Origin of the sequence: Roseomonas chloroacetimidivorans, from assembly GCF_049629625.1 — a bacterium.
Classification (GTDB): domain Bacteria; phylum Pseudomonadota; class Alphaproteobacteria; order Acetobacterales; family Acetobacteraceae; genus Roseomonas; species Roseomonas chloroacetimidivorans.
In genome coordinates this window covers 1-56,149 of the sequence record NZ_JBNBZS010000014.1, presented here as the reverse complement: position 1 = coordinate 56,149, position 56,149 = coordinate 1, and the positions used below count along the sequence as shown (strand labels likewise).

General features: G+C 68.1%; 48 protein-coding genes (1 of these 48 cut by a window edge). 21 read left to right on the top strand and 27 right to left on the bottom strand.

Features of this window, described 5'->3' with window-relative positions; translation table 11 throughout:
* Positions 1–1,053, top strand: partial view of a TCR/Tet family MFS transporter gene (locus ACO1BU_RS12750; RefSeq protein ID WP_424136329.1) — the 3' portion only. The gene continues 183 nt to the left of window position 1, outside the view; 1,053 of the gene's 1,236 nt are visible here — the last part of the coding sequence; its start codon lies beyond the left edge, outside the window; it ends in the stop codon at positions 1,051–1,053.
* Between the two features lie 59 nt (positions 1,054–1,112).
* Here ACO1BU_RS12750 and ACO1BU_RS12745 read toward each other — a convergent pair whose 3' ends face one another.
* From ACO1BU_RS12745 to ACO1BU_RS12730, 4 genes are all read right to left on the bottom strand, one after another.
* On the bottom strand, positions 1,113–1,601 hold the full coding sequence (locus ACO1BU_RS12745) for a GcrA family cell cycle regulator (protein ID WP_424136328.1): 489 nt from the start codon (positions 1,599–1,601) through the stop codon (positions 1,113–1,115).
* Positions 1,602–1,767: 166 nt separating this feature from the next.
* Positions 1,768–2,733, bottom strand: a complete 966-nt coding sequence (locus ACO1BU_RS12740; protein WP_424136327.1) for an acetamidase/formamidase family protein — start codon at positions 2,731–2,733, stop codon at positions 1,768–1,770.
* 87 nt (positions 2,734–2,820) lie between these two features.
* Complete coding sequence (locus ACO1BU_RS12735; RefSeq protein WP_424136326.1) at positions 2,821–4,113, bottom strand: MFS transporter; 1,293 nt, start codon at positions 4,111–4,113, stop codon at positions 2,821–2,823.
* A 210-nt stretch (positions 4,114–4,323) separates the two neighbouring features.
* Positions 4,324–4,824 (bottom strand): YbaK/EbsC family protein, encoded by a 501-nt coding sequence (locus ACO1BU_RS12730; protein WP_424136325.1) that lies wholly within the window; start codon positions 4,822–4,824, stop codon positions 4,324–4,326.
* Positions 4,825–4,839: 15 nt separating this feature from the next.
* On the opposite strand from ACO1BU_RS12730, the gene hemW reads away from it, so the two are divergent.
* On the top strand, positions 4,840–6,033 hold the full coding sequence (gene hemW / locus ACO1BU_RS12725) for a radical SAM family heme chaperone HemW (protein ID WP_424136324.1): 1,194 nt from the start codon (positions 4,840–4,842) through the stop codon (positions 6,031–6,033).
* A 219-nt stretch (positions 6,034–6,252) separates the two neighbouring features.
* Here the strand turns inward: hemW and ACO1BU_RS12720 are convergent, their stop codons facing one another.
* The 3 genes from ACO1BU_RS12720 to ACO1BU_RS12710 all read right to left on the bottom strand — a co-directional run bounded on the left by ACO1BU_RS12720 (position 6,253) and on the right by ACO1BU_RS12710 (position 10,476).
* The gene (locus ACO1BU_RS12720; RefSeq protein ID WP_424136323.1) at positions 6,253–8,334 is read right to left on the bottom strand and encodes a hypothetical protein; all 2,082 of its coding nucleotides are present in this window, start codon (positions 8,332–8,334) and stop codon (positions 6,253–6,255) included.
* 2 nt (positions 8,335–8,336) lie between these two features.
* The gene (locus tag ACO1BU_RS12715) at positions 8,337–9,572 is read right to left on the bottom strand and encodes an argininosuccinate synthase (protein ID WP_424136322.1); all 1,236 of its coding nucleotides are present in this window, start codon (positions 9,570–9,572) and stop codon (positions 8,337–8,339) included.
* Between the two features lie 301 nt (positions 9,573–9,873).
* Positions 9,874–10,476, bottom strand: coding sequence for a transposase (locus ACO1BU_RS12710; RefSeq protein WP_424136321.1), 603 nt, complete (start codon positions 10,474–10,476; stop codon positions 9,874–9,876).
* Between the two features lie 187 nt (positions 10,477–10,663).
* On the opposite strand from ACO1BU_RS12710, the gene ACO1BU_RS12705 reads away from it, so the two are divergent.
* Both ACO1BU_RS12705 and ACO1BU_RS12700 read left to right on the top strand, forming a co-directional pair.
* Positions 10,664–11,770 (top strand): GmrSD restriction endonuclease domain-containing protein, encoded by a 1,107-nt coding sequence (locus tag ACO1BU_RS12705; protein ID WP_424136320.1) that lies wholly within the window; start codon positions 10,664–10,666, stop codon positions 11,768–11,770.
* Positions 11,767–12,438: an MAE_28990/MAE_18760 family HEPN-like nuclease gene (locus tag ACO1BU_RS12700; RefSeq protein ID WP_424136319.1), complete on the top strand. Its 672-nt coding sequence runs from the start codon at positions 11,767–11,769 to the stop codon at positions 12,436–12,438. Before ACO1BU_RS12705 ends, ACO1BU_RS12700 begins: the two co-directional genes overlap by 4 nt.
* Positions 12,439–12,572: 134 nt before the next feature.
* Here the strand turns inward: ACO1BU_RS12700 and ACO1BU_RS12695 are convergent, their stop codons facing one another.
* The 3 genes from ACO1BU_RS12695 to ACO1BU_RS12685 all read right to left on the bottom strand — a co-directional run bounded on the left by ACO1BU_RS12695 (position 12,573) and on the right by ACO1BU_RS12685 (position 15,995).
* On the bottom strand, positions 12,573–13,847 hold the full coding sequence (locus tag ACO1BU_RS12695; protein ID WP_424136318.1) for a cation:proton antiporter domain-containing protein: 1,275 nt from the start codon (positions 13,845–13,847) through the stop codon (positions 12,573–12,575).
* Between the two features lie 418 nt (positions 13,848–14,265).
* Positions 14,266–15,486 carry a dual-specificity RNA methyltransferase RlmN gene (rlmN, locus tag ACO1BU_RS12690; protein WP_424136317.1) on the bottom strand — a complete coding sequence of 407 codons (1,221 nt, stop codon included), beginning with the start codon at positions 15,484–15,486 and terminating at the stop codon, positions 14,266–14,268.
* Positions 15,483–15,995 (bottom strand): invasion associated locus B family protein, encoded by a 513-nt coding sequence (locus tag ACO1BU_RS12685; RefSeq protein ID WP_424136316.1) that lies wholly within the window; start codon positions 15,993–15,995, stop codon positions 15,483–15,485. Before ACO1BU_RS12685 ends, rlmN begins: the two co-directional genes overlap by 4 nt.
* A gap of 469 nt (positions 15,996–16,464) precedes the next feature.
* Here ACO1BU_RS12685 and ACO1BU_RS12680 point away from each other — a divergent pair, with 469 nt between their 5' ends.
* Positions 16,465–18,651 (top strand): PAS domain-containing sensor histidine kinase, encoded by a 2,187-nt coding sequence (locus ACO1BU_RS12680; protein WP_424136315.1) that lies wholly within the window; start codon positions 16,465–16,467, stop codon positions 18,649–18,651.
* Between the two features lie 249 nt (positions 18,652–18,900).
* On the opposite strand, the gene ACO1BU_RS12675 is transcribed toward ACO1BU_RS12680, so the two are convergent.
* From ACO1BU_RS12675 to ACO1BU_RS12650, 6 genes are all read right to left on the bottom strand, one after another.
* Positions 18,901–19,980 (bottom strand): ABC transporter ATP-binding protein, encoded by a 1,080-nt coding sequence (locus ACO1BU_RS12675; protein ID WP_424136314.1) that lies wholly within the window; start codon positions 19,978–19,980, stop codon positions 18,901–18,903.
* On the bottom strand, positions 19,977–20,762 hold the full coding sequence (locus tag ACO1BU_RS12670; RefSeq protein WP_424136313.1) for an ABC transporter permease: 786 nt from the start codon (positions 20,760–20,762) through the stop codon (positions 19,977–19,979). The genes ACO1BU_RS12675 and ACO1BU_RS12670 overlap by 4 nt, the downstream gene beginning before the upstream one ends.
* 11 nt (positions 20,763–20,773) lie before the next feature.
* The gene (locus ACO1BU_RS12665) at positions 20,774–21,610 is read right to left on the bottom strand and encodes an ABC transporter permease (RefSeq protein ID WP_424136312.1); all 837 of its coding nucleotides are present in this window, start codon (positions 21,608–21,610) and stop codon (positions 20,774–20,776) included.
* Positions 21,610–22,668, bottom strand: a complete 1,059-nt coding sequence (locus ACO1BU_RS12660) for an ABC transporter substrate-binding protein (RefSeq protein WP_424136311.1) — start codon at positions 22,666–22,668, stop codon at positions 21,610–21,612. Before ACO1BU_RS12660 ends, ACO1BU_RS12665 begins: the two co-directional genes overlap by 1 nt.
* 33 nt (positions 22,669–22,701) lie before the next feature.
* Positions 22,702–24,015 (bottom strand): LLM class flavin-dependent oxidoreductase, encoded by a 1,314-nt coding sequence (locus tag ACO1BU_RS12655; RefSeq protein ID WP_424136310.1) that lies wholly within the window; start codon positions 24,013–24,015, stop codon positions 22,702–22,704.
* A 148-nt stretch (positions 24,016–24,163) separates the two neighbouring features.
* Complete coding sequence (locus ACO1BU_RS12650) at positions 24,164–25,999, bottom strand: helix-turn-helix domain-containing protein (protein ID WP_424136309.1); 1,836 nt, start codon at positions 25,997–25,999, stop codon at positions 24,164–24,166.
* 626 nt (positions 26,000–26,625) lie between these two features.
* On the opposite strand from ACO1BU_RS12650, the gene ACO1BU_RS12645 reads away from it, so the two are divergent.
* Complete coding sequence (locus ACO1BU_RS12645) at positions 26,626–27,186, top strand: hypothetical protein (RefSeq protein ID WP_424136308.1); 561 nt, start codon at positions 26,626–26,628, stop codon at positions 27,184–27,186.
* 138 nt (positions 27,187–27,324) lie between these two features.
* Positions 27,325–27,696 carry an HPF/RaiA family ribosome-associated protein gene (locus ACO1BU_RS12640; protein ID WP_424136307.1) on the top strand — a complete coding sequence of 124 codons (372 nt, stop codon included), beginning with the start codon at positions 27,325–27,327 and terminating at the stop codon, positions 27,694–27,696.
* Positions 27,697–27,835: 139 nt separating this feature from the next.
* Here ACO1BU_RS12640 and ACO1BU_RS12635 read toward each other — a convergent pair whose 3' ends face one another.
* A complete protein-coding gene (locus ACO1BU_RS12635) occupies positions 27,836–28,090 on the bottom strand; it encodes a hypothetical protein (RefSeq protein ID WP_424136306.1) in 255 nt (84 codons plus the stop codon).
* Positions 28,091–28,332: 242 nt separating this feature from the next.
* On the opposite strand from ACO1BU_RS12635, the gene ACO1BU_RS12630 reads away from it, so the two are divergent.
* Both ACO1BU_RS12630 and ACO1BU_RS12625 read left to right on the top strand, forming a co-directional pair.
* Entirely contained in the window at positions 28,333–29,586 is a 1,254-nt protein-coding gene (locus tag ACO1BU_RS12630; RefSeq protein WP_424136305.1) for a class I SAM-dependent methyltransferase, read from the top strand.
* A gap of 61 nt (positions 29,587–29,647) precedes the next feature.
* Entirely contained in the window at positions 29,648–30,163 is a 516-nt protein-coding gene (locus ACO1BU_RS12625; RefSeq protein ID WP_424136304.1) for a YdcF family protein, read from the top strand.
* 39 nt (positions 30,164–30,202) lie between these two features.
* On the opposite strand, the gene ACO1BU_RS12620 is transcribed toward ACO1BU_RS12625, so the two are convergent.
* Positions 30,203–30,526, bottom strand: a complete 324-nt coding sequence (locus ACO1BU_RS12620; protein WP_424136303.1) for a TIGR02300 family protein — start codon at positions 30,524–30,526, stop codon at positions 30,203–30,205.
* A 173-nt stretch (positions 30,527–30,699) separates the two neighbouring features.
* Here ACO1BU_RS12620 and aroA point away from each other — a divergent pair, with 173 nt between their 5' ends.
* A complete protein-coding gene (gene aroA / locus ACO1BU_RS12615) occupies positions 30,700–32,040 on the top strand; it encodes a 3-phosphoshikimate 1-carboxyvinyltransferase (protein WP_424136413.1) in 1,341 nt (446 codons plus the stop codon).
* Positions 32,041–32,063: 23 nt separating this feature from the next.
* Positions 32,064–32,711 (top strand): (d)CMP kinase, encoded by a 648-nt coding sequence (locus ACO1BU_RS12610; RefSeq protein WP_424136412.1) that lies wholly within the window; start codon positions 32,064–32,066, stop codon positions 32,709–32,711.
* A 301-nt stretch (positions 32,712–33,012) separates the two neighbouring features.
* Here the strand turns inward: ACO1BU_RS12610 and ACO1BU_RS12605 are convergent, their stop codons facing one another.
* Complete coding sequence (locus ACO1BU_RS12605) at positions 33,013–34,941, bottom strand: AsmA family protein (RefSeq protein ID WP_424136302.1); 1,929 nt, start codon at positions 34,939–34,941, stop codon at positions 33,013–33,015.
* A 299-nt stretch (positions 34,942–35,240) separates the two neighbouring features.
* Between ACO1BU_RS12605 and ACO1BU_RS12600 the strand changes: the two genes are divergently transcribed.
* From ACO1BU_RS12600 to ACO1BU_RS12590, 3 genes are all read left to right on the top strand, one after another.
* The gene (locus ACO1BU_RS12600; RefSeq protein WP_424136301.1) at positions 35,241–36,221 is read left to right on the top strand and encodes a Bug family tripartite tricarboxylate transporter substrate binding protein; all 981 of its coding nucleotides are present in this window, start codon (positions 35,241–35,243) and stop codon (positions 36,219–36,221) included.
* A gap of 364 nt (positions 36,222–36,585) precedes the next feature.
* On the top strand, positions 36,586–38,304 hold the full coding sequence (gene rpsA / locus ACO1BU_RS12595) for a 30S ribosomal protein S1 (RefSeq protein WP_424136300.1): 1,719 nt from the start codon (positions 36,586–36,588) through the stop codon (positions 38,302–38,304).
* 139 nt (positions 38,305–38,443) lie between these two features.
* Complete coding sequence (locus ACO1BU_RS12590) at positions 38,444–39,976, top strand: M81 family metallopeptidase (RefSeq protein ID WP_424136299.1); 1,533 nt, start codon at positions 38,444–38,446, stop codon at positions 39,974–39,976.
* A gap of 10 nt (positions 39,977–39,986) precedes the next feature.
* Here ACO1BU_RS12590 and ACO1BU_RS12585 read toward each other — a convergent pair whose 3' ends face one another.
* Positions 39,987–40,856 (bottom strand): LysR family transcriptional regulator, encoded by an 870-nt coding sequence (locus tag ACO1BU_RS12585; RefSeq protein ID WP_424136298.1) that lies wholly within the window; start codon positions 40,854–40,856, stop codon positions 39,987–39,989.
* Positions 40,857–40,948: 92 nt separating this feature from the next.
* Between ACO1BU_RS12585 and ACO1BU_RS12580 the strand changes: the two genes are divergently transcribed.
* Positions 40,949–41,353, top strand: coding sequence for a tautomerase family protein (locus ACO1BU_RS12580; RefSeq protein WP_424136297.1), 405 nt, complete (start codon positions 40,949–40,951; stop codon positions 41,351–41,353).
* Positions 41,354–41,397: 44 nt separating this feature from the next.
* On the opposite strand, the gene ACO1BU_RS12575 is transcribed toward ACO1BU_RS12580, so the two are convergent.
* Positions 41,398–43,674 carry a calcium-binding protein gene (locus ACO1BU_RS12575; protein WP_424136296.1) on the bottom strand — a complete coding sequence of 759 codons (2,277 nt, stop codon included), beginning with the start codon at positions 43,672–43,674 and terminating at the stop codon, positions 41,398–41,400.
* A gap of 380 nt (positions 43,675–44,054) precedes the next feature.
* Here ACO1BU_RS12575 and ACO1BU_RS12570 point away from each other — a divergent pair, with 380 nt between their 5' ends.
* The gene (locus ACO1BU_RS12570) at positions 44,055–45,299 is read left to right on the top strand and encodes a serine hydrolase (RefSeq protein WP_424136295.1); all 1,245 of its coding nucleotides are present in this window, start codon (positions 44,055–44,057) and stop codon (positions 45,297–45,299) included.
* 180 nt (positions 45,300–45,479) lie between these two features.
* Here ACO1BU_RS12570 and ACO1BU_RS12565 read toward each other — a convergent pair whose 3' ends face one another.
* Positions 45,480–46,136: a PAS domain-containing protein gene (locus ACO1BU_RS12565; RefSeq protein WP_424136294.1), complete on the bottom strand. Its 657-nt coding sequence runs from the start codon at positions 46,134–46,136 to the stop codon at positions 45,480–45,482.
* A 77-nt stretch (positions 46,137–46,213) separates the two neighbouring features.
* On the bottom strand, positions 46,214–46,945 hold the full coding sequence (gene queC, locus ACO1BU_RS12560; RefSeq protein WP_424136293.1) for a 7-cyano-7-deazaguanine synthase QueC: 732 nt from the start codon (positions 46,943–46,945) through the stop codon (positions 46,214–46,216).
* Positions 46,946–47,071: 126 nt separating this feature from the next.
* On the opposite strand from queC, the gene ACO1BU_RS12555 reads away from it, so the two are divergent.
* Positions 47,072–48,040 (top strand): hypothetical protein, encoded by a 969-nt coding sequence (locus tag ACO1BU_RS12555; protein WP_424136292.1) that lies wholly within the window; start codon positions 47,072–47,074, stop codon positions 48,038–48,040.
* A 60-nt stretch (positions 48,041–48,100) separates the two neighbouring features.
* Here the strand turns inward: ACO1BU_RS12555 and ACO1BU_RS12550 are convergent, their stop codons facing one another.
* The 4 genes from ACO1BU_RS12550 to ACO1BU_RS12535 all read right to left on the bottom strand — a co-directional run bounded on the left by ACO1BU_RS12550 (position 48,101) and on the right by ACO1BU_RS12535 (position 52,321).
* Positions 48,101–48,502 (bottom strand): response regulator, encoded by a 402-nt coding sequence (locus ACO1BU_RS12550; RefSeq protein WP_424136291.1) that lies wholly within the window; start codon positions 48,500–48,502, stop codon positions 48,101–48,103.
* A 161-nt stretch (positions 48,503–48,663) separates the two neighbouring features.
* Positions 48,664–50,541 (bottom strand): PAS domain S-box protein, encoded by a 1,878-nt coding sequence (locus ACO1BU_RS12545; RefSeq protein WP_424136290.1) that lies wholly within the window; start codon positions 50,539–50,541, stop codon positions 48,664–48,666.
* 127 nt (positions 50,542–50,668) lie between these two features.
* A complete protein-coding gene (gene ssuE / locus ACO1BU_RS12540; RefSeq protein ID WP_424136411.1) occupies positions 50,669–51,268 on the bottom strand; it encodes an NADPH-dependent FMN reductase in 600 nt (199 codons plus the stop codon).
* 138 nt (positions 51,269–51,406) lie between these two features.
* A complete protein-coding gene (locus tag ACO1BU_RS12535; protein WP_424136289.1) occupies positions 51,407–52,321 on the bottom strand; it encodes a cupin domain-containing protein in 915 nt (304 codons plus the stop codon).
* 195 nt (positions 52,322–52,516) lie between these two features.
* Here ACO1BU_RS12535 and ACO1BU_RS12530 point away from each other — a divergent pair, with 195 nt between their 5' ends.
* The 4 genes from ACO1BU_RS12530 to ACO1BU_RS12515 all read left to right on the top strand — a co-directional run bounded on the left by ACO1BU_RS12530 (position 52,517) and on the right by ACO1BU_RS12515 (position 56,074).
* Entirely contained in the window at positions 52,517–53,704 is a 1,188-nt protein-coding gene (locus ACO1BU_RS12530) for an FAD-dependent oxidoreductase (RefSeq protein ID WP_424136288.1), read from the top strand.
* 40 nt (positions 53,705–53,744) lie between these two features.
* Positions 53,745–54,131 carry a cupin domain-containing protein gene (locus ACO1BU_RS12525; protein WP_424136287.1) on the top strand — a complete coding sequence of 129 codons (387 nt, stop codon included), beginning with the start codon at positions 53,745–53,747 and terminating at the stop codon, positions 54,129–54,131.
* Between the two features lie 108 nt (positions 54,132–54,239).
* Entirely contained in the window at positions 54,240–55,238 is a 999-nt protein-coding gene (locus ACO1BU_RS12520) for a Bug family tripartite tricarboxylate transporter substrate binding protein (RefSeq protein WP_424136286.1), read from the top strand.
* A gap of 95 nt (positions 55,239–55,333) precedes the next feature.
* Positions 55,334–56,074: a GntR family transcriptional regulator gene (locus tag ACO1BU_RS12515; RefSeq protein ID WP_424136285.1), complete on the top strand. Its 741-nt coding sequence runs from the start codon at positions 55,334–55,336 to the stop codon at positions 56,072–56,074.
* Positions 56,075–56,149 lie beyond the last annotated feature (75 nt).

Sequence of the window (56,149 nt, the reverse complement as noted above, 5' to 3'; positions counted from 1 at the left end):
ATGCAGTTCCTGGCCTCGCCCGTCATCGGCTCCCTGTCGGATCGATACGGACGCCGCCCCGTGCTGCTGCTTTCCGCCGCCGGCCTCGCGATCGACTATGTGCTGATGGCGCTGGCACCGAACCTGTGGTGGCTCGCGCTCGGGCGCATCCTCGCGGGCATCACCTCGGCCAGCTTCACCACAGTTTATGCCTATATGGCCGACATCACCGCGCCCGAGGAGCGCGCGAAGGCCTATGGCTTGATCGGTGCCGCCTTCTCGGCCGGCTTCGTCGCCGGCCCGCTGCTCGGCGGCGTGCTGGGCGAAATCTCGCCCCGCGCGCCCTTCTGGGCGGCGGGTGTGCTCAGCGCCCTGGCCTTTCTCTATGGCTGGCTCGTGCTGCCGGAATCTCTGCCGCGCGACCGGCGCATGGCCTTCGCCTGGTCGCGCGCCAATCCCTTCGGCGCCTTCCGCCTGCTCGGCCGCGACCGGGAGCTGACGGGACTGGCCGGCGTCACCTTCCTGCTGCACTTCGCCCACCACGTCTTCTCGGCCGTCTGGGTCCTTTATGCCGGCGAGCGCTATGGCTGGTCGCCATGGGCCGTTGGCGTCCTGCTCTCCGCCGTCGGCGCGCTGGACGCAGTGATCCAGGGCCTTGTTGTCGGCCGCGTCACCGCGCGCTTCGGCGATCGGCGCACCATGGTGATCGGGCTGGTGGGTGGCGCGATCGGTATTGGCTGGATGGGCCTCGCGCCCACTGGCTGGCTCTTCGTGCTGGCGATGCTGCCCAATTCGCTCTGGGGTCTCGCCATGCCGACACTGCAGGCGCTCATGACGCGTCGCGTGTCGGAGCGCGAGCAGGGCCAGCTGCAGGGTGCGACGATGAGCGTGTCGAGCATCGCCGGCATCGCCTCGCCGCTCTTCTTCGGCGGAATTTACGCGCTGTCGGTCGGGGAGGATGCCACCATCCCCTTCATCGGCACCGCATTCCTGATCGCGGCTGCGGTGCTCCTGGCGGGCGCCGTGCTCGGCGCTGCGGTGTCGCGCCGGGCGGAAGCGATCCCGCCCGGCTGACACGTCGGCCTACATGCCTCCGCCCGATCGCTCCCCCTGAACGATCGGGCGGAAGCCGATCAGGCCGCGTCTTCGCGCCGATCGCGCGCCTTCACATAGGCGATCGAGGCGTGCTCCAGGCAATACGGCTTACCGCCGAACGCCTCGGAGGTGCAGAAGCGGAACTCCGGCGTGCCCGGCTCCCCGATAGGCCAGCAGCAGCTGCGCGCATTGGTGCGCTGGAAGGGGCGCACCACCGCGGGCGGCGGCGCAGCGCGCATCGCAGGCGCCGGCGCGCGCGGCGCAACCGGCGCTGCGGGGCGCGGTGCGGGCGCACTTACCGGCGCGGCCGCAACAGCAGGGCGCGGCGCGGCGAGAACGCCGGCATCAGCGGCAGCGGCCGCCTGCTCGCGTTGGATCGGGCTTGGGCGCGCCGGCAGATGCAGGCGATGCGCCTTGCCCACCACCGCATTCTTCGAGATTCCCATGCGGCGTCCGATCTCCGCGGTGGAGTGTCCCTCCGCCCAGAGCGCCTTGAGTTGTTCGATCGCTTCCGCTGACCAGTCCATCGCGCCCACCCCCGTCAACGACGATACAAGATACGGTAGGTCACGCGGTTGCTGCCCCACAAGATGCGGCGCACGGATTCTTGTGGACGGAAGTGTGGGCGATTCTGTGGACAGGAATCACAGCGTGAATCGGATCAGCCGCTTCGTCGCTGCACTTCACACGCCGTCAGAAGAGCAAGCCCTTTCTCAACATTCCGTGCACACCTTTCTCGCCGTTCACGGTTTGAGTCACGCGGAAATCCACCGCGAGCGAGCAGAACTGATACGCATCGGCCGTTGATAGGTTGGTACGCGACGCAATAAAGCCGATCATTTCCCGCAGCGCCTGCTTCATCGCCAGGTCCAGATCCTCATTCATCCCCATGGTGATGAAGTGAGTCGGCGTCTCCGCGCGCGGGAAGCGCAGGATCGGGTCACGCGCGCCGCCGCCTTTCTCGACATCCAGGCGGAATGTGCCGGTCAGGCAGGTCTCCAATGCGTTGATACAAACCTCTCCATCGCCCTGCACGCCATGCCCGTCACCCGCGGAGAAGCGCGCACCCGGTACATGCACCGGCAGCCATAGCGTCGTCCCCTCGACCAGTTCCTTGTTATCGAGGTTGCCGCCATGCGCGCGCGGCTCCTTGGTGGAGATGCGCCCCCATTCCTCGGGCGGCGCCACGCCCATCACGCCGAAGAACGGTGCCAGAGGAAGCTTGATCCCGCCGCCCATCGGCAGGGTGCCGATCTTCGCCTTCTGGTCGACGGGAATGTGCAGCATGCGGCGATAGGGGAAGTCCTCGGGCAGTGTTCCCACCAGCGGGCGGAAGCCGCAGAACCCCCAATCCGCGCCCAGCTCGATCTTCTCGATCTCCACCCGCAGCGCATCGCCCGGCTCCGCGCCGCGCACCTCCACCGGTCCGGTGATGATGTGCCCCGAGGCACCTGCCGTGTTCGCCGCCGCAATCGCGCGCAGCGCCTCCGGCACCGTCAGCCCACTCTCCGGCCCCGGCACCGCATCGCCCAGTCCGGAGACGCATTCGAGAGTCACGCGCTCCCCCGCCGCGATGCTCGCGACCGGCGGGAAGGTGGCATCAAAGACGCCGATGCGCGTGGTCTGCGGGCTGGCAGGAACGAAATGCGGATCGGCCATGGGAGACTCCCTTGCTGCGCGCAGTGTTGCCCGGCGCGGCGCTCTTGGCGAGGTGGCGCGCGGCGGGAATGCGCGGCGCGCCGCCGGTCAGCTTTGCACGCGCAGCCGCAGCATGCTCACCACAGCGCCCATCGCTGCCATGCCGCAGCCGATGGTCAATGCCAGCGTGGGTCCGCCCACCGGCATGCCGGGCATCCAGCCCAGCACCAGCCCGACCAGGGCGGCGCCGGTGGTCTGGCCGACCAGCCGTGCCGTGGCCAGCATTCCGCTTGCTCCGCCAGCGCGCTCCCGCGGTGCCGCGCCGACCATGGTGCGGTTGTTGGGCGTCTGGAACAGTCCGAAGCCGGCGCCGCAGAGCACCATGCGCCACGCGATGTCCAGCGCATGCGGAGAGGGCGGCAGTGCGGCCAGCAAGCCGAGCCCCAGGGCCATCACCATCAGCCCCACCCCGCCCAGGAGGCCGGCCGGGATGCGGTCCATCAACCGCCCGGAGAGTGGCGCGCAAACCGCCGTCGCGAGGAACCAGGGCGTCGTCAGCAACCCGGACTCGAAAACGGAGAAGCCGAAGCCGTTCTGCAGCAGGAAGGGCAATGAGGCGAAGGCGAGCGCCTGCGCCATGAAGCTGCAGAGCGAGGTGCCGATCGAGAGCGAGAAAACCGGGATCCGCAGCAGGTCCACCGGCAGCAAGGGCTTCGCCACCCCCACCTGCCGCCGCACCAGCCAGACCCCCGCCAGCAGCCCGCCCGCCACCTGCGGCAGCGCCGACCAGGCTTCCCCACCATGGGCGAGGGCGTCGAGCCCCAAGATCAGCAGCCCGAAGGTGGCGGCGGAGAGGATGGCGCTGAGGACGTCGAAACGCTGCGTGCCGCGTGGGCTCTCGGGCAGGTTCTTCCATCCCAGCGCGAAGGCGAGGATGCCGAACGGCACGTTCACCGCGAAGATCCAGGGCCAGTCCGCCACGCCCAGGATCAGCCCCGCCACCGTCGGCCCCGCCGCCGCGGCGGTGGAAACAACCATCGCGTTGAGGCCAAGCCCCCGCGCCAGCCCGGCGCGCGGCTGAATGAAGCGGATCACGGCGGAGTTCACGCTCATCAGCCCCGCCGCACCGAATCCCTGGATGGCGCGCCCCAGCACCAGCCCATCGAAGGTCGTGGCCATGGCGCAGCCGAGCGAGGCGAGGGTGAAAAGCACGAGCCCGCTGAGATAGACGCGCCGATACCCCAGGATCTCTCCCAGCGCCGCAAGGGGCAGCAGGGAAACGGTGACGGCCAGCTGATAGGCATTGGTGGCCCAGATGGCCGTCGCGGGCGTGGTGTTCAGAGCCCGCGCAATGGTGGGCAGCGCCGCATTGGCGATGGTGCCGTCGATCACCGCCATCATGATGCCGAGCGCGACCGCGACGGTCGCCCAATGGCGACGGGGCAGGGGAAGGCCGTCCGGCGCGGAACCGGCAGGGGGAAGAGGGGAGGGGGAGGCGGACAGGGACGTTACACTCCGGGTGGGCCGTCGGCCGGTTCCTCTTCCTGCGCCGGTTGTGGTGCCTTGGCTACACCGCGGGGCGGGAGGGAGTTATCGCTCTCGCGCATTGCCTCAGGCAGCCGCGACATCGGCCCGTGCGCCGCCGCTGAGCCGCAACAGCGCCTCGGGCGTGGAAGCGAAGACATGGCGCGGGCTGCCCGCTGCGGCCCAGACCGTGTCGTGAGTAAAGAGGGCCTCGTCCACCAGGACCAGGGGTGGGGTCGTGTGACCCAGGGGGGCAACGCCGCCGATGGCGAAGCCGGTGACCTGCCGGACCCAGGCGCCGTCGGCGCGGGAGATGGAGAGGCCGGTTCGGGCACCGACCTTGGCGGGATCGACATTATGGGCGCCGCTGGCGACCACCAGCACGGGACGTTCGGCTCCGTCGGGGGCGGTGCCCTTGAAGATCACGGATTTGGCGATCTGGCCGACGGTGCAGCCCACGGCACGGGCGGCATCGGCGGCGCTGCGCGTGCCTTCCGGGAATTCGCGGATGTCGTCGGGATGGCCGGCGTCGCGCAGCGCCATCCGCACGCGGCCGACGGAGCCGCCTTCCACCTCACCCCCTGGCATGACCATATCCCCCGCGTGACCGATACACCGACCCTGGCCCCGGCCGCCGTGCAGACGGCGGAGCCGCTGGCCCTTTACATCCACTGGCCGTTCTGCGCCGCCAAGTGCCCGTATTGCGATTTCAACTCCCATGTCCGCCCCGGAGTGGACGCGGCCCGCCATGGGCGCGCGCTGCTGGCGGAGCTGGAGCATGAGGCGGCGCGGGCAGGTCGGCGGAGGCTGGCCTCGATCTTCTTCGGCGGGGGCACGCCATCCCTCATGCCGCCGGAGGTGGTGGGGGCGCTGATCGAGCGCGCCGGCGCCCTGTTCGAGGCGGAGCCGGATCTGGAGGTGACGCTGGAGGCCAATCCGACCAGCGTGGAGGCCGGGAAGCTGCGGGCCTTCCGGGAGGCGGGGGTGAACCGGCTTTCGCTGGGCGTGCAGGCGCTGGATGCGGGGTCCCTGGGCTTCCTGGGGCGGAACCATTCTGCGGGGGAGGCGGTGGCGGCGCTGGAGCATGCGCGCGCGACGTTTCCGCGGCTGTCCTTCGACCTGATCTATGCCCGGCCGGGGCAGGGTGAGGCAGCTTGGCGCGAGGAGCTGCGGCGGGCGCTGTCGCTGGCTGCGGATCACCTGTCGCTCTACCAGCTGACTGTTGAGCCGGGGACGCGCTTCGCGACGGAGTATGCGCGCGGAGCGTTCCGGTTGCCGGAGGGGGATGAGGCGGCGGCGCTTTATGCCGCAACGGTGGAGGAGGCAGGGCGGTTCGGGCTGCTGCCCTATGAGGTGAGCAACTATGCCAAGCCGGGTGCGGAGAGCCGGCACAACCTGGCTTACTGGCGGTATGGCGATTACCTCGGCATCGGGGCCGGGGCGCATCAACGGCTGATGGTGGATGGCGAGGTGCTGGCAGCGCGCCGGCACCGGGCGCCGGAAATCTGGCTGGAGCGCGTGGAACGCGACGGGCATGCGCGCGTGGAGGAAGAGGCGCTGACGCCGGTGGAGCGCGGGCGCGAGGCGATGCTGATGGGGCTGCGGCTTGCGGAGGGTGTCGATCCCGCGCGGATCACGGCGCGCAGCGGGCTGGGATTCGACGCGGTTGTGGATCGCGCGATGCTCGATGCGCTGATGGAGGAAGGGTATCTGCGCTGGCTGCCGGATGGGCGGTTGCAGGCGACGATGGAAGGGCGGCTGCGGCTGGATGCGCTGTTGCCGGTGCTCTTGAGATAAATTGGGCCGAGGACCCGGCGCAGGCAGACGCCGTCTGCTCCACCGAATTTCCGCTGCTCCAAATAGGCAGCGCTGCGCGCCGCTTCCTTGATCTCGTGGTCCTCGGCCAGTCCATTGTGCAGGCTGGCTGGGGCAGCCGGTTTCCACGCGTCCTGAAAACTTCGGCTTTGAGAACGCGTCGGAAGGTTGGCCGTGCCATGAAAGCTGTCAGGCGGTGGCTCAGAGAACCTGGATGCTACGCAAAAAGAAGCCCAGCACGCGGTGGTCACCCGACTGGCCTGGATCTGCTGGCGCCGCAGGGGCCTTGATAACAAGCACCACGTCCAGCAACCCGTCCTGCAGATCGTCCGATGTGAAAGGGATTTCGATCGTGCCGTTACCTTGGAGCGGTATCCGCTGCTCCGGCTTCGCGCCAGAGCGAAGAACGGGTTGGACATCTTGGTATGGCGTCCCACGCGCGAAGCCGACGCCCTGAAGGCGGAGCGTACCGTCTTTCATGTCTTCCGGAATCGGGATGAGCATGTGGGCTCGTGCCCCGAGGGTCCAGATGCCTGTGCCTTCGAGAACGGACCACCCTGTGCCCAGAACGTCCCGGACGGCGGGCGTGGAGGCATTGACGGCGATGAGGGTATTCCGTTCGAGTGGGAGCGTTCGCGGAAGCGGCGGGACCCCCTCGAAGGGGCGGCCCGTGGGACTCCAGCGCAGCGATTCGAAATTGAGGCCGCAGGGGGTCAGGTTGTGTCGCGCCGCCTCAGCCATGGCGCGCTCGGGATAAATGCGGCTGCTCGGGTCCGCTAGGTCCCAGCCGGACGGGTTGAAGGTGGAAAAGCCGTTGATGGTAGGCAGGCGCAGGACGCTTGCCGCCATCATCGCATCCACGTTGTGGCTGTAGATCCCAAGCACGTAGTCCCTAACCACGCCCTCTCTCGGGCGAGTGGCGATAAAAACGCGGCAATCAGCGGGGGGCGGAGGAATGGCGGTGAGGCGTGCTTCCTCGGCCCGGCGGTCTGCGCCGCGATAAGCGGGGACGAGTTGCTCGGCCAACAGCAGAGCGCCGAGCAGCGCTGGCAGGATGCGGCCGAGACGCGGGCCAAGGGTGGCGAGCCACCATGTCACGATCAGCATCACCACCGGCGAGACCAGCAGCGACCAGCGGGAGACGACGCGAAACGCACCCATGCCCGGGACCGTCTTCCAGACCTGCAGCCAAGCCCAGTGGCCCCACCAGTTGGTGATGAGCAGCAACAGGCCAAGCACCACGATGCCGAAGGCCGCGATATGCCGCGCCGCGGCCTGGTGGGGGCCGGGACGGAACGCACGCCAGATTGCCGTTGCCGTGCCGAGAAGAGTGGCAATCAGGACCAGCGGGCCATAGCCGTGCGGCCCGTCCGGCGTGGTGGTGGGGCCGGGATTGGTCCAGGCCCATAGCGGGCTGCGGATGCCGGGATCCAGCAGGCCATCGGGCGTCATGGCATAGGCCATGGCGTTGTTGACGTCGTGCAGACCGCCGGCACGAATCTGGGGAATGTAGAGTATCAGGGCCGGCACGAAAGAGACGGCACCCACGAGGGCGATGACCAGGGTGGGCGCAATCCAGCTGTGGCCGGACGGCAGCACGGGCTGCCTCGCCAGGGCGCGGAGGACCAAGTCCAGGAACAAGGCGAGGGCGATGACGGCCAGCATCACGTAGGTAACGTAGAAGGATGTCATCAACAAAAGGCCGGCCAGGATCGCAGCCGGTACACCCGTGGCGAGGGCGCGGCGGGGCTGGCCCGCGCGCAGGGCGGCGCTGGCCTCAAGGGTGAGCAGGCCGCAAATGGTGGCGGGGCCGACGGCGAAGAACTGGGCATGGGCCGTGGCGAGAAGAAGATTTCCGGCGGAGATGGCCAGCAGCGCCGCGAGAAGCGCCGCGGCCACGGGCATGGCGAGGTGCCGGCGCGCGATGAGATAGATGGCGGGCGCGATCATCGCCTTGAGGATGATGCCCGCGATATCGGCGGAGAGAAGTGGGGGCAAGCCGGCGGCGCGCAGGGCGGCATGCAGGATGCCGTGCAGCAGATAGCCATCGTTCATGGCCAGGGTGTTCGGCCAGGGATGGAAGTAGAAGACCTTGTTCCAGGCCTCTGCCGTGCCGGTGAAGAAGGCGTACCAGTGCTCGTGGATGGCGGCGGCGATCAGGCCGTCCAGCCGATCCGAGGTGAAATGGAAGAAGCCGGTTGAGAATTGCGGCCAGAAGGCAATGCCGAGCCCAACCGCCGTCACGAATGTGACGGCGGCGGCCCGCGACACGGCGGGTGGCATGCTCAGAGGGCTCCGCCCTTGCGGCCGGCCATGGCGCCGAGGCGGAGGCGGAGGGCGTTCAGCTTGATGAAGCCCTGGGCGTCGAACTGGTCGTAGGCGCCCTGGTCTTCCTCGAAGGTGACGTGCTTCATCGAGTAGAGGCTGTTGGGGCTGCGGCGGCCGGTGACGATCACGTTGCCCTTGTAGAGCTTCAGGCGGACTTCACCGGTGACGCTGGCCTGGGAGGCATCGACCATCGCCTGGATCATGCGGCGTTCCGGGGCGAACCAGAAGCCGTTGTAGATCAGCTCCGCGTAGCGGGGCATCAGGCTGTCCTTGAGGTGGGCGGCCTCTCGGTCGAGCGTGATGGATTCGATGGCGCGGTGGGCGGTGTGGAGGATGGTGCCGCCGGGGGTTTCGTAGGCGCCGCGGGACTTCATGCCGACGAAGCGGTTTTCCACGAGATCCAGCCGGCCGATGCCGTTTTCCTTGCCCAGCGCGTTGAGGCGGGTGAGCAGGGTGGCGGGGGACATGGCTTCGTCGTTGATGGCAACGGCGTCGCCACGCTCGAACCGGATGACGATTTCCGTAACCTTGTCGGGGGCATCGACGGGGGAGACGGTGCGCTGCCAGACGATCTCGGGGGGCTCGTCCCAGGGCTCCTCGAGGACCTTACCTTCGGAGCTGCTGTGGAGGAGGTTGGCGTCCACGGAGAAGGGGCTTTCGCCGCGCTTGTCCTTGGCGATGGGGATCTGGTGTTCTTCCGCGAACTGGATGAGGCGGGTGCGGGAGGTGAGGTCCCATTCGCGCCAGGGGGCGATGACCTTCACGTCGGGCTTGAGGGCGTAGTAGGCGATTTCGAACCGGACCTGGTCGTTGCCCTTGCCGGTGGCGCCGTGGGAGACGGCATCGGCCCCGACCTTTTCCGCGATCTCGATCTGGCGCTTCGCGATGAGGGGGCGGGCGATGGAGGTGCCGAGGAGGTAGCAGCCTTCATACTGGGCGTTCATGCGGAACATCGGGAAGACGAAGTCCCGCGTGAATTCCTCACGCAGGTCGTCCATGAAGATGTTCTCGTCCTTGATGCCGAGGAGGCGGGCCTTGTCCCGGGCCGGGCCGAGTTCCTCACCCTGGCCGAGATCGGCGGTGAAGGTCACGACCTCCGCATTATAGGTGGTCTGGAGCCATTTGAGGATGACGGAGGTGTCGAGGCCGCCGGAGTAGGCGAGGACAACCTTCTTCACGTCTTTCACGCGCATTGCGGGGAACCTTCCGGAAGGGTTTGCGAGGACGCTTGCGCGTTCCGCAAGGGCTGGAAGGCCGATGCATGCCGCCCTGGCGGGGGCGTGGGCGCGCGCCGCCGGGGCAGGAGCGCCGCGCGTTCCGCCGTGGGGCGGGGTTTGCCGCAGCGGCGCTGGGCGAGCAAGCCGAAGCGATGCAAAGCATCGTCTTCAGCGCGGCGCGAAGCGCTGTCGCCCATTGGGGATGGCTGGCGCGCCACCAGGGCGATGCGCAGCATCGTCCCGCCCCACCCGCGCTGCCTGGGTTGCGCCTCCAGTCTCACGGCCAGCCGAACCGGACCACGCGGGGCATGGATTTGCGGCCGAGGGCGGCTTTCTGGAGCCAGGTGAGGCTTTTCAGGTGCTGCCGGGCTGCCTCGATCGCCGATTTTGTGGGCGCGAGGGGCGGCGGGGGGCAGCGGGCGAGCATTTCGGACAAAAGGGGGTTGGGGAGGAGCCAGGGCGGGCCGTTGAGGGCGGAGCGGAGGTCCAGGCGGCGGATGAGGAGGAGGAGGGCCATGCCGCCGAGGCGTGCGGCGCGGCGTGTGGCGCGGCAGATGGCGTATTCGAGGGTGCGGAGGGGGTGCTTGGGGCCGCATTCGCGGAGGGCCTGGAGGAGGCGGTGCCAGAGGCCGGCATGGGTGAGGCGGCGGAAGAAGCGGGCGACGGTGTCGGGCTTGCCGTACTGGGCAGGGAGTTCGCGCCAGGGGTGGCCGGGGGTGGAGGCGAGGTGAAAGATCGCGTCCATGCGGGTGCGGAGGTCGGCGATGCGGCGGCCTTGGGGGGAGCGGGGGAGGACGTAGGGAAGCAGGGCGACCCACTGGTCGTTGGTGAGAGGGGCCCAGGGCTGCGGAGAGGTGAGTTGGAAGGCGGCGTAGGGCATGTTGACCTCCAACAATACCTCCATCCCGTACGGGAAAAAATTCCTCATGTCAATATATGGCTAACCCAAGTGTTGTATCTGCGGTTCTCCAGCCCGGGCTAGCGGGCTTTCTGTCGGATGGTCATTGACCCTTTGCTGCCGCGGACTGACTGTAGAGTAATCATACCTACGCGTCGGAGCCTCGAGCATGCTCAAGCAAGAAGTCGAAAGCGCACAGCGCGCAGTAAGAACCGATGCCTATCAGATGTCGATTGGCGAGGTGGTGAGTATGTATAGAGAGGGCGACCTTGTAATAAATCCAAACTTTCAACGTCTTTTTAGTTGGAATGATAGCCAGAAATCTAAGCTGATCGAATCTCTCCTTCTTGGAATACCCATTCCTTCGATCTTTGTCTTCGAAACTGAGGACGCTAGATGGGAACTAATCGACGGCTTGCAGCGAATCTCAACTGTTCTGGAATTTATGGGAATACTCAAGGACACCAAAGCAGGTACGGAATACCCCCCATCTGTCTTGGAAGCGACGAAGTACCTTCCTTCCTTGCACAACGTCGTATGGGAAAAGTCCGACAGGGTAACGGACGTTCCTCTCGAGGAACAGGTGGAGCTCGACAAAAGCTATCAGCTTACTATTCGGCGCGCTCGGATCGGTGTGGAGATTCTGAAGCGCCCCAGCGACAATAATACAAAATACGACTTATTTCAGCGCCTCAACGCTGGCGGTACACAGGCGAATGCACAAGAACTCCGAAACTGCATCGTTATTATGGTAAATGAGGCTTACTTTAACTTTATGCAAAATCTCGCTGAAATAGACGACTTTCGTACAGTGGTCGCGGCTACGGAAGACCAGATCGAGCGCCAGAGACATATGGAGTATGCCGCGAGGTTCTTGGTGCATAACTACGTCGAGTATGATGGAAGGCTAGATGTTGAGGAGTATATTGATAACGGAATATTGAAGCTGGCGGTTGCTAATGAACAAGTAGAAGCACGTTATCGTTTTTCCGAAACTTTTAAGCTCCTTCGAGGAGTTTTTGGAGGGAATGCACTTCGCCGTATCACGGCGGGCACTCACTCCGGGCGAGTAACTCTCGTTGCATTTGAAAGCATTGCTGTCGGAATTGGTAAAAATATCAACGAAATTTTGGCGCTGCCCGATCCTCAAGAATTTGTGCGGGGAAAAGTCTCCGACTTCTGGCGAGAGCCTGTCGCGAACCTTTCGCAAGGTATGCGGGGTACTACACGAATTCAGAAAACCATCACCTTTGGAAACGAATGGTTCAACCCGTGACCAAGGTCTATCGAGAAGCAGACCTATCGGCCGAATTTGAACAAGACTTTACTTGGCGCATTTTTGAGATATCCTCTTTAAAAGATGCAATTTTGGATGCCGCGCCAAAACAACAGGCGGTGCTGTTAAGGGCGCTTGTAGCAATTCTGTATGCGCATTGGGAAGGGCACATTAAATTTATCGTAGAAAAATACTTTCAGTTCATAACGATTCGGAAAATTAGCCTGCATCTTCTCGAAAGGCAGCTCCACATTAATCACTTCATCCCGCGACTGGCTGCAATTGCCAGTTCGGGGGCAGGAGTGAAGCAGAGGTCGGCGCTGCTTGAAGACATATTGTTCGGTGGCGACTACCGCTTTGCGCGAATCGACAAAAAACTCATAGATACACGATCTAACCTCAATTCACAGGTTCTCGAAGAACTTTGTCTTGTGTGTGGTCTGGATTACAGCCTTCTCTTCAAAGATCATGATGACTTTATAGATAGGATAGTCTTGAAGCGCAGAAACGAAATTGCCCACGGGCAAGATACTCCGGTCGGTTCTGAAGAAATAGACACCTTGGTCGACAATGTGTTGGCGTTGATGCGCTCGTTTAGGAACGGGCTAGAAAATAAAATCTACAACAAAGAGTATCTTAAAGCTGAAGGGTCTGTCGCTGGCGGCTAGTTGGGGAAGATCGCTGGGCAATAGCCAAGTTCAGTGCGGATAATTACCAGCGAAACATCTGCTAACGACAGGACAAGTGCCCAAAATTCCCCGGTGGAGGGTGCGGGAGGCGGCGCCTCCCGCGGGCCACATTCCTACCCCGCCCGCTCCTCCACCCCCGGCCGCACCCACCTCACCAACCCCGGCACCCCGACCCATTGCAGCGCGGCCGCGGCCACCACCATCAGCGCCACCACGGCCACCACCGCGTCCCGCGCCAGATAGGGCTCTCCGTCCGGGGTGGTGATGGGGACGGCAAGGGCGACGGCGAGGGCGACGACGCTGCGGCCGGCGCTGCCGGCCATGAGGGCGGCGCCTCGCCAAGGGGGGATGCAGCCGCCATCCGCGCAGGGGATGCGGGGCGAGGCGGGGTGGGCGAGGGCGGCCCAGGAGAGGGCGAACTGGACGGCCCAGCAGAGGATCATGAGGGCCAGGGCGGTGGTGGCGAGGGTGGTCCAGGGCAGGGACTTCGCGCCGGCGAGGGCTTCGGGCAGGGCGCGGCCCATGAGGAAGAAGAGGGCGCCGGTGAGGATCGCGTCCAGGGCTTTCCAGAGATCGCTGGTGAGTTGGCGGGAGGCGGGGGAGGCGATGCAGAGGCCGGTTCGCTCATCCTGCGCGTGGCACCAGGCGATGACGAGGCCGGCGCCGATGAGGGGGCCGATGGGGGAGGCGCCGATCCATTCGCCGAGTGCGCTGGCGGCGAAGGGGGTGGCGAGGGAGAGGGCGGTTTCGGCCTGGGGGGCGTTCAGCCGGCGGCGAAGGGTGGCGAAGGCGTAGCCGAGGGCGATGCCGGCGGCGGTGCCGATGACGGTGTCGTAGGCGAGGGTGGCGGCGATGGCGGGGAGGCCCGGGAAGGGGCCGCCGACGGATCTGGCCGTGAAGATGGAGAGGGAGACGCCGAGGAGGGGGGCGGAGGCGAGCTGGGCGGAGAAAGCGTCGCTGATGGCCTGGGGCATGCGTTTGTCGAGGCCGGATTCGGCGAGGACGCGGGGTTCGGCGACGGCGGCGGCGACGCCGATGGCCATGCAGGCGACGGGGTCCAGGCCGGGGAGGAGGAGGTGGGCGGCGTAGCCGCAGGCGGCGGTGAGGGCGAGGGTCCAGGCTGCGCCCATGGCGACGCCGCGCCAGGCGGCGCGCTGGAGGAGGGAAGGGGGGAGGGAGGAGACGCCCGCGTAGAGGAGGGGCGGGAGGATGAGGCCGAGGACGATGAGGGGGTCCACCCGGAGTGTTGGGATGGGGCCGGGGAGGAGGACGGAGGCGAGGCCGCCCGCGAACCAGATGATGGAGGGGGGCGTGCGGGTCAGGCGCGCGAGGGCGAGGAGAAGGGCGACCGCGACGATGACCAGGGCGACGAAGCGGGTTTCGGCCAAGTTTGTTCCCCGTGGTGCCGTCTGGCGGAACGGGGTTGGGGGGTGTGTGGTTTGGGTGGGGTGTGCGGGAATTGAGATGTGTGATGGTTTCAGCACACGGAATTGTCATGCTCGTTCACTTGAACGAGATCTTTCCTCCCAGCGGAATTGTATAAATATGATTTTTGGGACGTTCTGAAGGCGTTCCGGGAGGAAGGCTGTCCGAGATGCAGGGGCTAACGCTTTTGCTGCGTGATCTTGCTTACTGGTTGCGAGCGCCCAAGCACTCGAAACCGGTTTGGCGAGAGCGTTTGTAGGGCCTCTGCCGGTTCCACCTCGCACACCGGCGCCGGATTGGCGCGCGGGTGTTCCCCGTTTGGTTATAGAGAACGATAAAAATGCATTGGGGTCCGGGGGAATACGTTCCCCCGGCTTTTTTTTATGCCGCGGGGGTGGCGGTTTTCCGGGCGCGCTCGCTTTCGGTCTTGAGCTGGCCGCAGGCGGCCATGATGTCCTTGCCACGGGGGCGGCGGACGGGGCTCGAGTAGCCGGCGTCGTTCAGGATGTTGGCGAAGCGTTCGATCTGGGCGCGCTTCGAGGTGGCGTAGGGCGAGCCCGGCCAGGGGTTGAAGGGGATGAGGTTCACCTTCGCCGGGAGGCCGTGGAGGAGGCGGACGAGTTCGCGGGCCTCGGCTTCCGAGTCATTGATGCCGTCGAGCATGACGTATTCGAAGGTGATGCGGCGGGCGTTGGAGGCGCCGGGGTAGCGGTGGCAGGCCGCGAGCAGTTCCTTGATGGGGTATTTGCGGTTCAGGGGGACAATCTCGTCGCGGAGTTCGTCGGTGACCGCGTGGAGGGAGACGGCGAGGTTGACGCCGAGTTCGGCGCCCGCGCGGTCCATCATGGGGACGACGCCCGAGGTGGAGAGGGTGATGCGGCGGCGGGAGAGGGCGATGCCCTCATTGTCCATGGCGATCTTCAGGGCCGTCGCGATGTTCTCGTAGTTATAGAGGGGCTCGCCCATGCCCATGACGACGATGTTGGAGAGCATCCTCGTTTCGGATTGGGGGGTGGGCCATTCGCCGTAGGAATCACGGGCGGCCATGAACTGGCCGATGATTTCACCAGCCGAGAGATTGCGGACGAGCTTCTGGGTGCCGGTGTGGCAGAAGCGGCAGGAGAGGGTGCAGCCGACCTGGGTGGAGATGCAGACGGCGCCGCGGTCTTCCTCGGGGATGTAGACGGTTTCGACCTGCTGCTTGTCCCGCATCTGGAAGAGCCACTTGCGGGTGCCGTCGGTGCTGGTCTGTTCGGTGGTGACGCCGGGGCGGCCGATGGTGAAGCGTTCGGCCAGCTTCGCCTGCATCGGCTTGGCGATGCTGGACATCTGGGCGAAGTCGCGGGCGCCCTGGAAGTAGATCCAGTGCCAGATCTGCTTGGCGCGGAAGGGTTTTTCGCCGAATTCGACGACGGCCTGGGTCAGTTCCTCACGGGAGAGGCCGACGAGGTCGCGGCGGCCTTGCTCATCCGTCTGCGCCGGGGGGGCGAAGAGGGCGGATTTGGCGAGGATGCGGGTGCGCTCGGCTTCCGTCAGCGTGTCGACGGGGGAGGAGGCGAGAACCTTCGGTTCCGCTGGGGCAATGGGGGTGTGGGCGTTCATCGGCCGGGTGGGCACTCTCGTGAGATCGCCTCATAGGCGGCGGTGAAGCCGGAGAGGGAGAAGGTTTCGGTGGTGGTGCGCTTGTTGGCGGCCGGGCTCTTGGCGACGGCTTCGCGGCCGCCGCGGAAGGCGGCGACGGCGGCGCGGCCGTCTCGGGCGAAGGCATTGTCGCCGGCGGTGTAGAAATCGAGATCGTTGCTGCCGACGTCAACCTTCACCTCGGCATTTCTTGGGAAGGCGCGGCCGATGCGGAGGGCGACCTGGTCACGGCCCTGGGGGCGGTGGGTGACGGTGAGGAGGGCGTTGTTGCGGCCTTCCATGCGGGTGAAGGCGTAGCAGACCTTGCCGGCGCCTTCCTGATGGGTGGCGGCGGTCCATTCCCCGAAGGTGCCGAGGCGCTGTGGGCCGCTCGCCTGGGCCGGCTGGGCGCCGCGCTGCTGGGCGGAGGCCGGGGTGGCGGCTGGGAGCAGGGCGGAGAGGGCCAGGGCAGCGAGGGTCGGACGGATCATGGCCCCGCAGATAGTCCCCAGGGCGGCCCCGCTTCAACCGCCAGAGTCGCATGTCCGGTGTCTTCTTCACGGATTCCGGAGCCTGGGGGTGGGGGCGGGCATGGCCGGAAGGAGATTCCAAGAAGGTGCGACGTGGTCCGGCGGCGCTGGGCTTATGCTGCGAATTGTCTGGGGCGTGCCGCCCTGGCTGCCTTATAACAGGCCGGCTGGGCGCTGGTGGCGGCTCGCGCAGCGGGTGGTGCGGGGCGATGGCTCTACCAGCGATTGTTCCCACATTGAGCTGGCAGCGGCTATAATAGGCGGAGACTGGAGCTTCGGGCCGTTGTGCCGAGCCACTGGCGGGCATGGCTTCCTTTGAAGCCGATCGCTTGGTCAGGGCGAACGGAGAGGATAGGATATCGGCTGATGCCTTGCCGGTTGGTGCCTCTGACGCAGCCTGGGTCTGGCGGTGTGCAGCCGGAGGCAAACCATGTCCGATGTTGAGCAGTTGCCCGCCCTCGGGTACCGCCCGACGGAGTACGAGGCGCTGCTGGCCGCCGAACCCGCCGCGCTCGAAGCAATCCCTGGTGCCGTTTACCTGTGTGACCGGGATGGTTGTGTGGTCCGCTATAATTCCGAGGCGGCGCAGCTTTGGGGGCAAGCGCCGCGGCTGGAGGGAGGGACGATCCTCTTCTGCGGCTCGAAGCGCCTGTACCTGCTTGATGGGACGCTACTTCCCCATGCCGAGTGCCCGATGGCCGAGGCCGTGCTGGCCGGGACAGTGACGCGCAACGCGGAAGTGATGATAGAGAGGCCGGACGGCTCCCGGATCACTGCTCTGGTCAACATACGTCCGCTGCGGGATCACCAGGGAGAGATCCAGGGCGCGATCAACTGCTTTCAGGATGTTTCCGCCCGACGGACCATGGAAGAGGAACTCCTGCGCCGAAACAGGGATCTGGAGGACTTCTTCGAGAACAGCGCGGTCGGACTCCATATCGTGGACGGAGAGGGAGTCATCTGTCGGGCCAACAAGGCTGAACTGGATCTTCTGGGCTACCCGGCCGAGGAATATGTCGGGCGGCATATCACGGAGTTTCACGTCGACCAGCCCGTGATCCAGGACATTCTCAGCCGGCTGTCCAGTGGCGTCCAGCTCAACCGGTATCCGGCCCGGCTCCGGGCCAGGGACGGCTCGATCAGGCACGTGCTGATCACGTCGAATGGCCGTTTTGAAGATGGCAAGTTCATCAGCACGCGCTGCTTCACGACCGATGTGACCGACCTCCGGGAGGCGGAGATTGCGCGGCGTGAGAGCGAGATGCGGCTGGCAGCCACTTACGAGGCGGCGACCGTTGGCATCGCGGAGGTTGATCAGGTCGGGCGCTACCTGCGCGTGAACGACGCCCTTTGCAAAATCCTCGGGCGGCCACGCGAGAAGCTGCTGGGCGCGAATCTCCTGGAGATCACCCACGAAGGCGACCGGGATGGAGAGGCGGCTTTTCATGCCCGGCTGGTCCGGGGTGAGCTCGCGAACTATGCCGTCCAGAAGCGCGCGCTGAGGGGCAACGGCTCCCTGGTTCATCTCGACGTGTTCTGCTCATCCGTCCGCGATGCGGAGGGTAGCTTCCAGTACGGCGTGCGGGTGATTCAGGACGTAACGGACCGCAAGCGGATGCAGGACGAGCTCCGCGAGAGCGAGCGGCGTCTGCGTGTACTCCTGGAGGCGATGCCGGCCGCGGTCTACACCACCGACGCCGAGGGGCGGATCACCTTCTATAATCAGGCGGCTGTCGAGCTGGCGGGGCGAAAGCCCGAGATCGGAAGTGACCAGTGGTGCGTCACCTGGCGCCTGCGCTGGCCCGATGGCAGGCCCATGGCACATGATGAGTGCCCTATGGCGATCGCTGTGAAGGAGGGGCAGGCCATTCGCGGCGGCGAGGCCATCGCGGAGCGGCCCGATGGCAGCCTTGTGCCGTTCATGGCCTACCCCACGCCGCTTTATGATCCGGAGGGCCGGGTCGTGGGCGCCATCAACATGCTCGTGGACATCACGAACCGTAAGGAGGCGGAAGCCCGGCAGAGAGTTCTGATCAACGAGCTGAACCACCGGGTGAAGAATACCCTGGCGACGGTGCAGTCGCTGGCCGCGCAGACGGCCCGGCACGCCCATGGGCTCGAGGATTTTTCGGCATCGTTCCAAGCCAGGGTGATCGCGCTGGCCAAGGCCCATGACCTTCTGACGCACCGGAACTGGGCGGGGGCATCCCTTCAGGGTCTGCTCCGGGATATCGTGGCGCCCTTCGCCGATGCCGGAGACCGCGCGCGGACGGAAGGACCGGCTGTCGACCTCAACCCGCGCGAGGCGCTTAGTCTGACGATGGCGCTCCATGAACTCGTCACCAATGCGGCGAAATACGGGGCGCTTTCAAATCCGGCCGGAGCCGTGCTGGTTCGCTGGGAGATCCGGGACGGGGCGGAACAGGAACTCGTGATCCAATGGGCCGAACAGGGTGGCCCGCGCGTGCTTCCGCCAAGCCACCGTGGCTTCGGGTCGCGCCTGATGGAGCGCTGCATCAGGCATGATCTTCGCGGGAAGATCGATGTGCAGTACGAGCCCGGCGGTGTCCTCTGCCAGATTGCCTTTCCGCTTACCTCCACGCCCCAGCATCATTGAATGCCAAGGGCTCTGAGGGCCCCCGCCGACAGGATGCCATTCTATGCCAGCCCGAGCGGCCATCGGGGCTCGCCGGGATCCTAAGCGCCTGACCCTGATGCCGGCCGCTGGGTTACCCGTTCACCAGGACCGTGTTCCAGATTCCGCCATACCGTTTTCCTTGATGCCAGCTCCATCTGCAGCGGCAGTCCCGGCCACCATGGCGGCGCCAATGGCTCCGACCTGGAATTCGGCCGAGGTCGGACCGTATCAGGCCGGGAAGGCGGTGGCGTGGGCCAGGTTCCAGGAGAGCCGCACGGTATCGCCAGGGCGCAGCGCCGTCGCCTCCGCTGCCTCGGCCTGCATCAGGGCCGACCATTCCTCCCCACCCGGCATCCGCAGCACGAAGCGGCGCGCATTGCCGAGATAGATCAGGTCCACCAGCTCGGCCGGCACGCCATGACCATCGGTGGAGAGGCGCAGGCGTTCGGGGCGGATCGCCAGGGTGACGCCTGCACCCGGTGCGGCGGAGAAGCGGGTGGAAACCGGCATGGGCACGCCCGCGACGGAGACGCGGCAGGCTTCTCCGTCCCGCTCCAGCATCTCGGCGGGGAGGAAGTTCGTCTCCCCCACGAAGCCGGCGACGAAGCGGCTGGCGGGCCGCTCATAGAGGTCCGATGGCGTGCCGATCTGCTCGATACGGCCCTGGTTGAAGACGGCGATGCGGTCGCTCATCGTCAGCGCCTCGGACTGGTCATGCGTGACGTAGAGCACGGACATGCGCTGTTCCCGGTGCAGCCGCTTGATCTCGAGCTGGAGCTGCTCGCGCAGCGCCTTGTCCAGCGCGCCCAGCGGCTCGTCCATCAGCAGCAGGGCGGGGCGGTAGACCATGGCGCGGGCCAGGGCCACGCGCTGCTGCTGGCCGCCGGAGAGCTGGCGCGGCAGGCGGTCCCCATGGTTCGGCAGGCCGACCATGGCCAGGGCCGCGCTGACAAGGCGTTCCGCCTCGGCCTTTGGCGTGCCGCGCATTTCCAGCGGGAAGGCGACGTTCCGCCGCACCGTCATATGCGGGAAAAGAGCGTAGTGCTGGAAGACCATGCCGATGTCGCGGCGATAGGGCGGCAGCCGGTCCACGGGCTTCCCGGCCAGGATGATCTGGCCGCTATCCGGCTGCTGCAGACCCGCCACCATCATCAGTGTGGTGGTCTTCCCGGAGCCGGAGGGGCCGAGGAAGGTGAGAAACTCGCCCTGCCGCAGTTCCAGGCTGACATTATCCACCGCGGCCTGGCGACCGTAATGCTTGCGGATACCGCGCAGTTCCAGAAGCGTGCCCGGCTGGGGCGGGGTCATTCGCGGTCTCCGTTACGACGGCGCAGCAGCGCCTCCAGGGCGAGGGCGATCAGGGCGACGAGGAAGCAAAGGGAGGCAATGGCGGCAACCGTCGGGTCGAAATCGCCGCGGATGTTGGACCACATCTGCACGGGGACCGTGCGCAGCCGGGCGGAGCCGACGAAGAGCGAGATGATCAGCTCATCGAAGGACAGCACCATGGCGAAGAGAAGCGAGGAGAGTACGGCCGGCGCCAGGAGCGGCAGGGTGATGCGGCGGAAGGCGGCGGCCGGGTTGGCGCCCAGCGTTGCGGCCGCTGCCTCCAGTTGCGGGTCGAGCGAGCGCAGGGCCGAGGCGACGGTGGCGAAGACATAAGGAAGCGTGACGATGACGTGGCCGATCACCATTCCCGTCAGCGTGCCGTTCAGGCCCAGGCCGCGATAGACGATGTAAAGCCCGGCGGCGGTGATGATGCTCGGCACCACCATGGGCGTCATGAGGAAGGCGCCGATCACGCCCGCGCCAAGGACGCGGCCACGCACCAGAGCCATGGCCGCGGCGGTGCCGAGCGCGGTGGAGAGGATGGCAGCCGGCACGAGCACGTGCAGGCTGACGTTGATTGCGTCCATCCAGGCCGGGTCGTTCAGCAGGTTGGCGTACCAGCGCCAGGAGTAGCCGGGCGGCGGGAAGCGCAGGAAGGAGGCGGAGCTGAAGGAGATGATGATCACCACGACCAGCGGCGCCAGCAGGTAGATGGCCACGATGGCGCAGACCAGGGCGCGGAGGACGCGCCAGAAGCCCATTCCGTCGCCCCTCACCGTGCCACGGCCCTCAGCCCGACCAGCCAGTGCAGCAGGCCCAGCACGCCGGCCGTGATGGCCAGCAGCACGAAGGAGAGCGCCCCTGCCACGCCCCAGCTGCCGAGCTGGGAGATCTGATCCTGGATGAGCTGCCCCACCATGGTCTGGCGTGGCCCGCCCAGCAGCGCGGGGATTACGAAGTAGCCGAGCATGCTGATGAAGACGAAGGTCGCGCCCGTCATCAGCCCCGGCAGGCTCAGCGGAAGGTAGACCCGCAGGAAGGCGCGCATCGGCCCGGCACCCATGGTCAGCGCTGCCGACATCAGGCTGGGATCGATGCGCTTCATCGAGCTGTACAGCGGGAAGATCACAAAGGGCAGCAGCGTCTGCACGGCACCGAGCAGCACGCCTGTCAGGTTGTAGATCAGCGGCAGGGGCGCATCGATCAGTCCGATATTCATCAGCAGCGTGTTCAGCGGCCCGCGCCGCTGCAGCAGGATGACGGTGGCGAAGCTGCGCACCAGCAGGCTTGTCCAGAAGGGCACCAGCACGAGAAAGGTGAGCAGCCGCCGCGTGCGTGCCGAGCCATGCGCCATGGCATGGGCCACCGGATAGCCGAGGAGCAGCGCCACGGGCGTGGCCGCCGCGCTGATCATCACCGTGTTGCCCAGCACCTGAAGGTAGACGGGCCGCTCCCAGAGCAGGGCGAAGTTCTGCCATCCCGGTTCCGGCTGGGTGAAGGCGCGCGCCAGCAGCATGCCCACCGGCACGGCGAAGGCGACGAGCATCACCAGCAGGGCAGGCAGCAGCAGCGCCCAGGGTGCCCAATCGAAGGAGCGGCGCGCCGCCATCAGGCGAGTTTCCAGGCGGCCCAGCGCTCCATCATCCGCCGCTCGTTCTGGCGCCACCATTCCGCGTTGATGACGAAGCCGCGCTGTGCATTTTCCGGGGAGGTGGAGAGCCAGGGAGCGAGGGCGGGTTCGATACTGGCGAAGGCGGCCGGGTTGGTCGGCGAATAGGCGATCATGTTCGCCAGCTTCGACTGGTTCTCGGCCTTGGTCATGGTGTCGATCAGCTTCATCGCCGCGGCCTTGTGGCGGCTGCCGCGGGGAACGACGAGGTAATCCACCGACTGGATGTTGCCCTCCCAGGCGATCCCGATATCGGCGCCTTTTTTCGAGGCGTCATAGGCGCGGCCATTCAGGATGATGCCGACGCTCACCTCTTCGTCCACGAAGAGCTGCTGGGATTGGGAGTTGGTGGTCCAGAAAACTGTCTGGGCCTTGATGCTGTCGATCTTGCGCAGCGCGCGCTCCACGTCCAGCGGATAGAGATCGGCCGGTGCCACGCCGTCGGCCATCAGCGCCGCTTCCAGATTGGCGACGGGCTGGTCCAGCATGGTGCGCTTGCCCGGGAATTTGCGCGTGTCGAAGAGATCCGCCCAGCCGGTGGGGCGACGGCCGGCAGGGAAGGTGCGGGTGTTGTAGGCCAGGTTGTAGGACCAGGCGATGCAGCCGATGCCGTATTCATGCACGAATTGCGGGGCGATCCGGCTGGTATTGACGATCGAGGTGTCGATCTTCTCGAACATGTTCTCCTGCGCGCCGGAGAACAGCGTGTTGATGGTGATGTCCGCCACGTCCCAGTCGGGCGTGCCGCTCTCGACCATCGTGCGAAAGCGGGCGGTGTTCATCGGGCCGTCCTGCACTACCCGGGCTCCCGTCTCGGCGGCGAAGGGATCGCAGTAACAGATCTTCTGGGCTTCCTGATAAGCCCCGCCCCAGCTGGCGAAGACCAGGGTGGTGCCGCGCAGGCTCTGTGCCAGGGCGGGCCGTGCGAGCGCCCCTGCCGCCAGGGCGGTCGCGCCCAGAAGCCCACGGCGCGTCGGGCGGATCAGGGAACCCGTCATGGTGTCGCTCCTCTCTTCAATCGCGTCTGGCGATCAGCCGGCACGCAGGTTATCCCGCAGGGTGCGGCCATCATACTGCGTGCGGAACAGGCCTCGGCGTTGCAGCTCCGGCACCACGGCGCGGGCGAACTGCTCGAACATGCCGGGGAACATGGTCGGGGCCAGGACGAAGCCGTCGCAGGCGCCGGCGGTGAAGATGGCTTCCAGCCGGTCGGCGACCATCTCGGGCGTGCCGACGATTTCGCGGCCCTGTCCGCGCCTGGTCGCGGCCTCCTTCAGGCTGAGCCCTTCGGCCTTCATGGCCTGGGCCAGCAGGTCCGCCGTGCCCTGCATGCCCTGGTTGCCCTGGGGCAGCTCCGCCAGGGACTTGCCGTCGGGCAGCTTGGAGAGATCCGCACCCAGGCCCGAGGATGAGGAGGCCAGGCTCAGCTCGGGATCGATCAGGCTGTTCAGGTAATCCGCGCGCTCGCGGGCGATGCTCTCGGTCTCGCCGATCACCACGGAGATGCCGGGGAGGATGGCGCAATCCTCCGGCGGGCGGCCACGGGCGGCCATGCGGGCATGGATATCCTCGCGGAAGGCGCGCATGTCCGCCACGTCGCGCTGGGTGGTGAAGATCACCTCGGCCCAGCGCGCGGCGAAGTCACGGCCCCGGTCGGAGGAGCCGGCCTGCATGATGACGGGGCGGCCCTGCGGGGAGCGGGGAATGGAGAGCGGGCCGCGCGTCCTGATCCAGCGCCCCTCGTAATTCGCGTATCGGACCTTGGCGGGATCGGCGAGCAGGCCGGCCTTCTTGTCCAGCACCAGCGCATCCGGGTCCCAGCCTTCCCAGAGCGCGAAGCAGGCCTCCAGCACCTCGTCCGCCCGGTCGTAGCGCAGCTCCTTGGGCGGAAGTTCGTCCATCCCGGCGTTGCGGGCCTCCAGGTCGGTGGCCGAGGTGACGACGTTCCAGGCGACGCGCCCGCCGCTCATCACATCCAGCGATCCGAGCCAGCGGGCCAGGTGATAGGCGGTGTGGAAGCTGGTGGAGAGGGTGGCGCCGAGGCCGAGATGGCGTGTGGCCGCGGCCATGACCGGCAGCACCACGGTGGGATCGAGGAAGCTGATCTGGCCGCCACGGCGGAGATAGGCGTCGTAGCTGCCGCCATGCACATCGTAGAGGCCGAAGAGGTCGGCGAAGAAGCAGGCATCGAAGCAAGCCGCTTCCAGAACCCGCGCGATGTGCTCGTAGCGGCTGGGCTTCAGAATGTCGTCCAGGGTGGATTCCGGGTGCCGCCAGCCGCCCACATGCATCGCGGTCGGGCCGGTCTTCAGATAGGCAACAAGATGCATCCGGCGTTGCGGCATGGGCTTGGTCCTCCCTCAGGCGCCGCGCGGCGGGCGGCGCGTCAGAGGGCGCGGGGAGCCGGGCGGGACCTGTTGCATGGGCAGAGCGTGGCACGTGGCCGAAGCCTGATGCATCCACCGTTTCCTAGGACGACGCAGGCAGGTCATCCTAGGATTCGTAGGAGGCGGAGCCGAGCGCTGTCAGTCGCACAGCGAGGGAGAGGCGGAACCGCGCCTCCGCATCCTCCAGATTCAGCCCGAAAAGTTCCTCCAGCCGCCGCAGCCGGTAGCGCAGGGTGGAGACATGGATGCCCAGTCGCTCGGCCGTGGCCTGGTAGCGGCAGGCTTCGTCGATGAAGATGGTGGCGGTTTCCAGCAACCCGCCGCCATATTGGGCCTCGTGCCGGCGCAAAGGCCCTAGCGTGCCTTCCACGAAGGCGTGGACCAGCGCGCCATCCAAGGCTGAGAGCAGCAGGGCGGAGGGACCGAAATCCTCCTGCCGCACCAGCCCATCGCGCCCGAACATCCGCGCGAGGTCCAGCACCCGCCCGCATTCCGCCCAGGCTGGGCCGTAATGTCCCGGCGCGGTGCAGACCGGCCCGCAGGCCACCACGGGCCGCACGCCCCAGCGGGCCCGGATCGGCGCCACGAGCAGCCGGGCCAGCACCGCGTCGGACACGGGGCCGGAGGATTCGGGTACAAGCACCGCAACGGCCTCGCCCTGCTCGATGGCGACAGCGCCTGGCAAAGCGCGGGCGAGGCTGCCAGCGACCAGGCGCCGCACCTCCGCGGATACTCCGCCACGCCGGGGCAGGGCGATGGACAGCAGCCGTGTCGGACAGCCGAGATCCAATCCGAGGCGGGTCGCCCGCGCCTTGATCCGTGCTGGATCTGCGGCACCGGTTCGGAAGAGTGCCTCCAGGAACTCCGACAGGTCCCGTGCCGCCCATTTCGCCTCGGCATGGTGACGCATGACCTGGGCGCCGAGCGCGAAGCGCACCTCCTGGGCGGCCACCCGGTCCAGGCTGTCCATCACGCCCTCTCGCGGGAAGATCAGCAGCAGGCCGGCCGTTTCGCCCTCTACCCGCAAAGGCTCAACGACGACCGACAATCCGCGGGGCAAGCCGAAGGAGGAGAGGTCCAGCGACACCACCTCTCCCGGCGCCGCGCCTTCCGCCAGGCCGGCCAGCACCGGGCCTGCCGCACCCTGGACCAGTTCGCGCCAATCGCGGTCGTCCAGTGCCTCGGGCAGGGGGGAGCCACGGGCCAGGGCTTCTCCGGTGACGAAATCCAGGATCAATACGGGGTGCGGCAGGATGGCTGCCGTCATCCCCGCCACAACCGAGAGCGATGCCCCTTCCAGCACCAACTCCATCAGGCCGGCCCCGGCCTCCAGCACACGCCGTAGCCGTTCGCTCTGCCGCTGTTCGCGCTGGAGATGTTTGACCTTCTGCACGGCCAGGGCGACCAGATGGGCGACCGTCGTGAGGAAGTCGAGTTCCTCCTCCGTTACCTTCGTCCGCTCGCGTGTGTGGAGGGAGAGCACCATCTCGTGCTCCTCGGCATTGGTGCAGCCGAGGGGAAGCAGGACGACGGTTCGATAGCCGCGGGTCCGGGCATCCTCCTGATAGCCCGGAAAATCCTCGGAGCGCTGGGCGTCCTCGATCACCATGGGCCGGCGCGTCTCGGCGACCAGCGGCGCGGGGCTGGTCGCCAGTGCCCAGCGGCGGGGCCGGCCTGGGTGCAACCCGTCCGGGTCGTAGCCGGTGACCATTTCCGAAAAGCCGCTCTGCCGGTTGATGGCCATGATCCCCCCTCTTGGCCAGGGCTCTCCTCGGCACACCGCCAGCAGCACCCGATCCAGGATGGTCTCAATGTCGCCACCGGCATTCACGGCGCTGGCGATGGCCCGCAGCCGTTCCAGCCTGAGCCCCGCGGCCGCCTGCTCGGCCGCCGCTGATCGGCGGCTGTGGGTTCGTGGAGCGTGTAATCCGGCATTGGACATAGCGGGAGCTTATCCTGGCCCACCGTATGGGCGAGTGCTGCCGGCCGGCGCAGCGGCTCAGGGCACCGGCAGAGTGGGCCGGGGTGGCAGGCGCGGCGGATCCAATTGGCCCCACGCCGCTTCAGCGCGCGCCTGCGGGGTGGTGCATCCGCTTCAGCATCCTGACGGAACCGGCCGTCTCCCCCCATGGGGCCGCTCGGTGTGGGGCCAAGGCGCCGCGAACCGGCCTAAGAAATTGTTGCGCCTGGCTTGGGCTACATCGGCCTGGCACCGGCTTCCCTCTGGGGGGGGGGTACGGAGCTTCTGGCCCAGGGTCTGCCCGTCCATTGGAAGGTTGGGAAAGTAATCTTAATCCCGCCCGGACGGAAGAAAGCCCGACAGCGTCGCGAGGCTGGCCCTGCCCATGGCGGCCCGATTGGGGCGAATTGCGGCGTCCTTGCGGTTGCGAACACCTCAGATCTGCCACAGCGGGGAGCTACCCGAGTGGCCCATGCAGATTTTCCTTGAAGTCACGAATGCGTGATGTCATGCGTCGCCCACTCACTCACGCGGCCGTGATTGGGGCGGGTCAGGCTCCGTTGTCCTGCCTGTGCGGTGTATCCTTTCCCGACCAAGGTGTTGTCCTAATGTCCACCTCCGACTCCTCCGATCCAGGGGCCGAGCGTTCCGGGTCGCGCCGGGACCCGGAGCCCGGCAGCGGGCTCAGTGCTGAACAGGTCGCACTGCTTCAGGAGCTGTCGCGCACCTCGCAGCAGCTTTTCGAGGCGTTCAGCCGGCAGCCACGGGAAGGGTCGGTGCCCCAGCCCCAGGCGGCCAGCCCGGGTGAGGGGCAGGGCTTCGCAGACGGCCTGAAGAAGGTGCTGAAGCTCCGGGCGCGGCGGCGCCGCACGCCGGAGGGAGAGGTATTCGAGTGGCCGGCCTGGGACATGCTCCTGGACCTCGCGGCCGTCCGGGCGGAGGGGGGGCATATCTCCGTTTCGGCGGTCTGCATCTCTTCGGGGGCGCCGCAAAGCACGGCTCTGCGGAAGCTGGCGGGGTTAGAGAGCGCGGGGCTGGTCACCCGATACAGCCATGGCGAGGATCAGCGCCGGGTGAATGTCGGGCTGACCGATAAGGGGCTTCAGCTCGTCAATGCGACCCTGGCGGACGAGATCGCCATCATGACCGGCACGGACGCGTTCCTTTAGGCACGCTGGGGGCCTGGCCTCCCGGTTCCGGAGCGGGCAGCCCGGGCCGATAGGGGCGGAGCCTGGCTGGGCTCGGGACAACGCCTTGGCCGGATGCGCGTTTAACCCATCCACCTGTTGTCTTGTGGAGGGAAATGAATGGCGGCTCCTGAAGGTGTGGACACCTCGCGCGAAGGCCGGATCATCATATCGGGCCATCAGACGGATGTCGGAGAGGCGTTGCGGACGCACGCGACGGAGCAGCTTTCCCGGCTCTCGGCCAAGTATTTCAACGGTGCCGAGGATATCACCGCCACCTTCTCGCCGGGCGGAAAGGGTGTCGGCTTCGGCTGCAATGTCCGGGTGCATGTGGGGCGCGGGCTGTTTTTCGACGGGCATGGCGAGCATGCGCGCAATGCCTATACGGCCTTTGCCTCGGCGCTGGAGCGGGTCGCCAAGCAGTTGCGGCGGCAGAAGCGGGCGCTTCGGGAAGATAAGCCGGTGAATGCGACGAAGGAGGGTTTGCTCTAGGGCGAACCCGCCGGGAGGTTTGGTCCGCTCTTCTGGTAGGGTGGTGCGGACCTCCCCACGCAAAAAGGGCCACCGGCATTGCCGGTGGCCCTTTCGGCTTCAGCGCTGTGGGGGGCTTTTCAGCGCCGTCGGGGGATGATCAGGCGTGCTGACCGCCAGCGCCGGTGGCACCGCTCTGCTCGAGGGACTCGAGGGCGGCTTCGCCCTGGGTGCGTGCGGACTGGCCGGCCAGCGGGGTGCGGCTCTCGGGATGGGCCTGCGCCCAGGAACCAACCGCGGTCGGGCCGGCGATGTACTCGCCATCAGCGAAGGCATGGCCGGCAGCCAGCGGGCTCATCAGGGCAGCGGCGAGGCCAAGTGTCCGAAGGGCGCGGGAAAGATTTACGGAAAACATGTTTTTATTGCCTTAGTATGCTTGGCGGCGGCGTTCATCGTCGTCGTCTTGTTGGGGGTGATATAGTCCCCGACCCAGGCCCGCTCCATATGGGGGCGTGGATACAGTGTATTCGTCTCATGAATAGTAACGGGGTTGCCCGTTACGCCCAGGGCGGCTTCGGCGGTTCCGGAATGGCACGAATCGGACGCGGCGGCGCGCGACAATTGGCACGGGAAGGCGGCGGCCCTATTCCCCCGGCCATGCAGGACGCGACCGACGCCCAACTTGCCGCCCAGTACGAGGCGCTTCCCTATCCCGCCCGGGACCCGCGGGACGAGGCGAAGCGGCTGATCGTCGGCAGCCCTTCGCATCTGCTGGAGGTGGATCACTGGATCTTCGGTTCGAAGCGGCCGGCGGAGCAGCCCCTGCGGGCGCTGGTGGCCGGAGGCGGAACCGGGGACGGGGCGATCATGCTGGCGCAGCAGCTGGCCTGGGCCGGGCGGCCGGGTGAGGTGGTGTGGCTGGACCGGTCCGGCGCGGCGCGGAAGGTGGCGGAGGCGCGGGCGGCGGTGCGGGGGCTGACCAATCTCCGCTTCGTGGAGGGGTCGATCCTGGATCTGCCGGATCTCGGCAAGTTCGATTACGTCGATTGCTGCGGCGTGCTGCATCACCTGCCCGATCCGGCGGCGGGGTTGCGGAACCTGGTCGGCATGCTGGCGCCGGGCGGCGGCATGGGGATCATGGTCTATGCGCCGCATGGGCGAACGGGCGTGTACATGCTGCAGGATGCGCTGCGGCGGCTGGCCCCCCCCGGGGAGCCACCCGCGGCGCGCGTCGATATCGGCAAGCGGGTGATGCGGCACCTGCCGGAGACGGCCTGGCTGCGGAAAAATCCGTGGATCACCGATCATTTGCCGCTGCCGCAGGGCGGGGGCGATCCGGGGCTGTACGACCTGCTGCTGAATCCGCGCGACGTGGCCTTCACGGTGCCGCAGCTGGTGGAACTGGTGGAAGGGGCGGGGATGCGGATCGCCTGCCTGGTGGAGCCGCTGCGCTATGATCCCGATCCGCTGCTGCCGGACCCGAAGCTGCGGGCACGCACCGCGGGGATGAGCATGATCGAGCGCGCGGCGCTGGCGGAGTCGCTGGCCGGGAATATGGGCGTGCACATCGTCTATCTGAGGCGGGCCGAGGATCCGGAGGTGAAGGCGGATTGGGAGGATCCTTCCGCCGTGCCGGTGCTGCGGTCCCATGACGGGCCGACCGTGGCCAAGGGGGTTCGGGGCGGGAGCCTGCCGGTGAGTTTCGATGGGATCCGCGTGGTGCTGCCGATGCCGCCGCTGGCGGCCGCGATTCTTTCGCGCGTGGATGGGAAGCGGAGCTTCGCGGAGATCGCGCGCGAGGTGGAGGCGGGGGGCGCGAGCCCGGCGCAGGTGCAGAAGGACATGGTGGCGGTGATCGCGGCGATGGGACCGATGAATCGCCTGCTGATCGCCGCGCCGCGCCGGACATGAGGGCTTCCGGGCAGAGCGGTGCCGGCAGGGCGCCGGCAGAAATAGAAGGGGGGCCGGGGGGATGCGTTCCCCCGGCCTTTTTCCTGTGACCCGGGCCATCGTGATTTTCGGCGCGGCGGTGCGCCCCGACAGCCGCCCCAGCGAGACGATGCGGCGGCGCGTGACCGCCGCCGTGGAACTGGGCGAGGCGCTGGGGGGCGATGTGATCTTCGTGCCGACCGGCGGACAGGGGCAGCACGGGCCGGCCGAGTCCGCCGTGATGGCGAAGCTTCTGCGGGACTGGGGAATCGACCCGGCGCGCATCCTGGAAGAGCCGACGGGGACGGATACGCTGTCCTCCGCACGCGCCGTGGCGGCGATGCTGTGGGGACGGGCGGAGGCGGTGCACCCGGTTTCTTCCGGGTATCACCTGCGGCGCTGCGCGGTGCTGCTGCGGCTGATGGGGCTGCCGGTCGCGCGGGGGCGAGCGGCGGCGCCGGGGCCGGGATTCAGCGACTTGCGCTGGCGGCTGCGGGAGGTGCCGGCGCTGCCTTATGACGCCGCGCTGGCGGTGTGGCACCGCCTGCGCGGAGGGTGACCATGGAGGCCGGGGGTGTTGCCCGGCCTCCGCAGGCGGTCAGCGCTCCTCGTCGTCCTCGCGGGTCTCGACGTCGAGTTCCTCGCCCAGATCCTCCTCGGGATCGTCCGCGTCGTCGAGGTCGTCGGCCACATCGGGGTCGGCGTCATCCACCTCGATGTCATCGGTCTCGGCGCCCTCCACGACGACGGCGCGCTTGCGGACCTTCTCCTCGGGCGGCGGGGCGGCGCGGCGGGCGCGGGGCTGTTCGGCGGGCTGTTCGGTCCCGCATTTCGGGCAGACGGCGGGCGTGCGGGTCAGGTCGTAGAAGCGGGCACCGCAGGCGACGCAGGTCCGCTTGAGGCCAAGTTCGGCAAGGGCCATCAGGGAAGCCTCGGATGGGCCCGCGGAGGGCGGACCGGGGTGTGCGAAAGGGCGGCGCGCATTGCCATGGGGGCCGGGGCGTGTCAAACGCCGCGACCCCAATTCCGCCGCAAATTTTTTGGGGGCCAGTGCCGCTGATGTCCGATCATGTCCCGCCTCCGGCTGTGGTTCCGATGCGGGCCTCGGCGCCCCGACATGGGCGGGGGCTGCAGGGGCGGCTGACCGTTCCCGGGGACAAATCCGTGTCCCATCGCGCGCTGATGTTCGGGGCGCTGGCGGTGGGAACGACCGAGATCACCGGGCTGCTGGAAGGCGAGGACGTGCTGCGCACGGCGGCCGCCATGCGGGCGCTGGGGGCCGAGGTGGAGCGTATGGCGCCGGGGCATTGGCGCGTGGCCGGGCGAGGCGTGGGCGGGCTGGTGGAGCCGGCCGATGTGCTGGACATGGGCAATTCGGGCACGGCCGCGCGGCTGATCTGCGGGCTGCTGGCGGGGCATCCGATTTTCGCGGTGCTGACGGGCGATGCTTCCCTGCGGAAGCGGCCGATGAGGCGGGTGACGGAGCCGCTTGCGGCCTGTGGCGCCCGATTCGCGGGACGGTCGGGCGGGCGGTTGCCGCTGGCGGTGGAAGGGGCGGCGGATCCGTTGCCGCTGGATTACGAGGTGCCCGTGCCATCCGCCCAGGTGAAATCGGCGGTGCTGCTGGCCGGGCTTTGCGCGCGCGGAACGACGCGGGTGGTGGAGCGCGAGGCCACGCGCGACCATACGGAGAACATGCTCCGGCATTTCGGTGCGGCGGTCCGCGTCGAGGCGGAAGGGAATCGGCGGATCATCGAGCTGGACGGGCAGCCGGAGCTGCGGGCCGCACCGGTGGTGGTGCCGGCCGATCCGTCCTCGGCGGCTTTTCCGCTGGTGGCGGCGTTGCTGGTGCCGGGTTCCTCCGTGACCGTGGAGGGGGTGGGGCTGAACCCGCTGCGGACCGGGTTGTTCCAGACTCTGCGGGAGATGGGGGCGTCGCTCACCGTCTCGAATGAGCGGGTTGAGGGCGGGGAGGCGGTGGGGGACATCACCGCGGCCTTCTCTGAGCTGCGCGGGGTGGATGTGCCGGGCGCGCGGGCGCCTTCCATGATTGACGAGTACCCGGTGCTGGCGGTGGCGGCGGCCTTTGCGCGGGGAACCAGCCGGTTCCGGGGATTGGCGGAGCTGCGGGTGAAGGAGAGCGACCGGCTGGCCGCGACCGTGGCGCTGCTGGCGGCGAACGGGGTGCAGGCGGTTGTGGAGGGCGATGACCTGGTCATCGCGCGCGATGGGTCGCCGGTGCCCGGCGGCGGGGTGGTCGAGACGCATATGGACCACCGGATCGCCATGTCGGCCCTGGTGATGGGGCTGGCCTCGGAGAGGCCGGTGGCGGTGGATGACTCCGCCTTCATCGAGACCTCCTTTCCGGATTTCATCGGGATCATGAATCGGATTGCGGGCGAGGCGGTCATGGTGCCGCCGGGAAGCGGCGCGTGAGCGGCTCGGCCCCGGACGGGACCATGCCGGAGGGGCTGACAGAGCCCGTGGTGATCGCGGTGGACGGGCCGGCGGCGGCGGGCAAGGGAACGCTGGCGCGGCGGCTCGCGGCCGAGCTGGGGCTGCCCTATCTGGACACCGGGCTGCTGTACCGGGCGGTCGCGCGGCGGGTGCTGCTTTCCGGCGGGCTGCCGACGGATGCGGCGGCGGCCGAGGCGGCGGCGCGGGCGCTGACACCGGCCGATCTGGCGCGGCCGGATCTGCGCGGGCCGGATGTGGACCAGGGGGCGAGCCAGGTGGCGGCCCAGCCGGCGGTGCGTGCGGCGCTGCTGGACTTTCAGCGGAACTTTGCCGCCCGGCATGGCGGGGTGATGGATGGGCGGGACATCGGAACGGTGGTCTGCCCGGATGCGCGGGTGAAGCTGTTCGTCACGGCCTCGCCCGAGGCGCGGGCGCATCGGCGCTGGCTGGAGCGGCAGGCGCGTGGAGAGGCTGTGCCGCTGGAGGAAGTGGCCGCGGAGATGGCGGTGCGCGACGCTCGGGATGCCGCGCGGGATGTGGCGCCGATGCGGCCGGCCGAGGATGCGGTGCTTTTGGACACGACCGGGCTGGATGCCGAGGCGGCGTTCCGCGAGGCGCTGCTGCTGGTGCAGGCGCGGCTGGACGCATAGGACGTGTTGCGGGCTTGACCGGTGGTGGTGCCTGCGCCCGGGGCTGAGCGCCGCCCTGGGCGAACAGCGATGATGAATCCGGCCGGGCGCCGATGACGGCTTCGCGCCTGTCCCGGACGCGGCGGCAGGGTGTGGAGAGGGCCAGGCCGGACGTTGCTGGCAGAGCCCTGAGGCGGTCGGTGCCGGGAGGTCGTGCAGGACTGCCTGGGGCCGCAGGGCGCCACGGAGGAGAGGCGGGCGAGCCTATGCGGCGTTGCAATCGTGGCAAGGCCCCTCGGGCTGATCGATGAGGATCGGCCGCTTAGCCGCGCCTCGCCCGACGAACCAGCCTTTCGCAGCGTGGATCGTCCCCGATGCCCAGCTGGACCGTCGGCAGTGCCGAGAAAAGGTCAGCAATGGCGCCGCCCGTCCCTTCGGGGCGAGCAGGCGCGGCGTTCGGTGCCTTGAGGCTTCCGCTAATCAGGAGTGCGGTGGGCAGGACGCCGATCGTCAGGCGCTTTGACTCCGTCCGCAGACGGATCTGTACCTGTTCACGCTTCAGGTCCACGGCACCCTGGCCCTGTGTCACGGCGTCCTCCGTCTCGAGTAGCAATGCCCGGGTGGACAGCCTGCCGCGCCGCAGCTCCATATCCGCCAGGAAGCACTCGACCCGTGTACGCTGCTCCCCGCCCAGGGAGGTGAGCAGGGCGCTGCCAAGGCGTAGTCCTGCCAGATCCACCAGGAGCTTGCTGAGGTCGCCATCGGTCATGGAGAGGGTCAAGGCGCCATCTCCATTTCCCAGGATCTCCGCCAGGGAGCGACCAGTGCCTTCGACACGGGCCGTCCCGCTCAACGCCCCTCTCCCCTGGTGACGGCCTGTTGTCTGCATGAGCCGGGCAAGGTCGAGCCGGTCGAAGCGGATGTCCGCCCGGCCATTCACGGCCTCCTCCGATTTGGGCGATAGCTGGATGTCGCCGCTGATCCGGCCTTGCCCGACCTTGAAGCTCAGGGGCCGCAGGGCGACGGCGCCGTCCACGATCTCCAGGCGCATGGCCAGGTCATCGAAGGGCATGGAGCGCCCTTTGATGCTCTCGGCCCGATAGACGAGATGCGTGTCGGCCCTTCTCAGCCGCTGCATGTTGATCGGCTTGCTCGGCAGTAGGCGTGAACTTGAACGTGCGGCCCTGCTGACCTGCTCCGCCCGCTCTTGCTGCTCCGGGGTCTGGCCGGGCGTTCCGGGCGGCCCTGGCTCGCCAGTGATCAGGCTGGTGATATCGCGGAGATCGGCGCTTCGGGATGAAAGATCGGCCGTGATCAGTGGCCGCTCGCGCCCTTTGATGACTGTCAGCGTTCCCTGGACGTCGCTCTTCCCCATTCGCCCGCTGATGCCGTTGAACTGGAACCGGTTCTCCAGATAATGCAGCTTCCCACGAAGGTCGTAGGGAGGGGTGTGCGGCAGGCTAACGCCGGTGAGCGGAGCCAGCCGTGCCATGTCCGGACCGCTGATGGAGAGATCGAGGGCGGCAGTCCGAGGCTTCAGGGGCTGTTGCACAAGGCCGTTTGCCGAAGCCCGTGTGGGCCCGTTCGTGAGATCCAGATCAAACGACCAGGAGGCCGATGGCTCGTGCCATTCCCTGCCCCCGCCCAGCAGGAGTGTGGCCTGGGTGGGTTCGTCGGTGTAGGTGCCGCGCGCCTCGGCATGGATTGCGTTCGGCCCCAGTTCCGAGCCTTCGACCGTTTTGATCTTCAGATCGAGCTCCGCTTGCGGGTCGGCGAGCGACACGCGCGCCTGGCCATCCTGGATACGGACAGGGCCGATCTTCGAACCGGCCAGCGTTTCGAGCAGGCGGCTGCCGAGTTCCGAGCCGTAGTTCCTGCGGCCGTCCGGCAGGGAGACAAGACGGACCACTGGCCTGGTCAGCTCGACAGAGGGGATGACGACCTCTCTCCGGCGCAGCAAGGCGCCGACCTCCAACTGCATGGCGAGCCGTCCGAGCCGGAGCAGCGGCTCCTCGTCAGTTGGAAAGTCCGGGGGGTTTCCGACCAACACCTCGTCCGCGGTGATCGTCAGCGGGCTCCCCGGGCGAAGAACGACCCGACCAACGGCGACCGGGCGCCCGAGGACGGCTGAGGCCTGCCGCGCGATGGTAGGCCCGAGCCAGAGTGGAGAGGACAGGGTGGCGACCGCGAGAAGGCAAGCCGAGGCAATGCCGGCCCAGAGCAGCCACCGCAGGACGTGCGATCGGGTCATGCCATCCAACTCGCCAGGTCGGTGCTGCCATCTTGTGCGCGGCGGGAAAGAAGAAGCGCGTCAGCGACGCCTGGGTTTGCCGACCCGTCTCCCGGTTCTGTCACATCACTGAACAGTGCTTGGGCGGAGGCGGGGAAGCTCAGTCCGCGTGTTGCAGCGACTGAGCCGGCATGAAGCGGTGCCTGTGACCGAACCGCGGGGCCTTCGGAAGGGGATGCGTTGCCGTCCACCGGGCAAGTAGGCCAGCTGCTTCTCCCATGTTACGGGCTGGCCGAAGGATGGAGTGGGGCGGTGTCGCGATGACGAGCAGACGTGGAGCAATCGGAGCCCTGGGCGGAGCGCTGGCGGTCGTGGCGCTCCGGAGTGCGGCGGCGCAGGATGCAGGCTGGAAGCCTGACCGGCCGCTGCGCGTCATCGTGACCTTTCCGCCGGGCGGCGTGATGGACATATCGGGCCGCCTGGGCGCGGATCTGCTGGGCCGCATGTTGGGCCAGCCCGTCGTGGTGGAGAACCGGGCCGGCGCGGGCGGCAATGTCGGCACGCTGGCCGCGCTGAACGCCGAGGCCGATGGCTACACCATCTTGCTGGGCAGCATGGCGATCCTGGGCGTGAACCCCGTGCTCTACCCGCGCGGCGGCGTCGATGCCTCGAAGGACTTCGTGCCGGTCGGCACGATCGGGGAGGTGGCGAACATCCTCTCTGTCCTGCCCGGCAAGGTAAGGGCCACCAATCTCAAGGACTTCATCGCCGAGGCGAAGCAGAAGCCGCTGATGTACGGCTCAGTCGGCAATGGCAGCTCCTCCCACCTGGCCGCAGCCACGTTCCTGAAGATGGCGGGCATCGAGGCGACGCATGTTCCCTATCGCGGCTCCGCCCCGCTGGTGACGGCCATGCTGTCCGGCGAGGTCGATTTCGGCTTCGACACGACGGCCACCTCCACCCCGCATATCCGCTCGGGCGCCTTCCGGGCCCTGGCGGCCTCTACCTCCCGCCGCGCCTCGGCCCTGCCGGAAGTGCCGACCTTCGCCGAGGCCGGGCTGCCGGGCTATGATGTGGGCCTGTGGACCGGCTTTTTCGTGCGTAAGGGCACGCCCGCTCCGGTGGTGGCCGCCCTGCGCCAGGCCATGTCCAGAGGCCGCACCCCGGAGTTCGAGGAGAAGCTGAGGGCCGCCTTTGTCGACCCGCTTGTCGTGCCCGAGGCTGATCTCGTGCGCTGGACGGCCGAGAGCGCGGCGCGCTGGCAGGCCGTGTCGCGCGAACTGGGCTTGCAGGCCGACTGAGTCCGAGCTGGGCGGTGCGGCGGAGATCCGCTCCGCCCTCGGCGGTTCCAGGAGGCGGGCAGGCTGCTTCCGGGCAGGCCCGGCCCCCGGCCGGTATTGCGAGGGGCCCGGGGGCAGGGAAAGCGCAAGCATTCCTTGCAGAATGCCCGGCAATGGCATAGATGGAAGCTGCGGCCGGATACCTCGTGTTTCCGGTTGCCCGCTTGCATCCCCATCCCGGGGGTGGGCGATCCCCCAGCAGGTCCGGCCAGAGGTCGGGCAAGTCGTGCCAGTCCGGCCGCGACCCCTTTGAGGGGCGGCCAGGGAATGGGGCGCAGGACCCCCTTGATGGCCTTCGGGTCGTCATTCAGGAACATATTGCTGCATGGCTTCTGCCACCACCCTCGACCGGCCGGGTGCCGGCGGCGAGGACTTTGCCTCCCTTCTCGACGCCACCCTCGGCGCTGACACCGGCTTTGCCGGTTCGGTCGTCACGGGGAAGGTGATCCGTATCGATGATGATGTCGCGGTCGTCGATGTGGGCCTCAAGAGCGAGGGGCGCGTTCCCCTGCGCGAGTTCGCTCCCCAGGGCCAGAAGCCTGAGGTGAAGCCGGGCGACCTGATTGAGCTTTTCGTTGAGCGTTATGAGGACCGGGACGGCTCTATCGTCCTGTCGCGCGAGAAGGCGCGGCGCGAAGAGGCCTGGACCAATCTCGAGAAGCAGTTCCAGGCTGGCGTGCGCGTGAACGGCGTGATCTTCGGCCGCGTGAAGGGTGGCTTCACCGTCGACCTCGGCGGTGCGGTGGCGTTCCTCCCGGGTTCGCAGGTCGATATCCGCCCCGTGCGCGATGTCGGGCCGCTGATGGGCTCCCCGCAGCCCTTCCAGATTCTGAAGATGGACCGCGCCCGCGGGAACATCGTGGTGTCGCGCCGTGCGGTGCTCGAGGAGACCCGTGCGGAGCAGCGTTCCGAGCTGATCCAGGGCCTCAAGGAAGGCATGGTGCTCGACGGCGTGGTCAAGAACATCACCGACTACGGTGCGTTCGTGGACCTGGGCGGCGTCGATGGCCTGCTGCATGTCACGGACATCGCCTGGCGCCGCATCAACCACCCGAGCGAGGCCCTGACCATCGGCCAGCCGGTGAAGGTGCAGGTGATCCGCTTCAACCCGGAGACGCAGCGCATCAGCCTCGGCATGAAGCAGCTGATGTCCGATCCGTGGGAGGGCGTGGCCGCCAAGTACCCGGTGCAGGGCAAGTTCTCGGGCCGCGTGACGAACATCACCGACTACGGCGCCTTCGTGGAGCTGGAGCCGGGCGTCGAGGGCCTGGTGCATGTCTCCGAGATGTCCTGGACGAAGAAGAACGTCCATCCGGGCAAGATCGTCGCCACTTCGCAGGAAGTGGAGGTGGTCATCCTCGATGTGGACGAGCCGAAGCGCCGTATCTCGCTCGGCCTGAAGCAGGCCCAGGGCAACCCCTGGGAAGTCTTCATGGAGCAGAACCCGCCCGGCACGATCGTCGAGGGCGAGATCCGCAACATCACCGAGTTCGGTCTGTTCGTGGGTCTGGCGCCGGAGATCGACGGCATGGTCCACATGTCCGACCTGTCCTGGGATCTGGCGCCGGAGCAGGCCATGGCCCAGTACAACAAGGGCGACATGGTCAAGGCCAAGGTGCTGGATGTGGATGTCGAGAAGGAGCGCATCTCGCTCGGCATCAAGCAGCTTGAGGCCGATCCGGCCGCCGAGGTTCTGGACAAGGTCCGCAAGGGCGATGTCGTGACCTGCATCGTGACGAAGGTCGAGAGCAACGGCATCGAGGTGAAGGTTGACGAGGTCCTGACGGGCTTCATCCGCCGCGCCGAGCTGGCCCGCGACCGGAATGACCAGCGTCCCGAGAAGTTCGCCATCGGCGAGAAGGTCGATGCGAAGGTGACGGGTATTGACCGCGCTGCCCGCCGCCTGGCCCTGACGATCAAGGGCAAGGAGATCGAGGAGGAGCGCGAGGCCGTAAAGGAGTTCGGCACCTCCGACAGCGGCGCCTCGCTCGGCGACATCCTGGGTGCGGCGATCCGTCGCCGGAACCTCTCCACCGACGAGTGATCCTTCCGGGACGGGTGACCGTCCCGCTGGGAATGAATGGAGGGCCGCCCCGGTTGGGGCGGCCCTTTTTCGTTGCGGGGCCTCGACAGGCGGGCGGCACGGCGCGCAGCCTTGGCGGGCCGTGTTTCAGGAGGCTCCCTTGTCCACGCCCCGCATCGCCATCCTTGGCCTCCATCTGGAGGTGAATGCCTTCGCGCCGCTGACCACGCGGCGGGATTTCGAGGAGCTTTCCTGGGCAGAGGGAGAGCAGATCACCGAGGGCGGGCGCGCGGCGGTGACGGCGCTGCCGGCGGAGATCCCGGGCTTCTATGCGCGGATGGATGCGACGGGGCCCTGGGAGCCGGTGCCGCTGATCGTCATCGCGGCGCCGCCGGGCGGGATGATGGAGCCCGGGCTGTTTCCGGAGTTCCTGGCCACCGCGCGGCGGCGGCTGGAGGCGGCGGGGCCCGTGGACGGTGTCTATGTCGGATCGCATGGCGCCAGCCGGTCCGTGGAGGAGGCGGATACGGACGGTGCGGTGCTGGCCATGCTGCGGGAGGTGGTGGGGCCGGATGTGCCGGTCGTCGGCACGCTTGATCTGCACTGCAATGTTTCGGACCGGCAGGCCGCGCTGGCAGATATGCTGATCGCCTACCGGACCAACGCGCATGTCGATATGCGCGAACGAGCGGCGGATGCGGCGGATGCGCTGCGCGCGCGGCTGGGCGGGATGGGGCGGCCCGAGACGCATTTCATCCGCCTGCCGATGGTGGCGCCGAGCGTGACGCTGCTGAGCAGCGGCGATCTTCCTTATGCCCAGGCGATCCGCGAGGCGGCGCGGCTGCGGGAGGCAGATGCGGACCTGCTGGAGATCTCGGTGACCGGCGGGTTCGTTTACTCCGACATCCCGAAATGCGGGCTTTGCGTCTGGGCCTCGGCGAAGCCGGGGCATGGGGCAAAGGCACGGGCCTCGGCGGAGGCGATCGCGGGACGGCTCTGGGCGGAGCGCGAGCGGTTCCGGATGAATCTCACCTCCATCGAGGATGCAGTGGCGGAGGCGGTGGCGACGGGCGAGGATCCGTCGAGGCCGCGGATGATCCTGGCGGATGTGGCGGATAATCCGGGCGGAGGCGGGGGCGGAAACACCTCGGCCATCCTGGCAGCGCTGCATGCGGCGCGGGCGAAGGGCGTGGTGCTCGGCGTGTTTGTCGATCCGGTGCTGGCGGCGGAGGTGCATGTGGCCGGCGAAGGGGCGCGGATCGAGGCGGTGTTCAATCGCACGCCTTCGCCCTTTGCCGATACTTTCATGGCGGCCGCGGTGGTGCGGCGGCTTTCGGACGGGAAGGGTATCGGGCGGCGGGGAACGAATGCGGGGCGGCGCTTCGATCTGGGGCCGGCGGCGCTGCTGGAGCTGGTGGAGAGCGGGATCCTGGTCGTGCTGGGATCTCTGCGGCGGCAATGGCATGAGCCGGCCATGGCGGAGATGCTGGGCGTGGATCTGGAGGCCATGCGCTGCATCGTCGTGAAGTCGCGCGGGCATTTCCGCGCGGGCTTCGACCAACTGGCGACGGATGACCGGATCTTCGAGGTGGATGGGCCGGGGATGGTGAGCCCGGTGCTGTCACGCACGCCGTTCACGGGGCTGAATCGGCCGATCTATCCGCTGGACCAGGAGGTGGTCTGGCCAGGCTGAGCCGGGCGGCTCAGGGCAGGAGCTCCGGGCCGTTGTTTCCGCGCAGGACGGCCCGCATCGCCCCTTCCAGCACCCGCATGGCCGAGGCGATGGCGGGTGATCCGGCGCGGGCGTGCAGGATGATCTCCGAGGGCGGAAGGGAGGGCAGACCCAGGGCGGGGCCGCGATCGGGCATCCGGCCGGAGGCGACGGCGCCCATGGGGGCGATGCCGAGGCCGGCTTTCACGGCGGCCAGCAGCGCGGCGCAGCTGCCGCCGATGAAGACCTCCCGCCAGGGCCGGCCGATTCCCTCGAGATGACGGATGGCGGCGGCGCGCACGCCGCAGGGTGGGCCGAGCGTCGCGAGGGGAACCGGTGCGTCCGGTGGAAGGGTCAGGTTTTCGGCGGCACGCCATCCCAGGGGATCGGGGCCCAGGAACTCGCCATCCGGGCCGCCGCCCTCCCGGCGGAGGATGGCGGCATCCAGTTCGCCCGCGTCGAAGGCGGTGCGGAGGGGTTGGGACATGCCGAGCCGGACCTCGACCACCGCGTGTGGCGGGAGGGCGGTGCGGAGATGGCGCATCAGTTGTTCCAGGCCGGCGCCGGCGGCGTGGTCGCTGAGGCCGAGGGCGAGGCGCATCGGGGGCGCATCGGCGAAGCCCAGGGCGGCGTCATGGGCCGCGAGGAGGGCGCGGGCCCGGGTGAGGAAGGCGGTTCCGTCCGGGGTCAGGCGGACGAAGCGCGGCGTGCGCTCCAGCAGCTTGCGGCCGACCGCGCCTTCCAGCGCCTTGAGGCGCTGGCTGACGACGGGCTGGACGGTGCCCGCGGCCTCGGCCGCCCGGGTCAGATTCCCGAATTCGGTGACGAGGATGAAGAGCCGGACGGATTCAAGGTCGAGCATAGGATTCTGCAATGATGAGAAGTGGGAACCATAGCGTTCCGCGTGGGATGGGAGCGTTCTAGATCCGGGGCTGTCAATCGGAGGAGGCTGACATGCCCATGATCTCGGTCCGCTACGTGACACCCTCGCCACGCCCGGAGTTGCGGGCGCGCATTGCAGCGGAGGCCGCAAGGCTCGGGGCCGAGGCGCTCGGCAAGGATCCGGGCGTCACGGCCGTGCTGGTCGAGCCGGCGGATCCGGAGGCCTGGTTCATTGCCGGGCGCAGGCCAGCGGAGGACGGGCTTTCGGCCTTCTGGCTGGATATCAAAATCACGGCCGGGACGAACACCAAGGCGGAGACGGCGCGCTTCGTGGCGGCGGCCTTCGCGCGGATGGGGGAGATCCTCGGGCCGCTGCATGAGGAAAGCTATGTCCTCGTGCATGCGGCGGATGGGGATGCCTATGGCTATGGCGGGCGCACGCAGAACGGGCGCTGGGCCGAGGCGCATCCGGGATGAAACTTGGCCGGCCGGCGGTGGATGCCGCCGGCCGGACGGGGTCATCAGGCCATGAAGAAGTCGGACTGGCTGAGGATGCTGACATCCTGCACGGTGGCGAGGAACTCCCCGGTCGCGGTGATGCGGAGCACCGTGTCGTTGGTCGCGCCGCCCCCGTAATTGGCGCTGGAATCCAGCGTCAGTTCCGCGAAGGTGAGGCCGGCATCGAGGCCGATCCGGTCCTCGCCGCGCAGGAAGTCCAGGATGAGGTCGGCCGTCGCCCTTGTCGTTCCGCCATCGCCCGCGGCGAAGTTGAAGCGGTCGGAGCCGGTGCCGCCCGAGAGCGTGTCGGCGCCCCAGTCGCCCCAGAGCGTGTCGTTGCCGTCGCCGCCATTCAGTGTGTCGCTGCCGCCGGTGATGGTGCTGTCCGGGCCAAGCCGCGTGATCGTGCCGCCGGCATCGCCGTGGAGGATGTCCGCGCCCGTGCCGCCGTTCAGCGTGTCGTTGCCGAGGGTGATGGTGCTGCGGTCATCCGCGATGATGCTGCCCATCGCATCGCCGTAGAGCCTGTCATTGCCGTTGCCGCCATCAAGCGTGTCATTGCCGCCGTTGAGGAAGGTGAAGTCCTCCGTCCGCATGTCGCCCGCGGCATCGCCGACCAGCCGGTCCGTTCCGTCGCCGCCGGACAGGGTGTCGGCGCCGCCGCGGACCGTGGAGCCGAAGCGGGAGATGAGGTCGCCGCGCGCATCGCCGACCAGAAGGTCGTTACCCGCGCCGCCGTCGAGATCATCAGTGCCGCCGACGACCCTGGCTTCGGTGGCCACGAAGTCGCCGCCGGCATCCCCGAAGAGCTGGTCGTCGTTGCGGCCCCCGCTGAGGGTATCGTTGCCGCCCTGGGTGTCGCCATCGGAGGAGCCGGCGAAGAAATCCTTGCCGGCATCGCCGTAGAGGCGGTCCTTGCCATCGCCGCCATCCAGGGTGTCGTTGCCGCCGCGGACATCGCCCTCGGCATCAGCATGCATTTCCCCGCCCGTGTCGCCGTAGAGCGTGTCGTCGCCGGTGCCGCCCGCCAGCGTGTCCGCGCCGCCGACGGCCAGAGCATCGGAATTCAGGGCGAAAATCCCGTTGCGGCTGTCGCCCGCCAGGATGTCGTCGCCGCTGCCGCCGTCGAGCCTGTCGTCGCCGCCGGTCACCGTGCTGTCGCGGTCCGCGATCATCCGGTTGCCGGCATCGCCGTAGAGCTTGTCGTCGTCGACGCCGCCGGACAGCTTGTCGTTGCCGCCGAGGATGGTGGGCGGGGTGTCGGTCACGGACACGTCGTAGGTGGTCCGCATATCGGTGCCGGCATCGCCATAGAGGGTATCGTCGCCCGCGCCGCCATCGAGATTGTCGGCGCCGCCGGTCACCTGGCCTCCGCTCGTCGCTGTCATTGCATCGCCGGCATCGCCGTAGAGACGGTCGTCGCCCCGGTCGCCGGTGAGGTCGTCGGCGCCGCCCGTCACGGTGCCCTCCTCCAGCGCGATCAGGCGGTCCGCGGCGTCGCCATAGAGAGTGTCCTGGCCGAGGCCGCCGGCCAGCATGTCGTCGCCGCCAGTGAGATCGGCCTCCCTGGCCCGGATATGGCCGCCGGCATCGCCGGCCATCAGGTCGTCCCCGTCCTCTCCCCAGAGCTGGTCGTCACCGCCGCCGCCCCAGCCGAAGAATGACGCTTCGATGTTGCCCAGGGCATCGCCATACAGCCGGTCATTGCCGCTGCCCGCGAAGAGAGCGTCATCGCCGCCATGGATGCCGCCTTCCACGGTCCGCATCGAGCCGCCGGTATCGCCGACGAGCAGATCCTTGCCACCGCCGCTTTCCAGCCTGTCATTGCCGCCCGTGGTGGAGCCGTCCGTGGACTGGCCGTAGAAGTCGCCGCCGGCATCGCCGTAGAGCTTGTTGTCGCCATTGCCGGCGGAGAGGATGTCGTCGCCGCCATGGATAGAGGTTTCGCCATAGGCGAAGAACATCGCGCCGGCATCGCCATACATGACGTCGTTGCCCGCGCGGCCGGTGAGGGTGTCCTTGCCGCCATAGACGCGGGCCTCGGTCGCCAGGGATGTTCGGAGGTCCTCCCCGGCATCGCCGTAGAGGGTGTTGTCACCGTCGCCGCCATCGAGGGTGTCGTCGCCGCCGGTGACATTGTCCTCACCAGTTGGCGTGAGATTGTCGGGGACGTCGCCGAAGATGCGATCCTTGCCCTGGAGGCCGGCCAGCTTGTCGTTGCCGCCGCGGCCTTCGATGCGGTCGTCGCCCGTGGTGCCGGTGAGGGACTCCGACGCGTCGGTCCCGATGATGGTGGCCAAGGGGTTCCTCCATTCTGATTTCTGGTTTTGCTGGTTCCGTTTCTTGGTTCGGAACGCCCGTTACAACGTCCGGAACAGTGCGAAAATGCAATAAGACTTTTCGTGATCAGCAAGGCCGTTGCGTGTGGCGGTGCGGGTACGCGGAGGCCGATGCTTCGGTGACGGGATGTATCTTCTGCGGATGACGGGACGAATGTGCTTTGCCATCTCTTCCGGATATGCATGCTTCGCCCTGGCCGGTGCCGCACGGCCAATCCGGTGCCGTGGAAGCCATGGCATTGGTCGGCACCGGCGGGCCCGCCATGAGCCTGGCCTCTGGCGGGATGGGGAGATGCGCGCGGCGCCCGGGGGGGATGCCGCGCGGCAGGGGGGCCTGTCCGATGTGGACTTTCAGCGACGCCGGGGGCTGGCGCGCATGCGTGCTGCGTACCGTGGGGATCGTCGTGTTTCTTTTGCCGCTGCTCGTCGCGCGGACGGCATCGGCGCAGATCGACAGCGAGCGTTACGCGGCCTTCGTGCAGGAGGCGGAAACCGGCAAGGTGCTGTTCGCCGTGGATGCCGATGAGCTGCGCTATCCGGCTTCGCTGACCAAGATGATGACGCTGTATCTGACCTTCGATGCACTGCGGCGCGGCACGCTGACCGAGAAGACGCTGATCCGGGTTTCCCGGCATGCGTCACTCGTGGAACCCTCGAAGCTCGGGCTGCGGGCGGGCAGCGCGATCCGGGTGCGCGATGCGATCATGGCGCTGGTGACGAAATCGGCGAATGATGCGGCCACGGCGCTGGGCGAGCATCTCGCCGGCGGCAGCGAGGCGGCCTTCGCGCGGATGATGACCCGCAAGGCGCGCCAGATCGGCATGTCGCGCACCACCTTCCGCAACGCGTCGGGCCTGCCGGATCCGAAGCAGGTGACCACCGCGCGCGACATCGCGGTGCTGAGCCGCCGGCTCGTCCAGGACTTTCCGGAGCAATACGCTTATTTCAGCGCCTCCGGCTTCAGCTACAAAGGCCGCTACATTTCCGGCCACAACCGGCTGCTGACGGGTTACGACGGCGCGGATGGGATCAAGACGGGCTATATCCGCGCGAGCGGCTTCAACCTGGCCGCCAGCGCGATGCGCGACGGGCGGCGGCTGATCGCGGTGGTGTTCGGCGGTGCGACGGCGCGGGAGCGCGACGTGCATGTGATGGCGCTGCTGGATAGCGGCTTCGAGGAGCTGGAGCGCGACCGCGGCACGGGGATGATGATGGCCGCGCGCAACGGGCTGCGGCTGGTGGGCACGGCCAATGCCGCGCCGGCACGGACGGTGCTGCGCGATTTGCCGGTGACGCCGGTCCGGCCGGTCGCCATGGCGCGGCCGCTTCCGCGGCCGAAGCCGGTGCGGCGCGCGGCGCCCGCGCGGGGGGGCTGGGGCGTGCAGGTGGGCGCCTTCGGCACGCAGGGTTCCGCGCAGGCGGCGGCGCGGCGCGCGGCGGCGCGGGGCGGGCGGGTAGAGGTGGTGCGGGTGCGGGGCTCGCGGCTGTGGCGCGCGCGGGTGACGGGACTATCCGCCACACAGGCGCGCGGCACGTGCCGCGCGGTGCGCGGGCCCTGCATGGTGCTTCCGCCGGGCAGGCGGTGATCCGGGCCCGTCAGGCTTCGTGAGGCGGGCGGAATGCGGGGGCGTGCTTCCGCCCGTTGCGGTCCGGCGCGCTGGGGTTGGGCCGCGCCCCTGGAGGGGCGGTTACTTTGGATGACCTGACCTGGTTCGTGAGGTGCCGATCCTCAGCTTGCTCAGCGGGTCTTGGCGAGGCAGGACCGATCAGTTTCTCTGGTCTAGCCGAAGCGCCTTTTCCTCGTATTCGGCGGCCATGGCTTCCAGGACAGCCAGGGTTTTCGGGTCGGCGACGAGCCTTGCCAGCCGGCGGCATCTCTCGGCCTGTGCACGCAGGGACTTCGCCTGGTTCTGCCCGGTCACCTCGAGCAGCAGGTTCACCGCACCGATGAGGTTCCCCTCGTCGTCGAACAGGGGCGTTGGATAGGGCAAGAAAGGCACGCGGCTGCCATCCGGGCGCTCGGCGACGGCTTTGATGCCCCGGACAACGCGCCTTTCCCGTATCGCGGTCGCCATCGGGCACTGGTCGTGCGGAAGGAAATCGCCCTTCTCCGTGTAGAGCTTCCAGGTCACGCACCAGCGATCCTCGCCGATACGCGGCCTGCGCCCGGCAAAGGCGATACAGGCCCGGTTGTAATGGGTAATGACGCCATCCGAATTGGTGATGTAGATCGGCGCCGGAAGCTCATCCAGGACTTGCAGCAGCGTGCTGCCGCCCAGTTTTGCTGCCCTGGCGGCGATTCGCAGCGCGTCCTCTACAACCGATGCGTCGACTTCCATGGGGCGGTAAGAACCATTCTGAATCGGAGGACTGGTAGCCATAGGCCAGGTAAGGGGCAAACCAATTCTTTCGGAGCCGGTCACGCCTTCGGGTGCTTCCTTGATGGGGCTTTGCCGGCGAGGCTGATGCCGGCCCGGGCAGCCGGGGCTGGGGGGGCTCGTCAGGGAACCGGCTGCTCCGCGAAGCGCCGCCAGCCGGCCGCGCGGAGTTCGCAGGCCGGGCAGGTGCCGCAGCCATGGCCCCAGGGATGCATCGGGCCGCGTTCCCCGAGATAGCAGGTGTGGGTGTCCTCGACGATCAGGCGGAGCAGGGCATCGCCGCCGAGGCGCTGGGCAAGGCGCCAGGTTTCGGCCTTATCGATCCACATGAGCGGGGTGTGGAGGACGAAGCGGCGCTCCATCCCGAGATTGAGGGCGACCTGGAGGGCCTTGATGGTGTCGTCGCGGCAATCCGGGTAGCCGGAGAAGTCCGTTTCGCACATGCCGCCGATGATGTGGCGGAGGCCGCGGCGATAGGCGAGGGCGGCGGCGAGGGTGAGGAAGACGAGGTTGCGGCCGGGGACGAAGGTATTGGGCAGGCCGTCCGCCTGCATCGCGATCTCGGTTTCGCGGGTGAGGGCTGTGTCGGAGAGGGCGCCGAGGGCTTCGATGGCGATAGTGTGATCCTCGCCGAGGCGGGTGGCCCAGCCGGGGTTCAGGGCGCGCAGGCGCTCGCGCAGGGTGGCGCGGCATTCGAGTTCGACGCGGTGGCGCTGGCCGTAGTCGAAGCCGATGGTCTCGACCCGGGGGAAGCGGTCGAGGGCCCAGGCGAGGCAGGTGGTGGAATCCTGGCCGCCGGAGAAGAGGACGAGGGCGCCCTCGTCGAACGGTGAGGGGGGCTGCGAGGGGTTCATGCTTCCGGCAGGAACACCTTTGGGGGTGGGGCTGTCCAGGGCGATGAGTTCCGGGGGGGCACTTGGCGATCCGGCTCGCCCGCCCAAGAATGGCGGGGTGACGAACGACCGATTTTCCCGATGACCATGGAACGCCGCACTCGGGGCTGGACGCTCCATCGGGCCGGGGCGCGCACCTCCCAGGGGGAAGTGCTGCGCAAGCTGACGCGCGCCGTGATGGCGACCTGCCTATGGGACCCGCAGGAGGAGGGAGTCGACTGGGCGCTGGGTGACATGCGGTTCCTCACCGTCTCGGCCATGCTGCCGGGGGTGGGGGAGGCGGCCTATGTCCAGGTTTTCTCCGCGCCCTATGCCAGCAGCGCGGTGGAGGTGGCCTCCGGGCGTTTCGCGCCGAAGGGGGCCTTCGCGAAGCTGCCGGTCACGCCGCGCAAGAGGGCGACGGTGCTGAAGACGCTGGGGCTGACCCTGGCGCCGCAAGGGCGGGAGGACTGGTCGCGGGACCTGCCGCCGCTGGATGAGGCGGGATGCGCCTCGCTGGCCCGGACGATGCTGGAGGCGCTGACCGATGCCTTCGGCTGGGAGCCGGCCTATGCGCTTTCGGCCTCCATCATCCATGAGACGGCGCTGGGGGAGGCGGAGGCGTTCATGGAGGGGCTGCGGCCGATCCATGTGGAGGGGCTACTTCGCGAGGCCGGGCTGGAGATCGTGGAGGGCGAGCCGGAGGACGATGACGAGGCGCCGGCCTTCCTGGTGCAGGCCGGGGCGCCGCTGCCCTTCCAGGTGGAGCTGATGGACCCGGTGGAGGAGGAGGAGCCCCCCGCCCTGGCCTGGCATTACGGGACGATCGTGTTCTCCCTCGCCATCAATGTGGAGGAGGGGGATGCGCTGGCGCTGGCTTTGGCGCTGCACGGGCTGACGCGCTGGGCGCGGGTGGAGTTGCCGGAAGAGCAGCGCGTGGTGGTGTCGCGCCATGACAGCGTGGAGGGCGTAACCCCCGAGGGGCTGCGGGCGATGCTGGAGCGCTGGCTGGAGGAGCTGACGGCGGTGCGGAGCCGGCTGGAACGGGGGCCGGGCACGGTCGAGGAGGAGGAGTAGTAGGGGCTTACCCGGCCAAGGCGCGCCCCTGGGGCGCGCAGGCTGGTTCGGCGGGTGGCGTCAGGCGTGCCGGGCTGGGGCCATTTCCAGAAGCTGGGCAAGCGCCTTGAGGAGTTCGCGCTCCATGACCGGCTTTTCCAGCTTTGGGCGGCCCTGATAGGAGGGTTCGTCGATGAGCCGCACATCGCCCGTTGCGAAGAGATAGGGGACGCCCAGCTCATCGAGCCGGTCCGCGATGGGATAGGCGGTTTCGCCCTCGCCCAGATTCGCGTCCAGCACTGCCGCGTCGAGCGTGCCGGCTTGCTCGTCGATGAGGTCGAGAGCCTGCTCCACATCCGGGACGGGGCCCATGACGCTGGCGCCGGCGCGGTGCAGCCAGTCGCGCATCTCGTCCGCGATCAGATACTCGTCCTCGACCAGCAGGACGCGGCTGCCGGCCAAGGGGCCTGCGGCTTCAGGCATCATATCTCTCTTCCGGAATCAACGGCGCAGGGTGCCGCGTTTTGACCGCCTGCGTTGTGGCATAGGTTAGGACGGGCTGCCGGAGCGGAGTCGCCCCGGGGATGAAGCCACCCTTCTAGCAGCAGGACGGGGCAACTGAAGGCGCGTGAACCTGGCATGCCTCAGGCCAGCGGCAGCTCGATCCGGCAGCGCACGCCATCCGGCCCGAGGACGTAATCAGTCTTGGCGCGCAGCGCGTAGGAGAGCGCGTTTTCGATCAGCTCCCGCCCATAGCCGCGCCGGGATGCGCTTGCAGGCTGCACGTTGACGCCGCTCTCGGTCCAGGTGAGGGTCAGGCGGCGACGGCGGTCCCTTTCGCTGGGGCGCACGGCCCAGGTGACGGAGAGCTGGCCCGCATCGCCGCGCAGGGCTCCGTATTTCACGGCGTTGGTGGTCAGTTCATGCAGGGCCAGCGCGAAGTTCTGCACTTGGCGTGAGGTGAGCCGCACCCTGCCGCCGGCGATGGTGATCTTGGGCGGGCCTGCATCGGTGTGGGCGGCCAGCTCGGCCCGCACGAGCGCACCCAGTTCCACCGTGTCGGTGCCGGACTGGCTGAGCAGGCCCTGCGCGCGGCTGAGGGCGCGGAGGCGGGTCCGGAAGCTCTCGACGGAGCCGCCCTGCTCCAGCGTCTTGGCGGCCACCGAAGAGATCACGGCCAGGAGGTTGCGGCTGCGGTGCTGCAATTCGGCCACCAGGACTTCCAGCCGGGCGGCGCTTGCTTTTTCCTCCGTCACGTCTTCCGCGATGCCGGCCAGGCGCTGCACATGGCCGGACGCGTCGAAAAGCGGGAAATCCGTGTTCCTGATCCAGCGCACCTCGTTATCCGAGGGGCGGATGATCCGGAATTCGAAGCTGAGACGCTCGCCCTGGCGGATGCGCTCCAGCCTGGCCATCGCCTCCTCCCGGTCCTCGGGGTGGATGAGCTCGGCCCATCGCTCCAGCCTGTCATCGGCGAGCTGCTCCTCTCGGCGCCGGCCGTAGATCGTCTCGAAGGCCGGGCTGAGATATTCCAGGCACATTGTCCGGGCGTTCCGGATCCAGATCAGGTCGGAGGAGGCCTCGCTGAACTGGCGGAAGCGCTCCTCGCTCTCGCGCAGCCGTTCCTCCGAGGCGCGGCGCTCGGTAACGTCCTGGCCGATCTTGAGGAAGCCGCGCAGGGCGCCGTTGGGGTCACGCAGCGCGCGGACCGAACCCTCGATGAAGACGAGGGAGCCATCCTTGCAGATATGCCAGCGCACATTCGGCGCCAGGCCCTGGGCCCTGGCGGTCTCGATCTCCTTCTTGTCCTCGCCCCTCGCCCGGTCCTCGGGGGTGAACAGGATGGAGCTGGACTGGCCCTTGGCCTCTTCCGCGGTCCAGCCGAAGACCGCCTGCGCGCCGGGCAGCCAGTCGGTGATCCGGTCCTCCGGGTCCGACACGAAAATGGCGTAGTCGAGCGCCGTCTCCACGGTGAGGCGGAAGCGCTCCTCGCTGGCGCGCAGCTCGGTCACCTTGAGAAGGCGGTCGATGACCGGGCCGAGGATGGTGGCGTAGGTGCGGAGGAACTGGATGTCATCCTCGCCGAAGTCGCGCGGCTTCGTGTCGTCCACCTGGAGGAGGCCATAGGCCTTCTTGCCGGGCAGGAGGATCGGCACGTTCAGCAGGGCGACCACCCCGGCGTCCCTCATGAAGCCGGGTACATCGAAGCGATCATCCTTCGCGATGTCCTGGGAGATGACAGGCCTTTTGACCTCGATCGAGTAGGTCTCGGAGGACCGGGCACCCATGGGCATGCGGAGATGGCCGACGATGCCGGGTTCCCAGCCCACGCCCGCCCGGACGAGCAGGCAGTTCTGCCCATGCTGGATTTCCAAAACCTTGGCGCGGCCCGTTTCCAGAACCTCGCCCACCAGGCGGCAGGCCTCGGTCAGGATCTGGTCGAGGTCGTCGCATTCCAGTGCGAAGTCACCGAAGTCGGCGAGAACCCTTTGCCGGCGTTCTGTTTGTTCGTCCTCGGCCATCGGGACTCCCGTCCATGGGCAGCTTTACGTCCTGGACGGTCGATCGTTGCAGGCTGGGGAGCCACATGTCCCGGTGCGAGGGCCTGCGCCGGCCGCGAGGCAGCCGGCGCGTGGGGCGGTCGTGGCCCTAAATGGTCGTCTCGCGGGCCGGGCGCGGGTGGCCGAGCAAGGCCGGGCGGTCGGCGCCGCGGATGGCGTGGCGGAAGTGGAGGATCGCCTCGCCCAGCATGGCGCTGCTCTCGGGCGCCAGTTCCAGGCGGTCATCCACCATGGACATCTGGGAGGCCGAGACGAAGACGCCCTGCACGACGTAGCGCGCGCCCATGGAGTGCAGGACGGGGCGCAGGCCGTAATCGAGGGCGAGGACATGGGCGGGGCTGCCGCCGGTGGCGAGCGGCAGCACGGCCTTTCCGGCTAGGCCGAATTGCGGCAGCAGGTCCAGGAAGACCTTCGTCAGGCCGGAATAGGCGGCCTTGTAGATGGGCGTGGCGATGATGACGCCCTCCGCCTGCTCCACCGCCGCGACGGCCCTGGCGATGCCGGGTTCGGTGATATCGGCGCGGAGCAGGGCGGCGGGGTCGAGTTCGCCGAGGCGGATATGGACGGCGCCGGATGCCTCGGCCTCCAGGGCGGCGAGGACGTGATCCGCGAGGCTGGCGGTTCTGGACTGTGGCGCGGGGCTGCCGGAGAGCGCGACCAGGCGGGGGCCTTCGATCGGCCGGGACATGTCGTTCACGATCAACCTTCCTGACTCTGCTCCGGCATCGGCGACGGGCCGGCCTTCCGGGCGGCGGGCCGCCTTGGCGGGCGCCCGACTACAGGCCAATAGGACCGGCCCGTCAAAGGGTGTGCGAGAGGTGGGGTGTCAGTCTTCCAGGAAGCTGAAGCCCATGGTGCGCGCGTGGTAGTGCAACCCGCCATCCTGCACGATCAGGAAGCGCGCCTGCACGGCACCGGGATTGTGGTGCGAGTGCGGATCCCCCGCCGGGGTGACGAGGGTGGTGCCGATGCGCCAGGGGCAGCGCTGGCCGCCGACCATCGAGTGACAGTTTTCACCCTGCAGGATGAGCGTGATCGCCGCGGAGTTGTGGCGGTGCGGGCGCTGGTATTCGCCCGGTGGCAGGGTGTTGAGGGAGAGGGTGAGGCTGGGGGTGATGTTGCGGCCGGACTCCAGCTCCTGAGAGGAGAAGATCACGGCGAGGCCGGAGGTTCCGGGACTGGTCGTGGTGGTGGCGAGCAGGGCGAGCTGCCGTTCGGTTTCCGCGGCCGGATAGTGAATGGCGGGCAGGGCGCCGGGGGTGGGGCGGAGGCCTTCGAGGGCCAGCAGGGGTTCGTTCGTCACGATCCAGACCAGGGAATCCGTGGCGGCGCGGAGGGTGGGGGCGCCGCCCGGGAGCAGGGCGATGTCGCCGGGACCCCAGGCGAAGGAATCGGCACCCGGGACATCGCCGGTGCCGCGCAGGACGCAGGCGATGACGGCATTGGCGTTCAGGGCGAGGTTCAGCGATTCGCCGGCGCGGATGCGGGCGTAGCGGGCCAGCATCAGCGGGGTGGTGGCGGGGAAGGCGCAGCCCAGGGCCTGTGACTGGTCGCAGTCGTAGAGGCCGGTGGGTGCGTCCGGGGCTTCAGCCGTCTCCAGCACGGCTGCGAAGTCGGCGGCGGGCACGGGCGGAAGCTTGATGTTGAAGGCGTTGCCCGAATTGAAGAAGCGGGCGCGCGCGGCGGCGGCGCTTTGTGGCGCGGCGGGAAGCTGCACGGGCAGGTCGGCCATGTCGGTCATCGGTGGTCCTCGTCTTCTGGACAGGGCACGGCAAGCCGCGTGCCAGGGGGTGTGGCCGAGGGGTGGAAGCACGTGCGCGGGCGGGCGGATTCCGTTTCCGCGATCCGCCTGTGACATCTCACAGTGAAATTTTACGCTTGCGGGTGCAGAGGATCGGCTGCAAGGTCCGCACGCCTCAAAGGAGCCCAGCCTAGGATGTCTGAACGTAAGCCTGTGCTCATTGTCGGAGCGGGGCCGGTAGGGATGGTCGCGGCGGCCGGGCTGGCGCGCCGCGGCGTGCCGGTGGTGGTGCTGGAAGCCGGGAGCGAGTTGTCCGGCGAGATGCGGGGCTCCACCTTCCACGCGCCGACGCTCGACATGCTGGAGGAGCTGGGCGCGGCGGAGGCGATGATCGCGCAGGGCATCGTCGCGCCGCGCATGCAGTATCGCAGCCGCGACCAGGGCATCATCGCCGATTTCGACTTCGGCGTGCTGGCGGATGTGACGCGCCACCCGTACCGGCTGCAATGCGAGCAGTTCAAGCTGACGCGCATCCTGTACGACCTGCTGCGCGACAAGCCCGGCGTGTCGATTCGCTTCAATGCGCGCGTCACGGCCTGCGAGGATCACGGGGACGGGGCGGAGGTGGTGCTGGAGGACGGCACGCGCCTACAGGGCAGCTACGTGATCGGGACCGATGGCGCGCGCAGCGCGATCCGGAAGTCGGCGGGCATCGAGTTCGAGGGCTTCACCTGGCCGGAGCGGTTCCTGGTGCTCTCCACGCCCTATGACCTTGCGGAACGCATCCCGGATCTGGCGGATGTCGCCTATTACGCGGATCCCGAGGAGTGGTTCTTCCTGCTGCGCGTGCCCGGGCTGTGGCGCGCGATGTTCCCGGTGCCGGCGGAGGTGCCGGACGAGGAGACGGTGACGGAGGCCTATGGGCGCGTACGCTTCGGGCGGATCGGGGCGGAGTTCGCGGATTGCCCGGTGAGGCACCGCACGCTGTACCGCGTGCATCAGCGCGTGGCGAAGAGCTACCGGCTGGGGCGCGTGCTGCTGGCGGGGGATGCGGCGCATATCAACAACCCGCTCGGCGGCATGGGGCTGAACGGGGGCGTGCATGACGCGGTGAATCTGGCAGCGCATCTGGCGGCCGTGTGGCATGGCGAGCCGGAGGATCTGCTGGACCGGTATGACCGCCAGCGGCGCGGCGTGACCGTGGAGCATGTGCAGCGCCAGACCATCGCCAACAAGCAGAACCTGGAAGCGAAGGAGCCGGAGGCGCAGCGTGCCTTCCGCGAGCGCATGGCCGAGGCGGCGGCGGACCCGGCGAAGGCGCATGCCTATCTGCTTGGTGTCTCGATGATCAGCAGCCTGCGGCGCGCGGCCGAGATCGCCTGAGCCACCCCGCATCATCGCCCCTGTAGCAAGGAGTTCCGACATGCCGATCACCAAGGAACATCTGGAGTTCCATGTTCCCGACACGAGCACGGGCTGGGAGGTGCCGAAGGGCTATCCTGCCGGCATCGAGCAGAAGATCCTGGCCGGGAAGCTGGACGAGGAGAACAAGCGCGGCCATCGCACGCGGCTGCTGCGCTTCCAGCCCGGCGAGTTTACCACCGTGCCCTTCGTGCATGACTACTGGGAAGAGGTGTGGCTGGTTTCGGGCGACCTGATCGTCGGCAATGATGCCGAGGGCAAGGGTGGCGAGAGCTTCACCAAGGCGGCTTATGCCTGCCGTCCGCCGGGCGCCTATCACGGGCCGTTCAAGTCCGAGACGGGCTGCACGCTGCTCGAGATCCACTACTACGACGAGACGCCCCGCTGATCCGCCGCGAGGCGGGTGACGGAACACACGGGAACGCATGCACGGCCTGACCCGGACATGGCGCCGCAGAGCGCCGGCCGGGCAACCCACAGGGATAAGGGCTGCACAATGAATTCGACGGAACGGGGCGTGGTGCGACGGCCCTTGCTGGCCTCCATCGGGCTGGGGCTCGCGGTGCTGCTGGGCGCGGCCGGACCGGCGGCGGCGCAGGGGTGGCCGGAGCGGCCGGTACGCATGCTGGTGCCCTTCGCGCCAGGCGGCGTGACGGATGCGATCGGACGGCTGAGCGCCGAATGGTTGTCGCGGTCGTTGGGCCAGCCCGTGGTGGTGGAGAACCGCAGCGGCGCCAATGGCGCGATCGCGGCCGAGGCCGTGGTGCGGAGCGCGCCGGATGGCTACACGCTGTTCACCGCCAGTGCCTCGCAGATGGTGATGCTGCCGGCGCTGATGCATCTGAACTTCGATCCGGCGAAGGATTTCGCGCCGGTCTCGATCGTCGCCAGCAACCCGATGGTGCTGGGGGTCAGCGCGAAGCTGGGCGTGAACAGCCTGGCGGAGTTCGTGGCCCTGGCGAAGCGACAGGGCGGAAAGCTGGATTATTCCAGCGCGGGCACCGGGTCCTCCACGCATCTGGCCATGGCGCTGCTGCTGTCGCGCGCGGGGATTGAGATGCAGCACATTCCCTATCGCGGCGGCGCACCGGCGGTGCAGGCGCTGCTGGCGGGGGAGGTTGCGGCCTATTTCGGAAATCCGTCCGACATGATTCCGCATCTGGATGGCGGGCGCATCAAGGTGCTGGCCATCGCTGGGACGGAGCGGCTGGCGAGCCTGCCGGGCGTGCCGACGGTGGCTGAGCAGGGCTATCCGGGCTTCCGCGCGGAGACCTGGAACGGCGTCGCGGCGCCTGCGGGCACCCCGGAGGCGGCGATCCGCCGCATGGCGGGCTCGCTGGGCGAGGCCTGCAAGAATGCGGACTTCCGCGCGTCGCTCGAAAGGCTGGGCACCACGCCGGTCTGCAGCACGCCTGAGGCCTTCCGGGCTTCCATGGCGGCCGATGCGCCGATCTGGCGCGAAGCGGTGCGCATATCCGGCGCCTCGCTGGACTGATCGCGCCTGGGGCATGGCCGGAGGACACCGCTTTGCCGGCCATGCCTGAAGGACCGGCGAAGCCCGGCGCGCCACAGGGGAGGAAGAGCAACGCCATGCCTTCGCTGCGTAAGCCCGTGCCGGCGCGCAGGCTGCCCCTGAAGGACCAGGCCTATGAGGCCATCCGGCACCACATCGTGACCTGCCGCTTCGCCCCCGGCGTCCGGCTGAACGAGGCGCAGGTGGCGGAGGTGCTGGGGCTGAGCCGCATGCCCGTGCGTCACGCCCTGGCCCGGCTGCGGCTGGAGGGGCTGGTGGCCATCCATCCGCGCAAGGGCATCGAGGTGCGGCCGATCGATATGGAGGAGCTGCTCCAGATCATCGATGTGCGGACGGTGAACGAGTGCCATGCCGCGCGCCTGGCGGCGGCGCGGATCACGCCGGCGGATCTTTCGGCGCTGGGGACGACCTTGCGCCGGACCGAGGCCGCGCTGGCGCGGCGCGACACCGAGGCGCTGATGCTGCTGGACCGGCAGTTCCACGACATCATCGCCCGCGCGGCCGGCAACCCGATCGTTTCCGCGCTGCTGGCCAATCTGCATGACCGGGCGGCGCGGTTCTGGTTCATCTCGCTGGAGCGTGAGGGGCACCAGCCCGAGGTGCTGCAGGAGCACCGTGCCATTCTGGACGCGCTGGCGGCGCGCGATGCAGCGGCAGTGGCACGCGCCATGGCGCGCCATATCGCGGCCTTCCGGCGCAATGTGACGCGGATGATCGGCAGCATGCCCGATCGCCATGCCGTGCCATGGGTGGTTCGTCGCGGCCCCGTGCCGGGCCTGGAAGAACCGGCCGCCTGATCCGGCGGTGCGGCTTGGCCCACGGATCGCATGAAGCGAAGCGGGCCGCCCTCTGGCGCATTGCGCCAGAGGGCG

Coding starts and splice junctions, on each gene's coding strand:
- ACO1BU_RS12675 (WP_424136314.1), bottom strand. CDS start 19,980: ATGACCCCGCCCCAGCCGGGCACGCTTCTGGAACTGCGCGGTATCCGC.
- ACO1BU_RS12585 (WP_424136298.1), bottom strand. CDS start 40,856: ATGCTCGACCTTGAATCCGTCCGGCTCTTCATCCTCGTCACCGAATTC.
- ACO1BU_RS12625 (WP_424136304.1), top strand. CDS start 29,648: ATGCGTTCCCCCGGCCTTTTTCCTGTGACCCGGGCCATCGTGATTTTC.
- ACO1BU_RS12660 (WP_424136311.1), bottom strand. CDS start 22,668: ATGACGGGTTCCCTGATCCGCCCGACGCGCCGTGGGCTTCTGGGCGCG.
- ACO1BU_RS12635 (WP_424136306.1), bottom strand. CDS start 28,090: ATGTTTTCCGTAAATCTTTCCCGCGCCCTTCGGACACTTGGCCTCGCC.
- queC (WP_424136293.1), bottom strand. CDS start 46,945: ATGAACCCCTCGCAGCCCCCCTCACCGTTCGACGAGGGCGCCCTCGTC.
- ACO1BU_RS12665 (WP_424136312.1), bottom strand. CDS start 21,610: ATGGCGGCGCGCCGCTCCTTCGATTGGGCACCCTGGGCGCTGCTGCTG.
- ACO1BU_RS12620 (WP_424136303.1), bottom strand. CDS start 30,526: ATGGCCCTTGCCGAACTTGGCCTCAAGCGGACCTGCGTCGCCTGCGGT.
- ACO1BU_RS12655 (WP_424136310.1), bottom strand. CDS start 24,015: ATGCCGCAACGCCGGATGCATCTTGTTGCCTATCTGAAGACCGGCCCG.
- ACO1BU_RS12670 (WP_424136313.1), bottom strand. CDS start 20,762: ATGGGCTTCTGGCGCGTCCTCCGCGCCCTGGTCTGCGCCATCGTGGCC.
- ACO1BU_RS12645 (WP_424136308.1), top strand. CDS start 26,626: ATGTCCACCTCCGACTCCTCCGATCCAGGGGCCGAGCGTTCCGGGTCG.
- ACO1BU_RS12650 (WP_424136309.1), bottom strand. CDS start 25,999: ATGTCCAATGCCGGATTACACGCTCCACGAACCCACAGCCGCCGATCA.
- ACO1BU_RS12525 (WP_424136287.1), top strand. CDS start 53,745: ATGCCGATCACCAAGGAACATCTGGAGTTCCATGTTCCCGACACGAGC.
- ACO1BU_RS12545 (WP_424136290.1), bottom strand. CDS start 50,541: ATGGCCGAGGACGAACAAACAGAACGCCGGCAAAGGGTTCTCGCCGAC.
- ssuE (WP_424136411.1), bottom strand. CDS start 51,268: ATGTCCCGGCCGATCGAAGGCCCCCGCCTGGTCGCGCTCTCCGGCAGC.
- ACO1BU_RS12610 (WP_424136412.1), top strand. CDS start 32,064: ATGCCGGAGGGGCTGACAGAGCCCGTGGTGATCGCGGTGGACGGGCCG.
- ACO1BU_RS12640 (WP_424136307.1), top strand. CDS start 27,325: ATGGCGGCTCCTGAAGGTGTGGACACCTCGCGCGAAGGCCGGATCATC.
- ACO1BU_RS12515 (WP_424136285.1), top strand. CDS start 55,334: ATGCCTTCGCTGCGTAAGCCCGTGCCGGCGCGCAGGCTGCCCCTGAAG.
- ACO1BU_RS12570 (WP_424136295.1), top strand. CDS start 44,055: ATGTGGACTTTCAGCGACGCCGGGGGCTGGCGCGCATGCGTGCTGCGT.
- ACO1BU_RS12720 (WP_424136323.1), bottom strand. CDS start 8,334: ATGCCACCCGCCGTGTCGCGGGCCGCCGCCGTCACATTCGTGACGGCG.
- ACO1BU_RS12520 (WP_424136286.1), top strand. CDS start 54,240: ATGAATTCGACGGAACGGGGCGTGGTGCGACGGCCCTTGCTGGCCTCC.
- rlmN (WP_424136317.1), bottom strand. CDS start 15,486: ATGAACGCCCACACCCCCATTGCCCCAGCGGAACCGAAGGTTCTCGCC.
- ACO1BU_RS12555 (WP_424136292.1), top strand. CDS start 47,072: ATGGAACGCCGCACTCGGGGCTGGACGCTCCATCGGGCCGGGGCGCGC.
- ACO1BU_RS12735 (WP_424136326.1), bottom strand. CDS start 4,113: ATGATGGCGGTGATCGACGGCACCATCGCCAATGCGGCGCTGCCCACC.
- ACO1BU_RS12600 (WP_424136301.1), top strand. CDS start 35,241: ATGACGAGCAGACGTGGAGCAATCGGAGCCCTGGGCGGAGCGCTGGCG.
- ACO1BU_RS12680 (WP_424136315.1), top strand. CDS start 16,465: ATGTCCGATGTTGAGCAGTTGCCCGCCCTCGGGTACCGCCCGACGGAG.
- ACO1BU_RS12740 (WP_424136327.1), bottom strand. CDS start 2,733: ATGGCCGATCCGCATTTCGTTCCTGCCAGCCCGCAGACCACGCGCATC.
- ACO1BU_RS12580 (WP_424136297.1), top strand. CDS start 40,949: ATGCCCATGATCTCGGTCCGCTACGTGACACCCTCGCCACGCCCGGAG.
- ACO1BU_RS12745 (WP_424136328.1), bottom strand. CDS start 1,601: ATGGACTGGTCAGCGGAAGCGATCGAACAACTCAAGGCGCTCTGGGCG.
- ACO1BU_RS12535 (WP_424136289.1), bottom strand. CDS start 52,321: ATGACCGACATGGCCGACCTGCCCGTGCAGCTTCCCGCCGCGCCACAA.
- ACO1BU_RS12705 (WP_424136320.1), top strand. CDS start 10,664: ATGCTCAAGCAAGAAGTCGAAAGCGCACAGCGCGCAGTAAGAACCGAT.
- ACO1BU_RS12710 (WP_424136321.1), bottom strand. CDS start 10,476: ATGCCCTACGCCGCCTTCCAACTCACCTCTCCGCAGCCCTGGGCCCCT.
- rpsA (WP_424136300.1), top strand. CDS start 36,586: ATGGCTTCTGCCACCACCCTCGACCGGCCGGGTGCCGGCGGCGAGGAC.
- ACO1BU_RS12730 (WP_424136325.1), bottom strand. CDS start 4,824: ATGCCAGGGGGTGAGGTGGAAGGCGGCTCCGTCGGCCGCGTGCGGATG.
- ACO1BU_RS12530 (WP_424136288.1), top strand. CDS start 52,517: ATGTCTGAACGTAAGCCTGTGCTCATTGTCGGAGCGGGGCCGGTAGGG.
- ACO1BU_RS12605 (WP_424136302.1), bottom strand. CDS start 34,941: ATGACCCGATCGCACGTCCTGCGGTGGCTGCTCTGGGCCGGCATTGCC.
- ACO1BU_RS12685 (WP_424136316.1), bottom strand. CDS start 15,995: ATGATCCGTCCGACCCTCGCTGCCCTGGCCCTCTCCGCCCTGCTCCCA.
- aroA (WP_424136413.1), top strand. CDS start 30,700: ATGCGGGCCTCGGCGCCCCGACATGGGCGGGGGCTGCAGGGGCGGCTG.
- ACO1BU_RS12630 (WP_424136305.1), top strand. CDS start 28,333: ATGCAGGACGCGACCGACGCCCAACTTGCCGCCCAGTACGAGGCGCTT.
- ACO1BU_RS12715 (WP_424136322.1), bottom strand. CDS start 9,572: ATGCGCGTGAAAGACGTGAAGAAGGTTGTCCTCGCCTACTCCGGCGGC.
- ACO1BU_RS12550 (WP_424136291.1), bottom strand. CDS start 48,502: ATGCCTGAAGCCGCAGGCCCCTTGGCCGGCAGCCGCGTCCTGCTGGTC.